A 55,535-nucleotide genomic window follows, 5' to 3' on the forward strand; every position below is an offset into this window, starting at 1 on the left:
TACCTCCTGTGAACTTAATGCCCAACAGGAGTGTAAGTATTTTTTCAGATGTTGGCAAGTGGCCTTTTTTTTATACATAAATTAGCTGCCGTTTTCTACATTTCTAGTGTGCCATAAACAATTGAATCGACATCTGATGATGCGGTGAATCGTAAATATTTCGCTAAAGGTTTTGGGGAAGTTAAACGGGAATCCGTCATGACCATGACGAACGGAGAAGAATACAAAGTGACATCGACCTTGTCATCCGTATCAAAACCATAAAAGGCGCGCCCACTTCTTCTAAAAAAATCACAAGTAAAAAAGAGGCTACCTCGTAAAAGGTGCCTCTTTTATTTGACGAATTATTGTTTCACTACGTTAGCAGCTTGAAGACCACGGTTGCCTTCTACAACTTCGAACTCAACGTGTTGACCTTCATCCAAAGTTTTAAATCCGTCTCCCTGAATAGCAGAGAAGTGTACGAATACATCGTCTTCTCCTTCAACTTCGATGAATCCGAAGCCTTTTTCAGAGTTGAACCATTTTACAGTACCTTGTTTCATGTGTGACTACCTCCAAATAATTGTACTTTCTAATACATGAAAAAAATTCACATATTACAAAAGGCACCGACAACGCCGATCACCTTTTGTAATACGTGAATCCGTCTGTTTCGGTAAAACTGATATTGTTACTGTTACTATACCATACCCAATTTAATTGTCAATATAACAATATCAAATATTCGAATTATTCTTCAGAATAATTGGAGCAGGCTCCCCATCGACAAAAGAGATAATGCCGTGAAAAATTTGCAACTCATCATCACAACCTTCACAATAGACTTTTTCTTCATCAGACCAAAATGCAAAGAAACATTCTTTACGCACTTCATGATGGTCAAATTGTCCAGAAAATTGCATTGTAACTGTATCCATATATTGTTTTGCTTCCGCTTTACAAGTAAAAACTTTTCGTGTTTGAATTTTTTCCTTCCAATCTTCAAACAACCACCACGGTTCATAGTCTGCTTTCATATAAATCACTTCATACATAGTTGATAGCTCCTCCTATCCATAAAGACCGTGAGTGGATTTATTTTAACAAATCCTTTCTCCAGTTCCAAGTAAATGGTTTCGTGTGTCCAATAGAATGTATTTCCCCTTCAAATACGTTATACTTGAACGTATAGACTGAAACTTTTCGGCCATTAAAACGTAATAAAGTAAAGAGACTTGAAGGAGGCCTGCATTCGATGCAAGAAGTTAAACAATTTTTCCTCAGACACTTTATCATTGCGCCCGTCAGCGCAGCAAGTTGGTTCACGATGATTTTTGCTGCAGGCATCAACCCATTTGCTGCAACAGGCCTAATGATTGCCATCTATCTAGGAGGTAATTTCACAATAAAACAAGTCCAACTTTCTTCAAATGTAAAACAACTCGGCATGTCTAGATCCGAATATAAGCATATTCAACATCAAATTACTGAAGCAAAAGGAAAAATAAAACAATTGAACAGCCTATATGGCCAAGTGCGATCTGTACAAGCGTTTAAACAAGTGTATGAAATGAACAACTTGGCTAGAAGGATTCTTACCATTGTACGCAAAAATCCTGCGAAATTTTACCACGTAGAAAAATTTTTCTATTCGCACTTGGATTCTGCGGTCGAGTTGACGTCAAAATACGCTATGCTTGTCAATCAACCATTAAAAGATCAAGAAATCAGGATTGCCCTGCAACATACAAGGGAAACACTTACTGATGTAAACAAGCAACTTGAACAAGATTTAAGAGGGGCTTTAGCTACAGACATCGAACAGCTTCAACTTGAGCTCGATTATGTAGATGTAACGATGAAAAACAACAAACCGTTGCTCGATATGAAAGGGGATTTCCGCAATGACAGAAAATAATTCGACGAACAATGTGAAAACAATGGATGACCTATTAGATAATCCTTTTACAATGGATGACACCTTACTACCAAAAGAGATGCAAACTGAACAACAAAATAACGGTGTCGCTGTTAAACTACTGGATCGTTTAACGCCGGAAGAACAGGATAAAGCGAAGCAATTAGCGGAACAAATTCCAGTTGGAAACTATGAAGCGATTATCACCTATGGAGCAAATGCCCAAAATGAATTATCACGCTTCTCACATAAAATGCTTGATCATGTCCAAAGCAAAGATATCGGTCCTGTCGGTGACGTGTTAAGTGATTTAATGGGAAAACTATCTGAAATTGACCCTGAAGATTTGTCCGAAAAGAAGAAATCAGGTCTTAGTCGTTTATTTAAAAAAGCAACTCGTTCCATTCAAGAAATGATGACGAAATACCAAAAGCTCAGCACACAAATCGATCGAATTGGCGTTCAACTTGAACATTCAAAACGCGGTTTACTCGAAGATGTTCAAATGCTAGACAGTTTGTATGAGCAAAACAAAACGTACTTCCAAGCATTGAATGTATACATCGCAGCAGCTGAATTGAAGCGAGATGAGATTGCTAATGTCATTATTCCTGAAATGCAACGGAAAGCTGAACTTTCAAATGACCAAATGGCCTTTCAAGAAGTGAATGATATGGGCCAATTCCTTGATCGACTGGAAAAAAGGTTGTATGATCTTCAGCTATCACGCCAGATTACAATTCAAAGTGCTCCGCAAATACGGATGATTCAACAGACAAACCAGACGTTAGCAGAGAAAATTCAATCATCCATCATGACATCCATTCCATTATGGAAAAACCAGATTGCGATTGCGCTTACGTTAAATCGTCAACGGAAAGCAGTTGAGTCACAGCGATTAGTGACAAAAACGACAAATGACCTTCTTTTGAAAAACTCCGAAATGCTGAAGGTCAATTCAATTGAGACTGCGAAGGAAAACGAACGTGGAATTATTGAAATTGATACATTGAAGAAAACACAAGAAAATCTTATCCAAACGATTGAAGAAACGCTTGTCATTCAAGCGGATGGGCGTGCAAAACGAAAAGCTGCTGAAGTGGAAATAGCCCGTATGGAAGAGGAGTTAAAACAGCGATTGTTAGCGGTTCACGAGAAAACGCAAACCCCTCGCCCTTCCTGAATTCGCAAAAAGCAACTCACCTAGCCTATAGGTAAGTTGCTTTTTTCATGAAGGTATATCATTGACTAATAACGATCGATAACAATTTCCGCAAAATTCGTAGCGTCTGATCAGAAAACTCTTCCACTGATGTGGATGCTGCTGACTTATTGCCAAACATCATTGCAAACAAAGCACGTTGTTCTTCCGTCGGCTCATCTGTCGCTAAAAACAAATGAATGACCGATACGCCATTTTTCTCTGCTTCCATCACTGCTGCACGTGTATCCATTATTCCATTCCGATCATAGCCAAATGCTGAAGGTTCACCGTCTGAAAAAACAAGTAGAAATTTATGTTTTTCATTTTGATTGAGTAAGCGCTTCATCATCCATCTGATTGCAAAACCATCACGGTTATCTTCGTTCGCCTCTAGAGAGAGGATGGTTGCACCGTCATCTCTTGTCGTCTTTTCAAATGAATGCAAAATGTCAAATACATTTGGTTGCATTTCTTTGGATGCATGGTTTGCATCTTCATAGTAAGAGGAAATTTCATGCTGTACAGCAAGTTGCCGTAATACATCATGAAACAATAAAACGGCTTTTTTTGTTTCATCCAATTTATCCATCATCGAAGCTGACCCGTCCACGAGTAAACCAAAAACTGCATCCAATCGCTCAGAAGGTTTATTCTTCCGATAGAACGGTTTCGGTCTTTCATCTACAACCATTGTCAATAGATCAGCTGAAAGCCTTCCCTTACTCAATTTTGTTCGTTTGTACTCTTCCTTTTGTTCAATCCGCTTTTTCATCTCTTCTATAAATGAGCGTACAAAAGGTTTCTGTTGTTCTCGCCACTTTAACAGCTTTTCAATTGTCACTGAATCGGTTTTCGCTTCCAATACATGTTCTTTATAAATGACATGAAGATGCTCTTTACCAAAATCGTGACCTGCCTTTTTAAAATCCGACGGTCTCTGGCTTAGAACCTCTTCTTTCATAGGTTTCGCTTGGGATTCCTTTTCGTTCCCTGTCGATGTACCAGAGCCGATTTCATGTATTTCGGCATCGTCATTTCCTTCCACTGCGTCTGTCCCATTCCCTTTTCCAGCTCGACCATGTTCCAACTCATACTGCAAGTGAACACCTGTTTCCCGTTCACTTTCACGGTGCCACGTCCGAAACAGCTCTTCAATGGTGTCTTTCGTTTCTTCATCTCCTAGTTGTGCGTCCCGCATTCCGTCATGGTAATGAAAAACGTCATTCTGTTCGGTAATTGCTTCGCCTACCGCATAATATTGACGAATGAGATCTTTTTCAATATGACCTTCCACGATGAACATGATGCGATGTACGAGTTGAACCATATCATAAGTGTTTCTCGCATCCGTTGCTTGCATTGCGAGCATTTGAACTTGTTCCATTGGAAATGACCAGCTTAACGGTTGGAGCGAAAGTGAACCTGCATGTATTGTTTGAAAGAGGTAATTCAGAAAGGCATCCGCAAGAAATCCTTGCTGCCGATTTGCTGTTAATTGATCGTGATGATAATCCAGCATGACGTCTCGTCGAATTGAAAATGCTCTCTTCGTCCCGGGACGACTCCTTTCGATCTTGTCGATTAATCTAAATTCTTCAAATAACAAGAGCATTTGTTCAGCAAGTTTCTTTAATGGATGCGACTCATAGTTTTGGCGAAACTGCAACCAATCATTCACAGAAAAGCACTTCCAAAAACCTGCTGTTAGTAAATAGACATCAGACAATCTACCCGCATGAGTCACGACTTCATTTCGATGCCTCCAAAAAACGCTCAGTGAAATGATCCCCTCTTTAGGTTGAAACTCCACTAACTTCCGCTCCGTCAATTTTATATACGGAGCGTCTGCTAGCGCCATGCCTACCCGTTCGTATAATAGGAGTTTGTTGACGTCGACAGATTCGTCATTGAATTGAATGAATCGATTCAATTTCACCAATTGGCTCGCCTCATTTCACCCATGTAACGACTAGCTCCATGACTAAATCACGCTCTATTTTATCTTCCAATTTTTCAGCAATCGCGTATGTGATGGCCCGCTCAAGAGGCATATGTTCCGCTAATGCAAGGGCATCCAACAAACTTCTGACGGAGGCAGCTTCCTCGGACAACAGCCCGTTTAACACTTGTTTCTTTAGGTCTTCGTGAATGTGAAGAAATGTCTCAACCATTTGCGGAGTCGAAGATGGATACAATGCTGTCATGACCTTTTCGAGTTGATCGCCCGTTAAGTAAGGGATGGAGAACGTGACAAATCTGTTTTTCAAAGCTTCGTTCATAGGTGAAGTACCGACATACCCTTCATTGATTGCTGCAATGACCGTAAAGTCTTCATGTGCATGGATCACTTCACCGGTAAATGGATTTGTCAACATTCTCCGATGGTCTAGCACACTATGGAGGATCGGAAGTGTTTCCGGCTTCGCCATATTAATTTCATCGATATACAAAATATGTCCATTTTTCATTGCCTGGACGACGGGACCTTCAACAAATTCAATATGCGTATTTCCTTCTTTCGCAATAATTGTCTTAAACCCTAACATCGACTCGGCATCTAAATCGACAGAGCAATTAATGCTTTGCATCGGTTGCTGAAAATAGGCTGAAATACTTTGTGCAAGTTTAGTTTTCCCCGAACCGGAAGGACCTTTTAATAGAATCGGTTTTTGCAACACGACTCCAATTAGAATATCTTCCCATAATGAAGGAATTGGAGAAATGTAACCACCTTGTTGGATCAATGTGTGATCATTTTGCGTATATTGCCGATTTACACGACGTTTTTGGGTATCAAGCACAAGTTTATTCATTCTTAATCAATCCTTTTCATTCGTAAAAAGCCCAATGCCGAGCGAAGCGACATTGGGTAACATTTTATTCAAAATAGGTTTTATAATAGCCGCCGACTTTACCTGTATTGTCTACGATAAAGAAGAATTCATCCGTTTCATTTTTCACTTCGTATTCTTTGCCAGGCGTTAATACATTCGTCACCACGTATTTCTCTGCATCAGCATGTTTACAAACTACTGTACGAATTGTCGGAGCAGTTGTCCATTCTGTAAAAGTCATTTCATACACTCTCCTTTGCGTTCATTTGAAAAAAGACCCGAATAGATCGGGTCCTCGTTAAGCTGTCTTTATTACGAACCGAGAAGAAGGTCTTCAGGGTTTTCAATTAATTCTTTCACCATTTTCAAGAAACCAACAGAATCTTTTCCGTCAATTACACGGTGATCGTATGATAATGCAATGTACATCATCGGACGAATTTCAACTTTATCGCCAACAGCGATTGGACGCTTTTGGATAGTATGCATACCGAGAATACCTACTTGCGTACCATTAAGGATTGGTGTAGAAAGGAGTGATCCAAATACCCCACCATTTGTAATCGTGAATGAACCACCGCTCATGTCCGCAAGCGTTAATTTATTGTCGCGTGCTTTCGCTGCAAGTTCACCGATGTTCGCCTCGATTTCTGCGAAGTTTTTACGGTCCGCATCACGAACGATTGGTACAACAAGACCACCTTCAGTTGACACAGCAATTCCTACGTCAAAATAATGCTTCAGGATGATTTCATCGCCATCGATTTCAGAGTTGACGTATGGGTATTTTTTCAATGCTGCAACGACAGCTTTCGTAAAGAATGACATGAAGCCAAGGCGCACATCATTTTTGTCGAAAAACTCATCTTTCTTGCGAGAACGTAGTTCCATGACTGCAGTCATATCTACTTCGTTGAAAGTCGTCAACATTGCTGTAGATTGCTTCACTTCCAATAGACGTTTCGCAATCGTTTGACGACGACGTGTCATCTTTTCGCGTGTTTCGCGTCCGTCTTCAACTGCTGGTGCAGCCGCTTTTGGAGCTGGCGCTGCTTGTGCAGCAGGAGCTTTAGGAGCTGTTCCGTGTGCTTCAACATCTTGCACGCGTACACGACCCATTGGATCCACGGTAGATACAGCAGCCAAATCGATTCCTTTTTCACGCGCTAGTTTGCGAGCTGCAGGGCTTGCAATCGTACGATCAGTAGATGATGCATCTTCTGCTGGTTGCGCTGGCGCTGCTTCAGGTGTAGCGGCAGGTGCTTCTTCCGTTTTTGGTGCAGACGCAGCTGGTTGAGCTGCAGGGGCACCTGCACCTTCTCCAACTACCGCAATTACTTGACCGACTTCAACCGTATCGCCTTCGCCAGCAAGTAGTTCTTGGATGACGCCTGCTTCTTCAGAAATGACTTCAACGTTTACTTTATCTGTTTCCAATTCAACGATGAATTCACCTTTTTCTACGCTTTCACCTGGTTGTTTCAACCATTTTGCAATTGTTCCTTCTGTAATCGATTCTGCAAGTTCAGGTACTCTAATCTCTGCCACAATAAATTCCTCCTCTGTTCTAACCGTTTAAACGGTAACTAACATTGCAATTTCATGTAGGATATTGACTTATTTTTTTAAAGCTTCATCAATAATGCGCTGTTGTTCGACTTTATGGTCTTCCCCGTTTCCTTCTGAAGGGCTCGCTCGATGAATACGGCCAACATAAGAAATGTCTTTGCCGTCTGCAAGTTCACGTAAATATGAATAAGCAAATGACCAAGAACCCATGTTTTTCGGTTCTTCCTGTACCCATACAAGTTCCTTCGCTTTCGGATAACGAGCAAGAATTTCAGCAATCTTATCGGAAGGGAATGGATACAGTTGTTCAACACGAACGATGTGTAAGTGATCGAACCCTTCTCCATCTTTCACCTTCTCAGCGAGGTCAATTGCCATTTTACCACTTGCGAAGAGGATCTTTTTCACTTTTTCAGGTTTTTGACCTGTTCCAGGTTGTTCAAGAACAGTTTGGAAATGGCCGTCTGACAAATCACTGACATCTGCTCCTACTAAAGGATGACGCAACAATGATTTTGGTGAAACGATAACAAGTGGACGTTCCACTTCCGTACCAAGCATTTTCGCCTGTCTACGTAAAATGTGGAAATAGTTTGCCGCACTTGATAGGTTGGCAACTGTCCAGTTATTTTCAGCACAAAGCTGTAAATATCTTTCAAGACGTGCACTGGAGTGTTCTGGGCCTTGCCCTTCGTACGCATGTGGTAACAACATAACCATTCCTGATTGTTGTCCCCATTTTGAGTGACTTGCCGAAATGAATTGGTCAAACATCGCTTGAGCCATATTCGCAAAATCTCCATATTGTGCTTCCCAAATGGACAACGCTTGGTCTTTCTCTAAGTTATACCCAAACTCATAACCGACAACAGCAAATTCTGTTAATGGGCTATTGTATGCTACGAACGATGCATTCGATCCACTAATATGATGCAAAGGAACGTATTCTTCACCAGTCTTTTCATCATGCAACACAAGATGACGATGTGCAAATGTACCACGTTGGACATCTTGCCCAGTTAATCGGATAGGTTTTCCATCTTGCAAAATTGAACCGAATGCTAACTGTTCTGCATGTGCCCAATCCACTTTACCTTTACCTTTAAATGGTTCCTCACGGCGTTTCAAAATACGGTTCAATTTGCTGAACACTGTAAAGTTTTCCGGATACGTAAGCAATTCTTCATTCATACGCGTTAACTGCTCTTCAGACACGCCTGTTTCAAGGTCTCTTGGATAACCGTTCAAGACGATTTCCGGTGTCGCATTCGAGCTACGTTTTGCATCAGAAGAATGTTCTTTTACGCGATCATAAGCGGATTGCATAACTGCGAATACATCAGAATCCATTTTTTCAACTTCTTCTTTGCTGAGAATATTCGCATTCACAAGTTCCTCGCCATACAGTTGTCTTGCCGTAGGGTGTTTATGAATTAAGTGATACATCATTGGGTTCGTAACGAGTGGTTCATCCATTTCGTTATGTCCGTATCTTCTATATCCAACTAAGTCTATTAAAATATCCTTACCGAATTTTTGACGGTATTCAAAAGCGAATGCCGCAGCTGCAATCACTGATTCAGGACTGTCTGCGTTCACATGCATGATCGGTACTTCAAAACCTTTTGCAGGATCTGATGAATAATGTGTTGATCTTGAATCGTAATATTCGGTTGTAAAGCCAATTGTATTGTTCGCGATAACGTGGATGGATCCGCCCGTACGGTAACCACGCACTCGACTATAGTTAAACGTTTCCGGTACAATTCCTTGTCCAGGGAAAGCGGCATCTCCGTGAATCATAATTGCGTATGCTGCATTTGTATCCTGTACAGGAATCCCTTCGTGGTCAGTTGTTTCCTGTGCAGCGCGTGTTTGACCTGCTACGACCGGATTGACAACTTCCAAATGTGATGGATTGTACGCTAAGAAACGTTCCATCCCCGATGGTCCTTTGTACAAACCGCCCATATGGTATTTCACGTCTCCGAACCAGCCACGCGTCGTGACAAGTGAGCCGTCTTCAGGAAGAAACGGAGATGAAGGAACACCAGCGAACTCCGCGAACATCATTTCGTAAGGTTTGTTCAAAATGTGGGTTAATACATTTAATCGACCACGGTGAGCCATACCAATTAATAGTTTCTTCATTTTTTCCGCTTCTGATTTACGGACAAGTTCATCTAAAAGGAGAACAAGTGAATCCAAACCTTCAATGGAGAAACGTTTCGCCCCGACAAAAGTGCGGTGTATGAATTTCTCAAACCCTTCAACTTTTGTCAATCGGTGTAATAGTTCTTTTTTATTTTCAGCTGAAAGACTAACTGAGATTTCCCCATTTTCAATTTTACCTTGAATCCAATTGCGTTCTTCTTCATCAATGACATGTGCAAATTCATAAGCGATTTTGCCAGTGTACAATGATTTCAAATAATTCACTGCATCCAACCCGGTTTCTACAGTAGATGGAGCATTTTTCATAAATAAGGAGGCCGGCATTGTCTGCAAATCGTTTTCTGTTAACCCGTAGTAAGAGAGCTCGAGTCGTGTCGAGTCTTTAGGACGATCATTGAGTGGATAAATATCCGCTGCAAGATGACCATATGCACGAATCGCATCAATTAACGTATACGCAGCTAAAATCTTTCCGAAATCGCCCGTTGGGACGGCAGCTGCTGTTGTTGCCTGCTCAACACCATCCACAGAAGGTGCTCCGTAGCTTCTGAACATTTCTGCAAGCTCTGGATCTACTGATTCTGGTGAAGTTTTGAACAGTTCATACATTTCCATTACATACCCGAGGTTCGGACCTTTGAAAACCGAATAAGGGGAACGTTGGGCACCAACATTGTTCGACATGTAAAATGACCTCCACATTTGCCTATTGGCCTGTTGTGTTTATATTTTTTATCCGTATCCATAGTACCACGCAAACAGTCTAACTAAAAGGGTTTAGAACTATTTTATTGACTTTTGCGCCGACAACAACGATACACCTCATTGCATTTGAATGCAACAGTTTATCGACAATTTTATTACGGCAAAATGTCTCTTCCAGCTAATTTTTGTACGTTAGGATTAATTCAGCCATTTTCGCAGGAGATTTCGTATTTGCAACTTTGACCATTTTTGTATGTAATTGTTGCTGATTTTGTAGAAGTTTCTCCAAACAAACTACTAGCCGTTCACGCTCAAGTTCCTCTTCCTTCACGACATTTGCAATACCGAGAGACTGGAAGAGTGATGCATTCACTAGTTGATCTCCCCTACTTTTTGCGGCAGACAATGGAATGAGTAGCATTGGTTTCAATAAGGAAAGCAATTCAAATATCGCATTTGAACCCGCACGCGATACGGCAAAGTCAGCAGCTGCCAACAAATGCGGCAATCCTTCTGTTACATATTCAAATTGTGTGTAGCCTGTCAAATGCTCCAATGTCTCGTCAATATTTCCTTTACCGCAAAGGTGGATGATTTCAAACATCTCCAGGAGTTCATCCAAATCTTTTCTGACTGCCTCATTCAAGATTGCTGAACCTTGACTTCCCCCCATCACAATAACGACAGGTTTCGTACCAGACAATCTTGCAATGCGTAGACCTTCATTTCTATCTCCTGTAAAAATTTCTGGACGGATGACAGCACCTGTGCACGTCGCTTTTCCGGCTGGTACATACTCCAACGTCTGTTCAAAAACCGTGAAAATATGATTTGAAAATGGAAGAGCGAGCTTGTTTGCCAATCCAGGTGTCACATCTGACTCATGTACAACTACCGGAACTTTCGCCAGTTTAGCTGCTAGCACGACTGGGACTGATACAAAACCACCTTTTGAAAAGACGATTTCAGGCTTTAATTTTCGCAGAATCGCGAACGCTTGTAGGGCGCCTGCTCCAACACGTACAGGATCCGTAAAGTTTTTCATGGAAAAATAACGGCGAAGTTTACCACTTTGTATCGCATGATACGTAACTTCCTTATGTCTACCTTCAATTAACTCTTTTTCAATTCCATCATGGGAACCAATATAATGAATTTCATAGCCCTTCTCCAAAAATTCTGGAATAAGCGCTTCATTGACGGAAACATGCCCTGCAGTTCCGCCGCCTGTTAGTACTATAACCGGCCGTTTCATCTGGCCATTCACCTCTTCAATTGAATATAAGCATATCTAAAATGCTTCTTTGCTATTATAGCAGAGAAATCATGGTACAATGTTGATTGATTTATTTCGATCAAAATTTATGTTTCTTACTGTCAACGGTCAATAAAGTTAGGAGTTCGTGCTATGGAAGAAGTTACATCACTAAAAGCAAAGTCCACAACATTTGCAAAAATCGTCATACCCATTCTTATTACGCAAGTAGCCTTATACATGATGACGTTTTTTGATATTCTCATGACTGGAAGATACAACACCGAAGATTTAGCAGGTGTAACGATCGGCTCCTCTTTTTGGGTGCCTGTATACACTGGCTTATCTGGCATTCTTATGGGCTTAACCCCAATGATTGCACACTATATTGGTGCAGGTAAAAAACACGAAACGCGACCATCTGTCCAACAAGGACTATACGTTTCCCTCGTCCTCTCTATAGTAGTGTTCACACTTGTATTGGTTGCCATTATTCCTGCAATCCAAAACATGCCGTTAGAAGCCCCGGTAAAAGTAGTTGCGGGTCATTATTTACAAGGGATGAGTATTGGATTAATTCCACTCTTCGCCTACACTGTGTTGCGTTCGTTCTTTGATGCACTCGGCGCAACACGAGTGTCAATGTTTATCATTTTACTTTCTGCACCTATCAACATTGCGCTCAATTATTTACTCATCTTTGGGAATTTCGGCTTCCCTGAATTGGGTGGAGCAGGTGCTGGATATGCTTCCGGTATCACCTACTGGATTGTGTTAAGTATTGCAGCCTTAATTGCTTGGAAACGCAAACCTTTTCAATCGTATCAGTTATTTAAAGGTTGGCAACGTGTTTCCTTTGCAAAATGCCTCGAAATTATAAAAATCGGTGTTCCAATCGGCCTTTCAATATTTGTCGAAATCAGCATTTTCTCTGTCGTTACATTGCTAATGAGCGGCTATACGACAGAAACAATCTCAGCACACCAAATCGCTTTGAATTTTACGTCTCTCCTCTATATGATACCGCTCAGCATCTCGATGGGTGCAACAATTTTAGTTGGTCAAGCAGTCGGTGCACGAAAAATGAAGACGGCTAAACAATATAGTTTTCTTGCAGTCGGTCTAGCAGTTCTATTTAGTTTCATTTCAATCGTCATTTTATTAGTCTTTAGACAACCCATTGCATCGTTGTATACGACAGATCAGACGATCATCGAACTAGCCGTTCATTTCTTTGTGTTTGCTGCGTTTTTCCAATTGTCTGATGCGATTCAAGCACCTATACAAGGATCACTTCGAGGGTATAAAGATGTGAATATGACGTTCATAATGGCGATTATCTCTTTCTGGGGCATTGGGCTTCCAGTCGGTTATTTCACAGCTATGTATACGGAACTTGGTCCATTTGGATATTGGGTTGGCCTTATCGTTGGATTGACAATTGGTGCGATTACGTTAAGCTTACGTTTACGTGTGATTCAAAAGAGACATGAACTCAAAGAAACAGCTTGATGTCATACTAGCAAAATCGATTATCAATTGTCACTTCAGGTATGTTGATTAACAAATTTACGGGATATAAGAGTATATAATTTCCCTTGTACTCTCGATAAACAGCGGATTTCCGCTCCAGGCGGACGCGTTCCGCGGGCACGGCTTCAGCCGCTTCCCTCGCTTCGCTCAGTCCAGGGTCTTCAGCTCGCGCTGTTCCCGCTGGAGTCGCCGCCTTCTGCTCCAATCCTGATGAGCGTTTTCTACAGTGAGAGGCAAATAAGTTGTCGTCACAAAATAGTTAGCTGGAGTTCATGCGCCGATCCTCGAAAATGCTACGCATTTCCTTCGTGAGGTGAGTATTCGGGGGAGCCTTTTCAATGTCCTGCGGGGGATAACACGATTGGTGAGACCCTGCAGCTAAAGCCGTCACGCAGAACGGCTTTTGTGTACAAAAGACGAGCGTTGTGAGCAAGGATGTCCTTGCCCCGCGGAAAGCGTGTGCCGAAACGCAAGTCAACGGTTTCGAAGAAGTCTACTTGTTAATAAGTGTTTATTCAAACAAACGTATTGTCACTTCACTTTCTAGAAAACGTTTTTCAAGCCCCCTTATCCATATGCCTTAATTGTTGAATGCATGAAAATCATTTCCAACCAATAAAAATTTGCTTAGAAAAAACGCATGGACCAGATGGTAAACTGGTTTCATGCGTTTTTTATTGTTAAGATACTACTTCCTAATACTGTGAAGCTTACTTCTGGATGAATTGTTGTGTCCAGTAGTGGCCATTTGCATCATATCCGATACCGATATGTGTGAAACTTGGTGTTAGGATATTTTGTCTGTGTCCAGGTGAATCCATCCAAGCTTTGACAACTTCTTCTGCACTACGTTGGCCCATTGCAATGTTTTCAGCTGCAGCACGGTAAGAGATACCGTTAGCTTTCATTTGATCGAACGGAGAACCGTAAGTTGGACTTGTATGAGAGAAATAATTGTTTTTCGCCATATCTGTTGATTTTTGACGAGCAGAATTCATTAGTTTCGCATCGATTTGCAATGGTTGAAGTCCCGCTTTTTGTCTTTCAGCATTCGTCAAGTTCAAAACAGCTTGCTCAATAGCAGAAATGGATGCGTTTTGACCTGGGTTTGTTGATGGTTGTTGTGGTGCTGGCTTGCTTGGTTGTTGTGTCGGTGGTGTAGATGGTTTCTCCACCGGTTTATTTGGTGTAACCGGTTTTTGTGGCACTACCGGCTTGTTTGGTGTTTCAGGTTTTTGTTCGTTACCCGGTTTGTTTGGAGTAACTGGTTTTTGTTGTTCAGGCTTAACCGGTTTTTCTACGTTTACAAATATATTTTCACCAAATTGTTCTTTCAGTTTATCAAGATAGGAAGTAAAGTAGTTGTTTACTTCGTTGAGAGAATTGAATTTCCCCTCATATACATAATATTGTACGTCCTCTATTGTTTTTTGAACCTTTGCATCGTTTAATTGAGTTGATGCTTCTACACTATTGTTGTTCGGCAGCAAGAGCGCCGAACCGAGTAAGATGACAGCCATCGATTTTTTCATCTCTTAACTCCTCCCTTCGCAAACTATCATATCGCAAAGTTGAAGTTGAGAATCGACAAGATTATCCAGCATAACCAAAGAATTTAAGTTTCCCTTTGTTTAAGTAGTTTCGCAAAGGCGTTTTTGGATAATTAAGGAGTGCTAGTTTATTATTTCATCTCAAGTAGGGTTGACATATTAAGATTGTTTGCTAGAAGGATATACATATTCAAGGTCCTTGATGCCTTCACCAATTACAACAAGTGAAGGATCCATTTTTACATACTCAGGAAGCCAGTTGACCATTCCGTAAGCATATTGGAATAAAAACGGATGACTTGCGCCTTCAACGGGGACATATCCTTTCATACGGTAGACAGTATCCGGCAATGCTTTGACCCATTGCTCAAAATGTTCTTTTTGTACAGGTTTCTCTAAAACAATCAATTTAGAAGACAACGGCAAATTTTTACCTGAAATGATCGGTTTTGTCGGTAAGTGTTGCAACTTTTGTAGCGTTTCTTCTATATAAGCAAACGAAACTTGTGCATTACTTGTTTGGATGATCGGTGCATTTTCATTGAAATTAGCGAGTTCCATCGATACGGTAGCTAATTGGCTTTCTGTCAATAAATCCGTTTTATTCAAGACAAGCAGATGTGCATGTTTAATCTGTTCCATGAATAACGCACGGATCTGCGGAGACATGGTATGACGCTCAATCCATCGTTTGGCATCCGCAACCGTTACAATGCCTTTCACATCCAAGCGGTCCGCAAATAGTGGGGAATAGACGGCATCCAGCGCTTCAACAGGATGAGCAGCACCCGTCGTTTCAATAAGGATGACGTCAACCTCATATTCTTCTAAAAGGCCTTGTAACTGTGCCTCCGTTTTCTCAGATCCCGTACAGCAGATGCACCCATTCAACAATTCTTTAAGTGGCACATCCTTTGAATCTCCTACCGTGTCCGAATCAATGGAAATGGCACCAAATTCATTCATGAGAACGGCTGGTTTCAGCCCTTGTTCTCTAATATGCTGTATCAAGTTCACGAGCAATGATGTTTTACCACTTCCTAGAAAACCACTTAACAAATAGACATCTGTCATTTGAATACCTCCCTAATTTCTATTGGAAAAGCGCCCAACCAAAAGGATTGGACGCTTTTTATCAGTTTTGAAGCATTTCCATTACGACTTCTTTCGCTTTTAGCAATTGTGGATCTTCATTCCGGATTTTATCTCGTAAAGCATTCATGAGACCGTAAGTTGTTTCACCAGCTAAAATACCGTTTTTTTCGATCGATAGCTTTTCTTGAAGTGCCTTTACAGCTTCGGTTGTCTGTTCGTCATACAAGCCGTCGATTTCACCTGTATCATATCCAACTGCATCCAACATTTCCTCAGCAGTTTTCACAGCTGGTGAGACGGTCCCTTCCTTCATCTCCATCGTAGGATCAAGGAAAGGTAACATTGCATAGGAAGGGTATTGCACTTCGATATCCGGCGCAATTCCTTTTTCGTGGATCCAGTTACCGTCAGGTGTTAACCATTTCGCAGTTGTAAGCTTCAAGTTCGACCCATCTGGCAAGTCTTTCGGCGTTTGGACAGTCCCTTTGCCATATGTTTTCATCCCGATCAGCTTAACGTTTGCAGACTCTTTCAACGCTCCAGCAAGTATTTCTGAAGCCGACGCACTGCCGTCGTCAATGACGAGCGTAACAGGAACGGTCACTTTTCTACCGCCTGAGGCGACGTAAACTTCTGGTTTGTTTCCTTTTCCTTCATATTGGAAGAGATTTTTCCCTTCTTCTACAAAGAGGTCTGAAATGTCAATGGCCGTATCCAACCTGCCGCCAGGATTTTGTCTGACGTCCATAATTAGACCTTCCATCCCTTGCGCTTCCATTTCATCCAAAGCAGCTTCTAGCTCTTCATACGTATGTTCAGAAAAACTTGTAATGCGAATGTGCGCGATCTTATCTGCTAACATTTCAGCGTATACGGTTTCAATCGGAATGACATCTCTTTCAATTTTCACATCAAAAGGTTCAGCCATTTCTCCTCTTCTCACGGATAATGTGACAGTTGTTCCTTTTTCACCGCGAATTAATAACACTGCTTCTGAAGAGGACATCCCTTGAATGCTTTCTCCATCCACCGCTACGATTAAATCATTCGGTAAGAGTCCCGCACGTTCAGCTGGGGAGTTCTTGATAGGTGAAACGACACTAATATATCCGTTCAATTCTCGGATTTCCGCACCAATTCCTTCGAAACTCGATGAAATGCTTTCATTCAACTGTTTTGCCTCTTGTTCATTCAAGTAGTCTGAAAACGGATCTCCTAATGCTTCGATCATTCCATTAATGGCCCCGTCAATGACGGCGGTTTCATTAATGTCATTGTAATAATTCGATTTCAATTCATCGTACGCATCATACAGCTTCTTAAATTCTTTGCGGTCAGTGGACGGATTTTGCGGGCTGACTACTTCTACTACTTTATCGTCGCCAGTTGTTAATGCAAAAAACGTTACACCTGCAGTCGCAAGGACAAGTCCGAATATGAGCATTACTAAGGAGAACGGTTTTAACTGAATATAACGTTTAGCAGGCGGTTCATAGTTTGCTTGTTCTTCTTGAGGCCTGTTGTTCTCTTTTTCGTCCATCCCATTCCCAACTTTCTTCCTCATTATGTGAGTTTATTCAAAAAAAGACCGCTTTTCATGTTGCGAGCGGTCCTAAGGTGCACTCTTATTGAATTGCAGCGTCCAATGCAACGACAATCATGTCATTGAAAGTTGTTTGGCGCTCTTCAGAAGTCGTTACTTCACCTGTAAGAATATGATCACTTACTGTCAAGACAGCCAAAGCTTGTCTGCCATATTTCGCAGCTAATGTATACAAGGCAGCTGTCTCCATTTCAACAGCAAGCACTCCGTATTGAGCTAATTTTTCATGCTCAGCGTGCTCGTTATAGAAGAAGTCTTCTGTAAATACGTTTCCGACTTGTAAGTGTAAACCTTTTTCAACACCTGCATTGTACGCTTTCAGTAACAAATCAAAGTTAGCTGTTGGTGCATAATCGACACCGTTAAAGAATGTACGGTTAATCGGCGAGTTTGTTGTCGCGCTTTGTGCCAAAATCACGTCTCTTACTTTAACGTCTTTTTGGATCGCGCCACAAGTACCAACTCGAATTAATTTCTGTACATCGAATTCTTGCATTAGTTCGTTAATGTAGATGGAAATGGATGGTACACCCATTCCAGTCCCTTGAACAGAAATACGTTTCCCTTTATATGTCCCTGTATAACCGAACATATTTCGCACTTCGTTATATTGCGTTACGTCCTCTAAAAATGTTTCTGCAATATACTTTGCTCGTAATGGATCTCCTGGTAATAGAATTGTGTCGGCAATATCGCCTTTTTTCGCATTAATATGTATGCTCAATTATCACGCCTACCTTTCAAATTTCTGTCCTAATCATACAGTTTATCAGCTTATTATGCAATGAAGATGGTAAATACATCTAAAGAAACTGGTCTTCATAATGCGCATACAATTCGTCGAAAACAATACTTGGCATATTTGGATCCGCTTTGTCTTCTACATATCGAGAAAGACTATCAAAATGCTTCTCATCTTTAGGGAAACTTAGGTCGTTAAACATTGCCTCAGCAAAAATGGCATTGACTTCGTTTTTACCTCCACCTCGATAGGATAAAGCAAACTGGTAAAAAGATCGGTCCATCACAGCACATCCCTTCACTTATTAAATAAGCTTTTGTATTCCTCGTATCCTTCTTTGTCGAGCTCGCTCAGCGGAATGAAGCGCAATGCTGCTGAATTAATGCAATACCGAAGACCTGCAGGCCCTGGTCCATCAGGGAAAACATGTCCAAGATGAGAATCAGCTGTTTTGCTTCTCACTTCTGTCCGACGCATACCATGGCTCGCATCAAAATGTTCCGTCACTTCTGTTTCAACAATCGGTTTTGAAAAACTTGGCCAACCACAACCAGCGTCAAATTTGTCTTTTGAACTGAACAATGGTTTTCCAGACACGATATCAACATATATCCCTTCCTCAAAATGTTGGTCAAATTCATTTTGGTAAGGCGGCTCTGTTCCATTTTCTTGTGTGACATAGTATTGCATGGGTGTTAACGTCTTTTTTAGTTTATCTTTCATGCTTGATCACCCCAATGTTCTTTTTTAAAGCGCTCTCTTCCTGAACCAATTGCATAACGCTCATAGTGACTTGGATTTTTCATGTAATAGTTTTGATGCCCCTCTTCAGCTGCATAAAACGGTTTTGCAGGAAGGATCTCCGTTTGAATGGACTTCGTGAACTTTCCTGAATCTTGTAACTGTTGTTTTGAAGCTTTTGCAAGCACCTCTTGTTCATTGGTATGCGTGAAAATCGCGGTTTGGTACGATTCTCCACGGTCAAAAAACTGACCACCAGCATCCGTTGGGTCGATTTGTCGCCAAAAGATGTTTAGCAGCTCTTCGTAAGTTATGATTGTGTCATCGAAAGTCACTTGAACTGCTTCACGATGACCTGTCGTATTCGTACATACTTGTTCGTAAGACGGATTTGGCACTTCTCCACCTGTATAGCCGGACACAACAGATAGCACACCATCATACCGGTCAAACGGCTTCACCATACACCAAAAACATCCTCCTGCGAATGTCGCTCGTTGAATCGCCATGCATTTTCCTCCTTAATTGTTAGGAATGGTTACTTCCAACTCGATCTCATCTTCCGCAAGGTTAAACGTTTTAGCTCGCACTTGTAAATTACCGGATACCGGAAGTTCAGATAAGTCGATGAAAATCTCTTCCTCTTTAGGACGAACAATCATCCATTCCGGCAAATCAATTGAATCGCGTAATACTTTTAGTACAGTAGCGGGTGGAATATTTAAATTCGCGATTTCCATAGATGATTGTTTAAGTATCAAGTTACCGTCTTCTAACACAACCGGATCAAAATTCATATAGATAGGAGCGGTTACACCAAAAACCGTCAACTCCGAATAAAGAACCAGTTCGTCTTTCACTTCAATCGTGACAGGAAGCGGCTTTCCTTTCATCGCTTTTCGCAAATAGTTATTCGCAAGAACTTCCACATCATCTCGAGAAGCTTTTACAAGTAACACACTTCCTTTACTCGCAGAACGATCAGCAGTAGGAAGCGGTTCTGACTTCCCAGACGTATCTAAAAACAAGATTAACGCAATTACACCGGCACAAAGCAGGCCGATCAACGTAAAAAAAGCAATTTTCCATCGATTCACAAACGGTCACCTCTACATATCCAATTTCCCATCCGATAATTCTGTCAAACCACATGCATCGATTTTTTCAATTAAGCGGTTTGCCATTGACTCATATCCTTTCGCATTAGGATGAAAGAAATCAGAATGGTACACCATATTATCATTGCCAACAAACAGGTCATTTACAGGTGCAAAACAAGCTTTTCCGTCCATGATTGTCTGAATTTCAATTGCTTCATTCCAATCCTCGATAATCGTATCGAATTCGTTCGATTCATCTGTCACGAGTGACAACGGATTGTATAAACCTGCAACAACAATTACGACATCACCGTTTAGCCCTCTGATCGTTTTGAAAATCTCATCTAGACGATTTTCAAATTTCCCCAGCTCCTTATAAAAGGGTTCCGCTTGTAAATTGAAGAGATGCTTTTTTACCACTTTCATAATATCATTCCCACCAATTGTCAAATAAATGACATCAGCTTCCTTAATGGAATCTTGGATTTCCGGGTCTTCAAGTTGTTCAATCAATTGATCACTCCGTCGTCCTCTCTTCGCTAAGTTGGAAGCGTCCAAGTCACTTACCCCTTTCCAATTTTGCATGGCAAGGGTAACACGGCCAAAATAGCCATCTCTTTTATACTCATCTCCTACACCTTGCGTAAGAGAGTCTCCTAATCCGATAACAGTGATCTTCTCAGGGACAAAGTAATCATGAACGAAAAAGTCAGTGAGCGCTAGAGAGTTACGCTCCGAAAAAGACGGATGGACAACTCGTTCCTCTGCTTGACAACCTGCAACAACGAATGAGAAGACGAGTAAGAATAAAACTCTTCTCATGAACACAATTCCCCTTTTTTATTTAGTGAATTCTCTTACTGGTGTATCATTCAGCGTAATACATGAACCCAATCGCACCTTCTCCAGTATGTGTACTAATGATTGGTGAAGTGAACGAGAATTTCACATCTTTCCAGCCAGTCTCTTCAATTTTTTTCAGTAGTGGTTCAGCCATTGCAAGGCCATTCGCATGTGAAAGGCCAATAGAACGGACGATTTTGCCTTTCGTTTCCTCTGTAAATGCCTTAAATAAATGGCTTGCTACTTGTTTATGACTGCGTGCCTTTGCAACGGGTGTATAGACGCCGTCTTGTAATGTGGCAATTGGCTTAATGTTTAACAAAGAACCGATCATTGCTTTCCCTTTACCAATGCGACCACCTTTTACGAGGTTATCGAGCATATCAACGACCACGTATAATTTCGTATTTTGTCTTACAACCGACAAGCGTTCGACAATTTCCTGCACACTTTTGCCTTCACTCGCCATTTGAGCAGCTTCTACAACTTGGAAAGTCAAAGCATGTGAAATATACATCGAATCGATAACCGTTACTTTTGCATCGGTCATAGCCGCTGCGGCTTCTGCTGATTTGACCGTTCCGCTCATACCACCGGTCATATGAATCGAAATGATTTCGCTTCCATCTGCACCGAGCTTATCGTACAATTCTTTAAATACGCCAGTTGCAGGTTGCGAACTTTTAGGCAATTCTTTGCTGTTGTTCATTTTTTCAATGAACGTTTCCGGTTGGATATCAATGCCGTCCATATACGTCTGCCCATCAATATGAATCGTTAAAGGAACGACATGGATGGAATACTGCTCCATATAATTTTCAATCAAATCTGCTGTTGAATCCGTGACAATATGGATTTTTTTCATGAATAGCACTTCCCTTTTCATTTTGGCGACAATCATTATAATTAAGACTAATAGGTTGGAAGGAGGATGGATGATGCCCGAAGCATTTGACTATAAGACAAAAAATGAAGAACTTTGGAATGCCATTACACACGGCATAGGTTTTGTATTAAGCATCCCCGCTCTCGTTCTTTTAGTGTTAGCAGGTATTCGACATGGAACCGCGATTGCGATCGTCAGTTTCACATTATTCGGTGTGTCCATGCTGTTGCTGTTTCTAATGAGTACACTTCTACATAGCATGCCAATCAAACTGAAAAAATTGTTTTCGATATTTGATCACTCAGCAATTTATCTATTGATTGCAGGTACATATACCCCGTTTTTGTTGGTCACAATCAAAGGTGCACTTGGATGGACATTGTTCGGAATTATATGGGGGCTTGCAATCATCGGCATCCTGTTCAAAGTGTTTTTCATCCACAAGTACGAGGTCGTTTCCCTACTATTTTATATTGTAATGGGCTGGCTAATCATCTTTGCCATTAAACCACTTTACATGCATCTGCCAACTGAAGGGTTAATCCTCTTAGTTGCAGGCGGTGTTCTATACACATTCGGCTCGGTATTCTACGCGTGGAGAAAGATTCCTTACAACCATGCAATTTGGCATGTTTTCGTACTTGCCGGCAGTACTGCCATGTATTTCAGCGTCCTCTTATATGTATGAGGACGCTGTTTTTTGTACAACAGTTCATGTGCTGCAAGTAAGAATTTCGTTCATTTTTCTAGTACTTGCCTAGTGGGATTTATGCACTTCTTTCATACACTAAATACGTGTACGTGATGCCATCTTTCGTCATTTGCTGCTCTGATGTTGATTGAAGTTTCCATTCATCCCCATAATTCGGGAAGAACGTGTCCCCTTCATACGCATGCTCGATTACCGTAATGTAAAGACGGTCTGCAATGTCCATCGCAAGGTTGAAAATTTCCGCTCCACCAATAATGACAACTTCTTCTGCATACTGCTTTCCTCGTTCAATCGCTTCGTTTAACTCACGAAAAACTTCCACACCATCTGCTGCATAGCCATCATTTCTTGTCAAAACAATATTTAAACGACCTGGCAAAGGACGTCCTATCGATTCAAACGTTTTCCGCCCCATCACAATTGCTTTTCCCATTGTGACTTTTTTAAAATAGGCCAATTCTTCTGGTATATGCCAAGGCATTTCATTATTGACACCAATGACACGATTGACGTCATGCGCTACTAGTAATGAGATCATCCGTTTTTCCTCCTCGTCAAACCGCGATCGGCGCTTTTATTTTCGGGTGAGGATCATAGCCCTCGATGCTTATATCTTCAAATGTCATGTCAAAAATGGATTTTCCTTCTTTATTCAACTTCAACGTAGGCAATGCTCTCGGTTCTCTGGACAATTGCTCTTTCACTTGTTCCATATGATTCAAGTAAATATGAGCATCCCCTAATGTATGGACGAAATCCCCTACTTCCAAACCGCATTCTTCAGCAATTAAGTGAACGAGTAACGCGTACGACGCGATATTGAACGGCACACCTAGAAATACATCAGCACTACGTTGGTAAAGTTGACAAGAAAGCTTTCCTTCCGCTACGTAAAACTGGAACATTGTGTGACATGGCGGCAATGCCATGTCAGCTACTTCTGATGGGTTCCACGCGGACACAATATGACGTCTGGAATCAGAATTATTTTTTAATCCTTCAATTAACAGTTTGATTTGATCGATACTTCCGTCAGCTGTGGACCATGAACGCCACTGTTTCCCATATATCGGACCAAGATTTCCATACTTCTCCGCAAAAACATCGTCTTCCACAACACGACGTTTATAAGCGTCCATCTCTTGTGCATAGACTTCTGCAAATTGTTCATCCTTAACACTCCGTCTACCGAAATCCGTCATGTCAGGACCTGTATATTCCTCACTCGTCACCCACCGTTCAAAACCCCATTCATCCCAAATCGGGTTCCTTTCTTGAATAAGGGTGCGTAAATTTGTATCCCCTTTTAAAAACCATAACAATTCCGTTGCAATGAGACGGAATGCTGTTTTCTTTGTCGTCATTAATGGAAATCCTTTTTGCAAGTCAAATCGCATTTGATAGCCAAACACACTAATCGTGCCTGTACCCGTACGATCTTCCTTAACCGTTCCATTTTCAAGAATGTGTGTACATAATTCCAAGTATTGTTTCATATTTATGTCCTCCTTACTGCTTACATGTCAGTATAGCAAAAACGATGAAAAAACACCGCCTATATGGTTTTATGATAACCATTTTGGCGGTGTGTTTTTGGACCAAAATACAATGTCAGTCGCATTGTTGTGTATTTTAAACTCTTTAACATCTCTGTATTCAGCTTCTGATGAAGTTTTTGCTAAACGAACTTTTGTATTAAAGTATATTGTAAAGAATTAATTTGGGGTACTTATGGGGTACCGTTGGGGTACAGCCGAATTTATCGTGATATTTGTCATTCAGTGGGGGCATAATGAGCCCTCTCTTTTTTATTGTAAACATATTCTAACCTTTTTTAACCGGAAAAGCGATTTAAGCGACTGCCTCGCACGGTCGCTTTTTAATATAATAGGTATAACTCCATTAACTCTGCAGTACGATTTTTGAGCCGTGCATTTAGGTACCGACGTTGGTCTTCATAACCTTGATAGATAAATGTGTATGTAGTAACCGTTTCTTCGGTTTTACCTTTAATTAGTTTCATTTTGTTAGCACGTAAATAATCAGATGATATTTTCAAATCAGCCTGCACACGTTCTAGTGCCTTATCGACTAGCTTGATATATGGGTCGTTGAATTTACAACTACCCTTTTCAAATATTTGACGGTCTTTGGATAATATCGTCAACAGCATAGGCATGTAGATGAGATTTTCAAAATGCGGTTGAGCTTCTCCGGGGATCAACATGTTTAAATCACTCTGCTTTCTCTATCTATAACAGGAACAAGTGCCAATACGTTGTCGATGGTGAATGTCCGTTTAGATTTTCGTAAGTAGCAATAGGCACGGAATGAAGATTCACCGACTTGCAATACTTTTATTCGACGTTTGCTGATTGATCCATTAGATACTATGTACATCATTTCCAATAATCCACCAAATCTTACCGACCTCTCCAATGTTTTACGCACACTCGTTCCCCTCCTTTAAATTTATTATAGAGAACGGATGTTTGTATGTAAAGAGAAAGAAAACAGCACTGTCAACAAGTGCTGTTTTAATATTAATAAATATTGTAGTTGATTAACATACATCAAATATGAGAATATATAATATGATTAACAAAGGAGTGATTATATTGGTCAGAATATTTCAAGTATTATATGGTTATTCACTAATATTATCGTTATCCTATTTATTTTTGGTTCTCCTATCGAGTGTATTAGAATTTAGCATAAACTCTTTGTTTTATGGTATACTAGCATTGTTAACATTACTATTTATTCGCGTCCGGCCACATCCTGAGAATCCTCGTTATCTATTCTCGTTTTGTGTCCAAGGGTTGTTCCGGCACTAAACGCAGAGATCTTTAGTTCTTGCGATAACTCGCGAGCTGTTGTCTCTGCTTTTTCTTTTTCTGCTTTTTCTTCTATCTGAGATAGATCTATTATTAAGTCGTTTTCTCTCTTTTTATTCTCCACGTCAATACGTTTCAAATCATTATCTAACTTCATATTTTCATTTTCAAGTCGCATTCTTTCTCTTTCCAATTTCCCATTTCCGAAAAAGTAAGGAATTACACCTTGGACCTCAACTCCACCAATTTTTATTTTGCCGAAAAGACCTCCAGATAATAGTAATATTATCGACACAATCTTCGGTAAATTAGCAAGTTCGGATAAAATCTCAATGTAACCAGGGCTTTGAACATTAGATTTTACAATTATCTTTGAAGAATCATCTTTTACATCCTCGATAATGTTGTATAGCTTTAGCCACTCCGATGAGGTGACACCTTTCTTTTTATTTACATTAAGCACTCCATAACAATAACCATTTTTAATGTAAATAGGAGCTAATAATTTATCAATATACTCGGCGTGCTCGTCCAACGATAGAACAGATTGATGAGAAGACAAAATCCAATACATCTTTTCGGATATCGCTACTCTAGGAACCTCTTTTATCCAATGAACCTTTCTTCTCTTTAAATATGGGCATGAATGATAATGAATTGGCACTTTGCTTTCTGTTCCTGTACTTTCATATGTTTCCCCCACTACAATCCCCACAATGAAAGTAGTTGATCTCTGCGACGGTACAACCACTATATCGTTTTCATTTATTTCATCAATGAATTTAAAAGTCCTTGACGCAGCATGTGCTATCTGTTGATTGTTCCAATCTCCGTACTTCTCTTGATATAGATTTTTATATCCTTCAATTGTCCGACCAACACCAGTATTAAATTGAGGGAATTTGCTAATCGCATCCAATGTAATTTCGTCATCTGATATTGCTATGAAATTATTCAACAAAAAATCGTTATAGTACTTCCCGCCATCAGCCCTTACTAACCAGTACTTTGTATCATTCGGTATCTCTAATATTTTTCCTTTTTCTAAAAAATCCAATGTCGAATTTACCAATATTTTGCCCCCTTTCAAATAACAATATACCAGTTTAATTGAAATATTACTATAAAACATTGTAATCACAAAAATAGCGCCCTCATCCGATTTTAAGGACAGGGCGCTTAATTCTTAAAATTAAACAAACTCAATATGTATTTCCAAGCTCCATCCCTGGTTACACTCCCTGCACCGCCCATCACCCCAAACCGTGCTGCCATAGCTAATTCCGTGTAATTCAATTGCAGATTCTAAGCAACCTGGACATGTTCTACCATCCACTTCGTTAGTCAAAAATTCTAGCAAATCTTGACTGCCGTCATACTGTACTTTAACTGCGCACATATCAATGATACACAATTCGCATATTGGCAATTCCCCCTCTTCCATCACAGCTACATCCCAATTGATGAAATAAGTCTTACATACTAAGCAATTTACATCACTAAGTTGAAATTTCCACATAATATCCCCTCCTATTGACCTAGTTCGACAAAAGGTATCAGAAGTCCTTCTAATAATTCTAACAAATTCCTTTACAATCTTTTTGGATTGTATTATACTTGATTTAACGAATTAGAAACGAGCGGAGGACCTAAAATTGATTAAATTAAATGAATGGATTTATGATTTAACGGCATCTGAGTATGAGAGAAAGCTGCTAAAAGAATCAATCGACAAGCTTGCGTATGATAACAACCCTGAATACGAAGAACTTGAAGAACTCTTGGAAGAAGTTAAATCTGCCATTGATGCTCAAGATGAAGAAGCTTTACTTAAGAGTGACTTATGGGAAGTTGATGTGAATCTTGAGAAAGTAAACGAAAAAGAGTTAGTAGTAAATACGCTGAGAGCTGCTGGCTATCAAGTAGAAGAATCAAACGTCAGCTCCTCGCTGTATGCGATTAACGATAACGGTGACGAAATACGTATTGCTGACCATAAAAGACCTGCTATTGTCGAAGGTAACTTCGCTATTCACGAACACGAAGAAGGATTAGTAATTGACAGTATCGAAGTTATGAGTGACGTCCTGATAGCAAACGGCTTTGGTAAGTTAGATAAGGGAGTGACGTTGTATTTATGGAAAAGCTGAATGTATTTGAACAAATTATGGATGTACACGAAGCTAGCGATCTTTGGGGGCTATCCGTCCCCCGCTTAAAAGCGATATGTCAGGAAGGTTTGGTGGATGCGAAGAAGTTCGGTAATTCTTGGGTAATTCTAAAAGATCAACCTAATCCAAAGCAAAGGGAGCGTAAGAAGTGAGCATTGTTTTTTCAATGAACAAACAACATGAGAATGACATTAAACTCGCATTGAGTTTGCAAAAGCCTTTTATCATTGACGAACGAATTATCCTCAAGAATATAGATGTACTTTACGATAAGCTGACAACTACAGTCGACGGATCTAAAGTAATTTACTTTGATGATGTCGTCAAAAAAATTATATATAAGGCACAAACCGAGGGCGATCACGAAATTTGGTTAGATGATATTAATCAAACAATTAACGTGTCCACTGTTATATTAGGTGTAGGTGTAGGTAAAAATAGAAAGTACATTTTTGAATTTTAATCTCAGCGACCCATCTTCTGATGATGCGGTCGTTATTCTTTTCTATCAAACAAGGACTTTTGGCTCATTTTTGAATAAATCGCAAAATAAATCAATATAATACTTGCGTATACTAAAATACGGTGGTATTATATATTTAACAGCAAGAGACAAACACAAAAACAAAAAACGAGGAGGAATTTAAAATGAAAAACGTTATGACAAGAGCTTGGGAAATCGCAAAAGACGGTGCTGCTAAATTCGGTGGTAAAGTAAAGGAATACTTCGCGCAGGCTCTTGTCATGGCGTGGGCAGAAATTAAAAAAGGAGTGGAAAAATTGGAAAAGAACTTTGCAATGATCGAAACGCTTTCGGGAAGCCGCAACCACAAAACTTGGGTAGCTGAAATTACAGGAACTCACCCTAAATTCAAATACAACCGAGAATTTATCGAGGCTTGGGACGAGTGGACTGGCGCAAAAGAATTTAAGCTCTACAACGGGAAAGTATACGAGGTGTGCAATGGAGGAAATCGCTCTTATGTGAAAGTGGAAAACGGAGAAGTTGAAGAAATCACTGGTGGTCAACTAGCAGAAATCTTCGCATGATTAAATAGGAGGGTTCGCCCTCCTACTGGAGGTAACGGAATGTCAGCATACGAAAAGCTCGTAAAGGGTGTCCAGTGGATATTGGATAACCGCACATCTTACCAAATCGCAAAGGATTTAGGTATCAATAACCGGACGGCGAATCGCTATCAAAACGGTGAAACTCCGATCAGCAACATGACACTCGCCACGGCAGAAAAGCTTTATAACTACTATTTAGAGGAGATGGGTAAAATGGAAAAAGTGACTTTTGAAGGAATCGAGTACACATTGACACAAGAAGCATATCTGACAGGGACGCACGAAAGCCCGTATTACGAAGCGACAGGCATTGAAGCAGACGGGAATGAGGTCACAGTCACTTGGAAAATCAAAGAACACTGGTTGAATGATGACGGTGAATTGAATGGCTTGTTGGAGGATGAAAGTGAAGCTTGCGACTGGGATAATCCTATGAGTGTGGAGCGCATCTGATGGCAGGCAATATAACGGCTGGCGATCGTTTTGGTCGCCTTACCGTACTACAAAAAACCGATTTACGGAAACGGGGTAAAATTGTGTGGGCTTGCAAATGTGATTGCGGCAAATATATCAATGCCGTATCAACTGATTTAACTGCAGGAGACACTCAATCATGCGGGTGTCTAAAAAAAGAAATGGAAGAAAAACATTTGCGAGAGAAATATGATGAGAAGCGCGTGAACGGTGTTGCACTGCAATTATTTAAAGACAAAGAACCACGTAAAGATAGTAGTACAGGTTATCGTGGAGTTAGTAAATATTACACTCGAAAATCCAAAGAACTACGTTATCGGGCTTGGATTACTGTTGATGGTAAGCGACACTATAAGTCGGGATTTAACACAGCGGAAGATGCTTATTATAAAGGTCGTTTAATGTTGGAGGATTTGCATCTACCCAAAAAATAAAAAAGCACCCTATCCAATAAAGGACGGGGCGCTATCACTCTTCTAGCAAATGTTAGGATACTGTTTACGAGAAGAGTACATTAATATTATCACTGACTGATTATTTATGCAAATTAATTTAGCAAACGTCCACGTCGCATCAAATCTTAGTATCTGCGTTTGGGATAAATCGCGTATGCTTTGCAAAAATCCACTGGTCGCCACCGCCATTAAACCAGCCGTTTTCTAAAGCATATACTACATACTTTTCACCAGCGTTTAGATTTCGGATGATGCTGCTCGTGTAGGTCGGCTCCTTGCGCAACACTGTGTTGTCTAGTATTTCGACCACACCTATACCACGATTGCTAGTGACTGTAATTCCTCCTGAGGGCTTATTCGTTTGCTTTGACTTTAAACCAAAGTATGCTGCCAAACCGTCTGCAATTGCATACCCTTGTGCCTTTAATTTATCCTTATCGCGCAAAGCTAAAATATCCGTTGTGCTGTCCATGAAGCCACCCTCTGTCAAGATAGCAGGCATTTTTGAGTATCGGACCATATACCAGTCAGCACGTTTCACGCCACGATTACGTAAGCCCATTGCATCGACTATTTTAGGATTGATGATCTTGGCTAGTTCAACAGATGCTTTGCTTGCGTTTTTAGATACATATGTCTCAACACCACCATGACTACCCCAATCATCTATCAGCGCGTTATGATGAGCCGATACTAATGCGTCCGCTCCCCAATCGTTCGCTTTTTTAACGCGAGCAACTAGTGATACATCCTTCTTACCACTAGGGTCGTCAAGGCGAAGGATTTGCACATCTTGATACGTGTTCAAGCGTTCGATACATGCGAGTATGACGGCATTGTTAAATGACCACTCGCGTTCGCCATCAGGTGAGCGTTTGCCTGGTGTATTAATTCCGTGTCCGGCGTCTAGCGCGATTTTGACCATATTATTTCATCCCTTTCTTTTTGGCTCTTTGTACCGCATAGCCTGCTCACTATCCTCCATACCGTCCGTTGTCGGATCTACTACGACCCCAAGAATGACAAGCAAGGCAAATACCGCATTAATAAAATTGGCTGCCTCGTCACCTATTGCATTTGCTGCTAGTTCATACCCAAACCATCCGGTCACAATCTGCGCGACCAACAAAAAAGCCGGCACCATAGCCAGCCAGAAGTACTTATTCTTCAACCTTACTTTCCAGTTAATTTTCATATCCTTATCCTCCAATCCATTTTTGCAAAGTCTCAATCAATAAAAATAAGATACCTCCACCACCAAATAAGGCGATGAGGATATCTTTTCGTTGCTTGTTGTTGTCTTTCTTAATTCCCAGCGTGTGAGACAACAAAGTGTCTAAGAGAACGGTTTGCTCCCGTTGGTGCTTGTCAATTAGCTCTTTCTGCTCTGTGTTTTGTGTGTAAAGCATGTTCTCAATCTTTGCTTGGGAAGTCTGGACAACTGTAATTTCTTTGCGAACTTCTCCGTAGTTCTTTTCAAGTTCAAGAATCCGTTTTTCGTGGTCCTGCACGATACTCTCCATGCTTTTTGCCTCCTCGGTTATCGTCATCACTGACCCCCTCCCCTTTTCTCTTTTTGATAACAAAAAGAACGCCCGTATGGACGTCCTTACTTCGCCAAATGCTCGAATCCTTCTTCTGTCAATATATCCTTTACCTGTGGTTTAAGTAGCGCCGGGACGTCCTTAAACGTCTTATATTCAGGACCTTTCATAATATAAGTAGCGTACAACATAGCTAGTGCTGACATATTAAACACCTCCCATTATGATTAATTCTGCTAACTCCATAATTGCCATAGAGTTCATTTCGTTTTCTTGCTTTAATACTCCATTTTCTTTTTTAAAATCAACAAACGGAAACTCACTTTTTCTATCCATGGCAATGATTTCATTGGTAATTTCCGTAATCTCCATGTCGTCAAGCAACAAAAAAGGAAGCTGCACTCCCGTTAGAGAGCCATCTTCCCAAGTGATATCATTGCCGTTAACGATAGGACCACTTACATTTTTAATAACGCTGACTATATTTCTTAAATCATCATAGATCACGATAATCATTGGTACGTCACCTCAATCCAAGCATCCTTGATTAAACGAGCGTAGTACGCATTTGTGTTGCTGATGGCTTCGATGCCAATGCCTTTTGCCGTATTAGCCGCAAATGGCGCGTAAAAAGAGGATGGTAACGTCACCCATTTGCCCTCACCTCTTGCAAGCGATACATTGACAGATTCACCCCTAAAAGCAGGATTGCCCGCAGGACGCGTTGAATAGTTATGGGGCTTAATCGTTACGGTCACTGAACCACCGTTACCACCAACATTTTCACGTTGCACCCATACACGCATTGACTTAATGGACTTACCTACCACAGCGCTTAATTGGCTACCAAAGAACCACGCACCTTTAGCCACTCTACCGCCATTCCAAGCACCTTGTACGACAGAGCCTGCAAATCCATAAGCATCATCCCAGTAGCCTTGTGACACGTTATACGTGCTACCGCTAGCAGACTTATACTCGACAGTCGATGTCGTAGGTGGTGGAGCAGGTGGTGTCGGTTGAGTAGGATACGTAAACGAGCCGATAATATCGCCTGCACCGTCTTTATAGGTGTTAGCTGTCTTGCCCGTTGGCGCTGTACCTCTCCCTCTTATCACTCCGCCTAATTGAGCGACCATACCATACGTATTTGAAATACCTGTGCAGTTATCTACATAGACTTGACCAAACTCCCTAGCTGATATGCCCATAGCCATGTTGTCGATATGACAGTTGGTGAGACGTAGATTGCCACCAAAGTTTGCCGCAAAAGCATATCCTGTCGGCTGTCCCCAAACGTGTACAAGATTAGCGGAAACGTATTTTGATCTAAATGCCTTAAATCCTACGTCACCTGTAGGGACAATCGTGAATCTATCCGAGGATACATAATTGTCACAAGCATCCACTGAAACAGAACCGAATATCCTGTTGGTCACGATTTGACCAAGTATCTTAATCTCGCCAGTGCCCGTGAATCCGTGGATTTCAATGTCCTCGTAAATATTTTTGGCATTATCGTAATGCAGCACAATCGTCACGATGCCGTCATTGTGTTTAGGAATGGAGTCGATGCATGATTGGATAGTTTGTCTTGCGTTAGTCCAATCCACACCGCTGTTTTCGTCATTGCCGTTGATTGGGTCAACATAGAAAAACAAGTTTTCGCGATTAATCATAATGACGGAGGGGCTGGAAAAATTAGCTACGTACAGCCTGTCGATAGCGCGTGTTAGGGCGTCAAGTATGATGGCATCCTCGTCATTACTATCCAATATCTTGATAACACCGTCATTGCCTGCGCCACCAACCTCGACCTTATCGCTAAAAGTTCCCCTTGCCCCTGTTAAATCGCCCATGAAGCGCACACCCGATGCATCCACGATGAATTGGTCAGCTACATTTAAACCTAACAACGATTTAATATGATTAGCCGTAATCGAGTTAGCGACAATCGCATTTTCTCCAAATTGAGCGACTACCCATCCAGTGCCATCGAATCGATGCATCTTGTAGCCGTCATTGGTCTTAAACCAAACGTCCCCTGGCTTGCGTCCAGTGATTGGCGGGGCAACATTGGAGTACAACACAGTGTTTTTGCCATCGGCTGTTGTCTTGGCTGTGATGGCTGTGTCTTTTGCATCAGCAATTGATTGCTCGACGTCTTCGGGTGCTGGTGTCCAATCGGTGGCGATGTTGCCTTTTTCTAACTTTATCCAGTCGTAGAGAATAAAATCTCCTTGGTCGGAACCTATGGACAGTATATAGAAATAATCATCTATTCTGTCATTTTCTATTTCAAAAGTCACGGTGTGAACAGACATACCGATTTTTCTTTCTATTTCTTTGTGTACTTGTCCGACACCAATTAAATACATTCTTAGTTTTCTTGTTTGCAAAAGGTTATCAGTATTCATTTTGACTGATAACGTGTAAATCCCTTTATCTAAACTGATTTTTTCAGCGCTACGAATTCCTGGAGTAGAAGTAGATGACGGGAAGACATTTTTCAAATAATTACCTTCCATCACGATACTAGCGCCACCATTGCCAATCCATCCACTGAGGTTATTCATGTCGCTATGCGCTAACAAATTCCTTCCACCAACCACCACATTGTCATACAACGGCGACCAAGCATAATCGGTTGGCGTGTTGCTAGGCGTTGCAGATGTCTTGTTATGCGCCCACCCAATCCACCTCTTGCCTGCAGGACTAGCACTAATACCCGTCCCCTTGTCATCATCTGCATACATACGCCAACTGTAGGTAGTCACTCCGTTAGCACCCGTTTGTCCCGTCACGTTAACAGGGTCAGTTGTAGTAGACGTGTTATCCGTATAGGTGACTTTCGTACGCACCCATACATACTTGCCGTCTGCCCAAGCAGGGACGGTTGTTGACCATGTGCCACCCACTAAAACTGTTGCGCTAGTGGAATGGTAATATTCCTCGATTACTGAAGTGACACCTTTTCCGTCTGCGCCATCTGCACCAGTATCCCCATGCGTACCAATCACTCTTTTTGGCGTATCAGATGTGGAGTTATCGGTATAAGTGATACGCTCATAATTCCACAGATATTTATTTGCAGGAGTGGTAGCAGGTGGCGTCGTTACCCAACTAGTCGGGGCTACCGTGTTGCTGTTTGATACTTGATAATACTCCACGATGTTGCTAATGCCCCGTCCTGATGAGCCATCAGCCGCATAGTTACCGATGATGGTTGGTGTAGTGTTAATTGACGTGCCATTGGACAGCGTCGTTTTTTCGTAATTCCACAGATATTTTTTCGAGCTTGTCGGATTTTGCACGGCAGTCGTCCACCCCGTAGTGGACGTAGTAACTCCGCTTGATAATGCGCTAGCAAGATAATAGTTTGTGACAGATGTAACACTAACGCCGTCCACACCGTCCTTGCCATCAGTGCCGTTTGTGCCGTCAGTACCATCAGCACCATCAAACACATTGCTAATGGTGATTTGAGCAGGCACATTAATCTTGTCATTAGATACGCTAACCATGTATATAGCTTTTTCGTCCACGTCGACAGCAGATACACTCAATGTCTTTCCAGTAGCCGACCAACCTGCAACGGGGTAGCCGTGTTTGTCGTACTTTGACCAAACATACGTATATTTTGTGCCGTCAGCGTCAAATTCAACGCCGCTTAACAAAGCGTTAGCGGTTAGCGTAGTTGAGCCTATGCCGTTTTTAAAGATAGTCCCAGATGAGGACGTGACAGTGGCGTATATCATGTTGGCTAGACGCTCGCTCATTGTGGTTTTGAGTGCAGCGATTTGCTTTTCAAGGTCTGCTTTGCTGTGCTCGATATAGTTGCCAATCTTAAAGTCAACAACTTTAGATGTTGCAATATTCTCCACAGTTTCTCTTATACGCGCTTCCAAGTATAATGGGGGCGTATACCCGTCATCCTTTATTCGCACAGTCTGCCCTAGTCTTACACGCTCGTGCTCGTAGCCAAATACATGCTCTAAACTAACCGCCTTGCACTCGTACATGACCGCGGCTTCCACACGCTTTTTTAGTTCTGTTTGCGTCAACGAGCGCAATCTTTCTATTGTCATTTCTGTGTCAGTGGAAGTAGGCTCATAAACTTGAATTAGATGGTTGCCATTGCGTCCCCATCGAGCCAGCGCATCCTTGTCCTCGACAAACACCTCTAAACGCGTGCCGTCCTCTCTAATGGGGCCAAGACCTAGTAAAGCCGTGACGATGTTGGATGTGTCCTCTACTCGCCGTATGCCAACCAAATCCTTGCCGTACTCAGTTTCCTTACCTTCAAATCCCGCGATACGCTCAACTAAATCCACGAAACGACCTACGATGCGGTTGCCTTTCACAACTACTCTAAACCGCAATTCCAAATCAAACGTGGACGCGATTAATTTAAGCAAGCTGTACGGATCAGTGTGACTGACTAACTTAATCGTGCGGAAACTGCCTGTATACTCAACTATACCTGGCTTCCATTCAGTGGCGTCCAATGCCGCAGTAAGAGCAGAAGCAGGGGTTGCTCCTGTTAAATCAATATCCTGCGGTGAGATGACTTTTGCTTTTTGCAAGTCTACAAAACTACCAAGCGACCGCACCTCTTTTGCTGTGCGTTTAAATTGGTCGGCATAGGTGATGATGAACTCATTAAAAAAACCATCTGCATCTTGTACGAGCAAACGGTTGCGTTTTGTGAGTTTGTCAAATTGGACGAGTCCAGTCATCTCAAATGTGTGAAAATTGTCGATGCTACGTGTCATGATTGGCTCTTTGACTTGCCCTTTTGACGTGTCGAGCGTGCCGATAATCTTATCTGATTGACTGTCTAATATGTGGATTAACGCCATTTATCTCGCCACCTCACTGTTGCTGATTCTATTGCGTCCACTGGTTCAGCTGTTAAATAATTCGCACCAGAATTAATCGGGAAATACGTGCCAATAAACGCTTTTTCATGCGTCACGTCCTCGCCGTTAAGCGTGATGATGTTTTTCGTGTGGTCAAACTCAACCACGTCACCAGCACGAGCCACATACGGTATACCATCAGGCACGTCGTTAATCTTAAACACCTTAATGTCATCAATACGTTGAGTCGTGGTAGGTGGAGTCGTGCCATGCGCCCATAATTGCGTTTGTACTTGCGTGATATTTGCTGTCGCAACACCTGCCGTATCCACCCACTCCCCACCAAGACGAGCGTGCCAACCATGCTCCGCGTCATATCTTGCCACGTACGCTTTCCAAACGTTGCCCACACGCTCTATGCGCAACATGCCGTCAAACTGATGCCACGTCCAATCGTTAGCACCACGACTATTGATGATGTCGTGTCCGTCCTGCTCGTTACCTGCTACGATTCGCGCCCATATCGCTGGAGAATGAGGAGAGCGTTTCGTCATTAATATTTTAGCGACCACTCGATTGAGAGCATCTAACAGCATGACCTCCACACTGCCGACTTGACCTTGCCCACCGATTTGACGCAACAAGACATCAAGACGAAAGTCTTTTACCGATTGACCGATAGACTTTTTTAATGCAGGACCGCGCCAACCGCTGCCCGTGCCATAGTCAGTCGCAAAAAAGCTATAGCCATCTGTCCGCATGATGCCTGCAATCGTACCGCCCTCTACTGTGGATGTGGCACCCCAACCTACTGTAGTGCCCATTTGGTCCCAAAAGATGCGTTCATCACGCACAAAAGGGACTTCGTTGAGCTCGCCGTAATTACCGATCATATTAACCTCTTGGCCGTTGCCGATTGCCACAAACGTTGTATCTTTTTTGATGTTGATGGTCGTGATTGGATACGTATCCGCTGTGCCTTGGTTGACGATTGGGGTGCCGTCTAATAGTACGGATTTTTCAGGACCGTATTTATGAGGGTCGGGGCAGACGAATTGCACGTCCACAAATCCCACTGAGACAATTTCATCCGGATCGAGCGAACCGTTAAACAAAGCATAGTAAGTGCGTGTTGGCGCATCATCAAATATTAATGGTGCCGGTTCATTCGTGGACAACCATGCTGCAAGCTCTTCTGTCTTTAATAAATAATCATCTTCAGAATCGCCACTTATCATTATTCGAACAGGAATAATCAAAGGGTTAACCGTCGAACTCTCTAAAAGACCTCCTGCAAAACCTGGTATGGTCAATAGATTACGTGAAACACTTGAGCGATACGGACGCCTTTTTCGCAATACGGTTATCCAATCTTTTTTAACTCCGTTAAATGTCAAGTTTGCCATTAGTCACCACCTCCAAACACACGCCGATCACTCTCTTTAAGCTTCTGTCGCTCGGAAATATGTGGTTCTAAGATTCTGCCTACCTCACGATCATCCATGACAATCGACACATCTCTTCCACTTTGAACTCCTTCAGCAATTATCTGCAGCAACTCCACAACTCTGCCATCGTCATTAAATGAACCACTGGAGTTATTGGAGAAGCCTGCGTCTAGTAATCTAAACAAGTTTGCTTGTTGGGATTCTGTAAGCACCATTTCATTTCGAAGGAGACGGACATCGATTTCGTTATGCATTGGTAGACTCTTTAGGCTGTCCATCACTTCTGCAACTCGCCCGCCTGTATGCATTTTTGGTTCTGAAGAACCGACAATTCCACCAGAGTGACGTTTCTCCTTATTTTCATCACCCGTGAAAAACCGAGTTATTTTCTCCCATACAGACACTTTTTTCGTAATAGGTTTTTCTAATTTTTCGTTTAAACTATCTGCTTCTTTAAGACCAAATCCTTCTTGAGTAATATATTTTTCGATTTCCTTACTCATTTCATAATTTAGATCTTTAGCAGATCCCACGGAATCATCTATTCCATCCGTTAACCTACCTTGTTCCACTAAGAGTTTTTCAACTTCTGTTTTCGTTAGTCCCATTTTCTTCAATTGCTCATCAATTAATAAAAGCTGTTCTTCGCCTTCTTGAGTAATATTTCCGTCAACAGTATACTTCTCTACTGTTTCTTGTCTTAACTCCTTTGTTTTCTCGATAGCTTTATCGATAGCTTCTATTTCTTTCCCTTTTTCAGCGGTTACATCAATTAAACCTAAGTGATAGTTTATTAACTCACTATAAGCCTCTTGTCCCTTTTGAATTTGCAACTCGATACCATTGACGATTTCCTCTTGTTCAATTATTTGTCCGCTTAATTCATAGTTCTGATCTTTTAATCGTTGGAGTAGAATTTCTTCTTGCTCCACTCTTTCTTCTGCTGCAGCTATATTGGCTGCATTTCCACCTTCTCTTGCTAATGCTAACTTTTCTTCTTCAATCGCCAATCTCATTTCTTGCACTTCTATTTCTTGCTGCTTAACCAGATAATCCTCTGCTAGACTATTAATTTTTTCTAGTGCTTCTGTTCGCTTTTGGATATTATCACTTAACCCTTGAGATGCGGCAATCGCTTGTTTACGTAATTCCAATTCCAATTCTTTAAGAAGTTGTTCATTGTATGATTTCGCTGCATCTGTATTATCCAATAATATATTTCCTTGATCCGTCAATATCGAATTAGAATTAGGAACTTTATTGATAATATCATCGTTTAGCGAGAGAAATGTTGCCATTTCTTCGTTTGTTAATCCACTCTTATCTTGTAGTCTGTCATATTGCTTTTGCATGGCTTCGATTTTCTGAGGATCTGTTTCTAGAGCAATTCTCGACTGCAAGTCGACAAAAGTAGCTAACTCATCATTACTTAATTTGTTTTTTTCTCTCAAGTCTTCATAACGATCTATCTGCTCACTCATCGCATTACTCTGTTCTTCCAAACTTCGAGCGTGATCTAAATTGACTTCAATTGATTCTTCAGACTTTAGCATGGCAGCTCCAATTGCTCCACCGAGTAATGAAATAGCAACAATAGCTGCACCAACCGGCGTCATAGCGAACGCAGAAAGAGCCAATGAAAGCTTACCTATTGTTGATAGCAATGCCGCGACTCCTGTTGATATTGCTAAAAATGTAGCAACAGTCTTAAGTTTTTGGCTGTCAATCTCACCGAAACCTTTTACAACATCAATCGCAACAGTTATTATATCTCTAAAAATTGGTAGAAACTCGTTACCAACCTTTATTCCCACCTCCTCCATAACAGACTGGAATTCTTTAAACGATCCATTGAGCGTATCCATCTGCACTTTAGCAACACGCTCCGCCGTCCCACCCGAATCTTTTAGTTCTTTGGTAAAGTCAGCAAGCGTATCTTCTCCGACTTCAAGGAGTGATAAGAATCCGGAAGCCGCTTCAGTTCCGACTAATTGAGCAGCAGTCGCCGTCTTCTGAGCTTTTGTCATACCTTCTAATTTCTTTCCGATATGACCAACAAGCTCAGGCAACTGCTTCATCTTACCGCTCGCATCAGTTACTTCAATTCCTAAATTCTTGATGAGTTTTACAGCAGCACCCGTTGGATTTGCAAGCTGTAACAACATCGCTCGTAAAGCAGTACCGGCTTGCGAGCCTTGAATACCTGCATCAGACATCTTACCGACAGCCGCTGCTGTTTCCTCCATGGATAGACCTAATGACGCCGCGACAGGGGCAACATACTTCATGGCATCACCAAGCATAGGTAAATCGGTATTCGCGGAACTCATGGTTTTGACCAATACATCCACAGCTCGACCAGATTCCTCTGCATTCATACCAAATCCGGAAAGGATGTTTGAGACGATATCAGCAGACGAACCGAGACCAACTTGAGCCGCCGCCGCTAAGTTTAAAACTCCTGGCATCGCCGCTATCGTTTCGTTTACATTAAACCCAGCCATAGCTAAGTAGCTCATACCTTCAGCGGCTTCACTTGCACTATATTGTGTAGAAGCACCTAACTTACGAGCTGTCTTTTCAAGTTGAGCAAACTCTTCTTCTGTCGCACCACTTATTGCATTCACTCGCGCCATTGACTGTTCAAAATCGGCAGCAACTTTGACAGAGCTTCCAATTCCTGCAATGACAGCACCACCGACAATCAAGGCACCTTTTTGAATAGCGTCGAAGTCACGTGCAAGGTTTTGGCTAGAGTTTGCCGTCTTGTCCAATTCACTTCTTGCTTCAGCCATCTTTTCTTTAAAGCCTGATGCTTCCATCGTAATACGACCTTTTAAATCACCAATATTCTTCGACATTCTCTCACCTACCCTTGCATTCTTCGTAGCTGTTCAAATTTGTCGCGATCGAATTTGTTCATATCCGCTTTAATTTCTTTTGGAGTAATTGCGTTAATAAACTGTTTGTAGTCCGACTCCTCCATCGCCCGATTATTGGAAGCAATCAACAACTGCAATTTCACTAAGAGCTCCGCGTTTTGTTGCTCGTGTTTTTTCTGTATTAAAAATGGTAAATCGACCATGTAGAATTCGTTTTCAATTGCCGTTTGGCTAACATTTAACAAATTGCTAGCGTCACGTAAAAAATCATCAATGGATAATGAAGAGGCCTTCTCGTTTACTCCGTCGGCGTTTCCGCTTGCGGTTGTTTGAGAAGGCCTTTTAGGTTTTTTGCTGTTTGATCAAGTCGGTTTTTCTTGATTGTTAAATACACGTATTCAATAAGTTCATCCAGTCCTGCATTGTGGTACAAATATTCTTTGTCGATATCGCTCACCAGTGAAACAATCTCAAGCATTTCTTCTAATGCGACATCAAATGCTTGTAGTAGATACGCTGATAAGTCTTTTCTTGGGGCTGAAAACACTTGCAGTGCCACACCAGGCAATAAATCAATTGCCCCGAACACTTTCTTCCATAGTGCAGGTGTTAATTTCTTTACTTCAGCTTTCTTCTTTCCTAGCAAGACAGTGTCTTTGCTAAGTACTCGATTCATAAAGCTCATCATCTTCCCTCATTTCTAAGCAAAATAAAAAGAGCCACAATGGGCTCTCTTGAATTATGGTCCTGGTACTGGAGGAGTGGCCGTTTCGTCACCCATGAAGTACAACAATCCTTTATTGGATAAGTCCGGATAGCCCGCAAATGTCATATTTGCAATACGCTCATTATCCGAGTTATACGTGTATTCTGGATCCGTTAAAGGTGCGGCAATTGGCACTGTAATCCAGTCATTTGGTGTTGCTGACGGGTCTGTAGGTTTAATTACAAGTTTTTTTGCTCCTTCCGTCATATTGTAGCCGGCTTGCGAAAAGACATTAAGACGTAGTTTTGGAGCTGTTGGTACGGTGTTGTCAGCGATAAGTTCACTGTTAGGAATCGCTGTAGCGAGTTTTGCTAAGTCTGACAGAGCAAACGGGACAACTACTTCACAAGTCCGACCTTTAAAAATTGATTTGACTACCGTATCACCGTATTGATCAACAGTGACATCGTGCTTTGTGGATGCTGACCGAAAAACGATACCACCTTTTGTGATATCAAATGTCGTCATATCCCCTTCTTCTCCGTATTCGACGATTGCGGGGCCAATTGGCACGTCAATATATTTTGCTTCTGCCATATTAATACGCTCCTTTCAAAGCGGGTTGAATTTTAAAATTAAAATTTGTTGAATAGGTTGGACGATCGTGGATGTCTAATCCTATGGGAATCGGATTGCTAGACTGTGACCGACTGTAATAGACTTTGTTGCTATCAATGACATAGCCAGTCTTTTGATCAAGTGCGTCAATGAGAGATTTAGCAAGTGCTTCTGTTAACTCCATTTGCATGTAGTCAGTTTTATAGCTTTTACCTTTCACGATTACCTGGAATGACGGATACTGAATTGGCAAGTCCGGGTCACTACCGAATCCACCCGTACCAAAAACAAAAAGAGCCGGTAATTGGCTCTCAGGAACATCCGGCATATGATCTGGATCCGGAAAAACATTGAATCCAAGTGATGTTAAGTAAGCGATGAACTCTCTACCACTCAAAACAGACCACCTCCAAACTGTAAGGCTTCTGCAAGTTCCGAAAGTACAGTATCCTCATTAATCGCTATGGCGTTTTGTAGATACTTCTTACCGGGATTATGTCCCTTATGAGACCCCTTACTTTGCGTTTTGGGACCAGGCGTAAAGATGACAACTTTTCCGGACTTGGTTTTTCGGAATCCTTCATGTTGTGCCCACGCATAAGGGGCGACTTCCGGACTCATTACCACGCCAAAATCGATATACATGGATGCGATGTCAGTTTTCACTGTATCTTTGTCGAGAGCCGCTTCTAAATCACCCGAATCAATCGGTGCAAGTCTACGCGCGTCTTGAATTACCTTTTCTGCAAGCTTAGTAAGGACCTTGTCGAGGTTTCGAAAAAAAGCTTTCTCGAACTCATCAAGCACATCTTTCATTTCCTCTGTACCGATTAGTTCGAATGAAAACTTATCAGCCATAGACAATCACCTTCTTCACGTCATCAGTCCCCAGAAACTTTTTCACTTCGATATGTTGAGGACGAAATTTGATTTCTTGGCCAAGTTGAGTACGATACACAAATTCATCGGTCATGCCGACGAGATGAGGACCTTCTAAATGCGCTTCGACAATCGAGTGAACTTCTTCACCTTTCGCATTCTTGATTAACTTTTGCTCTTCAACAACTTTCGCAGTAAGGGGGACGTCCTTAAATCCTCCAGGACGTCCCCACTCATCGACAATTGCTTTCCTGTGCAATATGTTAGCCGGATAGCCGAACAGACTCATAACAAAGCACCGCCAAACTGTGGAGGGCTTTCCTCTTCAGTTTCCTTTTCTTCAATTTCGAAAAGAGGAACACCAAGGAGATCACGTACATCAGGAGCAACCTTACTACGAGAAACATAGTCAATTCGCTCACCGTTGTCCGTGACCGCTTTAACACCTTGCTTTTGATATTTAAGTGCTGGATCAAGTCCCTGTAGCTCCCATATTGCTTGGTAAGCGATGTGCTCATCGGTTAATTCTACCTTGGGATACCAACGAGATAGATTCCGAGTAGCCTGCACAACGGCAAGGTCTTTCTTCTCTGCTTTATCCCATGCTTCCGAATCAAGCACGTTTGCGGCAATCCACGCGTCTATTTCTAAAACTGTAGGCATACTCAGCACCTACTTTCGATTATTTTCCTTTGTTCTTGGCTGCTTCAGCTTTAGCAGCATCTTCCTCAGCTTGTTTCTTTGCTACTTCTTCTTTAGCTTTCTCTTCCGCTTCTTTCTTCGCCTTTTCCTCAGCAGCCTTTTGAGCCGCTTCTTCAGCTTTTGCACGTTCTTTTATTGACGATTCCGTTTCAACCGCAAGGCCACGCTCGATCAGACGTCCGCCGTCCTCTTTGCTAATCTTCTTTATTTCCTCACCGACTTGATACCATTTGCCGTTATGTTTAATAATCGCTTTTGTTTTGACTTCCATTGTTCATCATCCTTTCAAAATGAATTAGAAAAGACGCCGAATGTATCGACGTCTTTGATTAAATAACTGTAGCAGTTACTACCGAATCATTGAAGCCGAAAGAAGGGAACGCTAGGTTCACTCCGATTGTTTCAATACGAATTGGATGCTCGTTGATTTTACGGAATACGAAGATGCCGTTTGAATCAGTTTCAACCGATTCGATTTCATTCATCATTTCTTCCGTAGTTTTCGCCCATAGGTAATCTCCTAATGGACCATCTGGTAGCAATACAAAACGATCTTGCGGCATCATGCGGACAGTGTTGAATGATGGACGATTGTTCACGAGTGCTTTCTTTTCAACGCGTGCCACTGTATCATAAGCCACGATAGTCGGTAAACCGTGTGTCTCCATGAGTGTATCTAACTGTGCTTTGTTTAATTGTGGTGGATTTGCTGTGCCAGATGGATCGCCGTGGTAAGCGATACGAAGGCTTTTGTTTTGCAAGAGCAGCGAAACGATATGACGTGAAGTCATCGCGCGCTTCAAGAGAACGCCTCTATCAGCTGCTTCATTTACCCAGCCTTGAATTTCAACGAGCGGTGTAGAATTAGCAATGTCGCTCCATTTGTCTGTTCCGCTTAATACTGGTTTTTGATCATCTGTATAACCAAAATCTGCAGTGAATTGTACTCCACCCTCTGCATATGTGACTTTACCAGTAGAAATCGCTTGCATTCCAATCCACTCTTTACGTGCTTTGATAGCATCAACCGCATACGACGCATCATCCAATTGTGTACGACGAATTTCTGAAAGCTCATTGGAGCGTAGACCGTCCTGCAGCAATAGACGAACTAATTTTTCATCCATTGCACGACCACGCTGGATCTTAGGGATTTGAATACGTGAGCCAGTCATCCCTTCGCGGCTACCGTATTCAACTTGTGTTCCTAACTCACCGATTTGCGCCATAACTGGCAGGCGTGAGCTTGCTGTCACGACGTCGACTGTCAATTCAGATGTTTCTCGTGCCGGAAAAAACAGATCAGCTAGATAGTTCTGAGGCGTTGCAAGGTTACGAGAATACGTAAGCAACTCTCTGCCGGTTAAAGCCTGTTCAAGGTTTAATTCTTCAACTCCACCGGCAAAGAATTGAATATCTAGTTTTAATAGTTTTGGTTTGATGTTTTCCATAGGTTCATTTCCTCCTAGTTTTTCGATTGATTAAGCGAATTGAATGAACGGCATTTTGCCGATTAATGCTGCATCAACAGTGACGGGTAAACGTTCAGAAATAACTTTAGCCATTTCGTATCCACCTACCACATGATCACCGTCAGTTACATCGACTGTATGTTTCAAGATGACAGAAGGATTTTCGCTGCCATCAATCCCTGCCGAGTTGTAAGGAACATACTTCCCGTTAGCCATCTTGGACATCGGCATACCTTTCAGAATGACCTTGCGACCATCTCCGCCTGCCGTTACTGCTGCTGAATCAATCGTAATACCGTTTACTACTTCGCGGATTGCCTCATAAGAAGCAAGAATTTCCGCTTCGCCATGTACTTCAAATGCTTTTTGTGGTTGTAAATTCATAATCCATTATCCTCCTTATCGTTTCCACGGGTCATTGACAGTTGTTGTTTGCACCCCGCGGCTTTGTGCAAGTTTTGCAATGTTCTCAAGATGCGCCTTGTCGTCTTTTGGCTTCCTGCTGATGTCGGATCCAAAGTTTCCGCTACCTGACTGTTTAATCAAGTGCGGCTTTTCCTTAGCCAACTTTTCAAGCGCTTCTTTCACGCCTTCCAAGTCGCCTTTTTCGTTCTCTGTGACTTCCGAAAGATCTGCAAGGGCAAGTGCATCCGAATGGTCAGCGAATCCGAGTTCATTCGCAACTAATTTAACCTCGGCATTAAGTAAACGCTTGAAGGCTTGGGCGTTCACTTCTTTGAGCTTTTCCTCAATCACTTTGTCAACATCGACTGAATCGTCCTTCTTTTTCTCATCCTTGCCCGACTTATCTTCCTTCTGTTTCAATGCTTCCTGCATCGCTTCAACAGAATCAAAGCCAAGTTGTTTAGCAAGATTTTTTTGACCAGCCTTTTCAGCGCGTCCAAGCCGCTTGTTGAGTTCTTCCTTCGTGTTAAACGTTGCGAAGGGTTCATCTTTTGCACCTTCACCATCACCTCCTTCGCCCCCACCTTCTGCGCCTTCTCCTCCATCACCCGCGAAGTGTTGGATATTCAAGCGTAATGGTAAGTTAGGCTTCTCTTGCAACAAAGGTTGTTTTGTAGTGACGAACAGCGACATGATGATTGAGTATAAATACATGATTAATTTTTTCATTGGTTCCTCCCTAATTTAAGGTCTCAGTAGACCATGGTTTCCATGACAGCTTTTTACGCCATCGGCATGTTTTAGGCGTGTGTCAGCAGCGTATTTGTTCCACTACAATATCTTTAGCTACCTCGAGCAATCCAATGAGCTCAGCTTCACTATCACTCGAGTACGATACTTCAATTTCCTTTTCAGCTGTCAATGTGACGATGATTACGCTGTCCAAGTCATTCGACACTTTAACAAGTTCATGGGCAATTTCTTCGACTGATGCCCCGCGTTCTTTCTTTTGTTTGTACGCTTTAATATTCACAGCAAATCCTCCTGGCTACATAACGGAGTAGCGAACCGAGATATGGGATCACTTCCTTTCGGATGTTAGTGCTTGAATTCTTTCTGCGTATGGCAATACTCGGTAACACCTCAAACAATAGTAACCGCCTTTATGTTTGACGATCCGGTTTACATTTCCGCATTTGCAGCACCTCATGCACCTCACCCCTTTCAAGGCAAACAAAAAAGCACCCTATTTGGATGCTATCTGCGCTTTCAATGAATCCATCATCTTTTTCAATTCAGTTTTCTTTGTTTCGATTTCTTTGAGTTTATCATCGTACTTTTCAGCGCTAGCTTTACCAGCAACCATTTCAGATGCAATAGCATGAAGTTCCTTGTTCAATTCCTTCATTTCTCTTTGTCTTCTCCGAACTTCTTGGTCAGTCACGAATGACGTGTAATGCATTTTGCAATGAGGGCACTTGAAATACGTCTCAATCAAATTCACACCATGCGTTTTCTTTCGCGGTTTAATGTCAAAGCTTTTCTTGCATTCATCACATTGAACGTTCATTTTATCCATCCCTTTCTTTAAACGTCACACCAAGCGTTCTGTAGTCCTCCATCCAATCCCTGTATGTTTGAGTATTCCTAGCTTTGTGACTAGCAAACGTCCTTAAATCAGGCAGGTCTGGCATACGAGACTTGTAACGAATCCATTGTTTTCGAGTGTCGTTCTTTTTGGATTTTTCTCTTTGCGTCTCATTATACTTCTTGATGGCATGATCTGTTCGGTTATCGACGAACGGACGATTAGACACTATAAGCATCTTATTGATGTCTGCTTCGTCTTGGTATTCAATATTCCAAGGGTATGCCGAATGGACGCAATGAGCATGGTAAGGTGGTCTTTGTAACAACGGGGGGAATCTCTTGTCCTGCCCGCTGATACTGTACACCCTACCTTGATATTGGGCGCACATGGAGCAAGTGATACCAACGCTGTTCACATAAAGAAGGTCTTGTCCGTTTTCTATCATTCGATTGATAGATCCGTCCACGTGGGCTTTCCGCTGATGGAAATGAATTGCACCGGAAAGATATTTCTCGACCGGTACATTTGCACCGTTCTTCGTGATGATACCCGTTATACCCTTGTCAGTCACTTCAGCAACTGCCCGCTTCGTTGCTTCTCTTCGAGTCAATCCTTCGACCAAAGAACTTTGATTCGCTCGCTGGATAATCGATTCAATTCGCTGCTTCACATCCATCGTCATGAAGTCGGTAGCTTCCAAGACGTTGTAAAAAGCTTCGTCGATAATTCGCTGTACAGCTTCCTGGTGTATACGTGACTTAAAGGTGGCATCGACATCTTTCTTGCCTTGCACTCTCATTTCATCGACCGCTTCTTTCGATCCGTTCTTGTACGCTTTCTCGATGATAGACAAGATTAAATCGGTGCTGTCACCTTGCACAGTCGCAATTATGGCGCCGATGTCAGCAAGCAATTCCGTTTTCCTTTGCTTCGTCAGTCCATCAATTGTGGATGACTGAATGAGAGCAAGAATGTTCATGCTCGAAAGCTCGAAGAGTTTCACAAACTTCTCAACGTCCTTGCTCATTCATCATCACCTATATTCGTTTTAGGTGGTTGAATGAATGTTGGATTCATACCGTCAACCATTTGCTCGTTCTGTATCTTCTCAATTTCGTTCTTGATGGCTTCCTCTGACCAATCAGGATGCAGATTCCTAATTGTCGTTTCAAGTGACTGGACGCCGTCCGTGTACTTCTTAGATTCCTCTTCGTCACTTTCCGCATCAGCTTTTGGCAACATGCCTTTCCATTCAATGATTGGGTCCTTCACTTCATAGTCCGTTCCTGCAAAGTGATTCTCCAAGATTGTACATTTCCGAATTGCACCTTTAATTGCGTGGTCAAACTTTTCTTGGATTGCCTCCGCTTTAATAACCGATTGAATCCATTCATAAAGAATCGCCTTTGCCGATAGACTACCACCAGCGTCCCCTAAACCGACAGCAGTAGCAGCAGTCTTAGAAATCGCCATCATGTAATCGATCAAACGAGTTACGTGTTCAAAGGACTGAGCCGTCTGCGCATCCCAAGTGATGTACATTGGCACCGCACCGTTATTTTCATCGTAAGAAACAACTTCAAGATCTGCATTGCGGACAAAGCGACCGCCGTAATTTGCGTTATTCTGATTTGCCACCGTGTCCCACAACTTTCGAGGGATGGCCAGTTTCGGCTTTCCATGCTTTTCAAACACAATTGAATCACGTGTGATGGTCCAGTTAATCTCTTCCTGTATGCCGTCAATGTTTCGAAGTGCAGAACGCCCTCTAGGTTGTAGCAACGTTTCATCATTGGCTAAATAGCCACTCATTAATTCGTTTACACCTTCAAGAGTGATGATAGGCTCAAGATTCAATCCATGTTCGGCATTGTAATCAGTGAAGTCAATCTCACTATCAACAGCATCGCCCTTCATGAGGTAGACGTGTTGAGAAACGACAAGACCAACATCTTCAAGTCGCTGTCTTTCCACTCGCAAATAAGTTTCATTTCCACGTTCTTCCGTCCAGGTAATGTCTGCACCAAGTTCATCATCATGTTGAAAATACAAATCGGCAGGCAGCCATTCAAACCATGTGCCTTTTCGCTCTGTCCTGCGAACGCGATAAGCAACACCACCATCTACTTGATGCTGGACGATAGCCGCCCATAAAGCGCTCTTTGTATTGGATACTCGAGATACCATCGTTACGAAATCGAGATAGTCTTTGTCTTTTTCTTCATCAGCAGAAATGTTCCCGAGCGATCGATTGATTAGATCGGCAGGAAGCTCAGCGATAGCAGAAGAGAAGTTGACGACAACATAATTGTTAAGCGTTGTTTCTGCTTTGCTTTTTTTCCTCACGATTTGCCGCCTGTCAGCATTTCGTAATCTTGTTCTAGCGGACTGTTGACTTTGCTCGACTATCTGTTGAGCACGCGGGAAGATTTCTTTATGATTTCCCTCGTACAAATCACGGTAGTAGTGCATGTTTTCGTAGTCCACATCAAACGGAGCAGGAGGAAACTTATTCTTTTCGTAAATGATCGTCATCTTATCACCACCCTTGAGGTCTTTCGTTTGTCCATTGTAATTCCGGTCTGCGTAATGGCTCGGTTGAATATCTGAGTGCTGCCATTGCATCGTCAAATACTTCAACAGGCGAATCGAGGTACAAACCTGTCTTCTTGTCTTTCTTCCAAGACCACTGCTGAATTTCTTTAGCGGTGTTTACACAGTTCGGATGGATATAGATTTTCCGTTGTTTTAAGTAATCAATTTGAGCTTGCACGCTACCTGGCTCTTTAATGACGCCAGTTGCATTGTAGCCAGCATTCTGCCACATCTGAATGCGATCGGGTTCTGCAGAGTCACAATACATTTCAAGGTACTTGTTTAATCCCTGCCGGTCAGCTAATTCGATTATTGCGTCAGTAGCCATTTCATGCACGTAAATTTCATCACAAATATAAAAATCGCCATCCTTTACCCCGACGGTAAGAATAGCGTTTGCATGATTAAATCCAAAGTCTTGTGCGTGATGCATTGAATCAAACATGGAGTAATCTGTGTCGAACTCTTTAATTGTGAAGTTCTTTAAGATGAGGCCGCCAAGTTCTCCCCAATCACCTAGACCGTAAATAGCATATCCTTCAGGGTCTTGTTCTTTCCTACGCAACATCCTACGGTGATACGCTTCGTCAATAAATCGATTCTGCAGATATGTTGAATGGTGCGTGAGAATATCATCACTCTCATAATCAAAGTACTTCCGCTTAATCCAGTGAGTTGAAGAAACAGGGTTGAAAGTAAATGTGATTTGATAATACAAATTCGGATTGTCCAAGATTCCACGCAAACGGTCATCGAGAATATCAACATCAGATTCCTGCAGTTCGGTCGCTTCTTCTACCCATATCCAAACTAACTTACCGTGAGCAAAGTTTATGGATTTTAATTTCTCGCGGTCCCTTGCATCGTTCACGCCACGGAAGATAACTTCATTGCCTGTCACTTTACTTTTAAGCGAGAGTGGCGATTGTCTAGTTTCCCAGAACTCTTCTGCTCTACTGCCGTAAATCCGGTTGATCGCGCCGTTAAGTTCAGCATAGGTACTGTTTCGATTCGTCTCGTTTACTTTACGGACGCACAGAAGGTTAGCGCCTTTATAACGTGGATCGCTCAGTTTCAAGATATAGTCTTGTGCAATGTTGACGGATTTTCCGGAACCTGCACTTCCTCTCATCGCTCGATATCGTCTTGTCGATTGGTTAACTTCCTTGAAGTGCTTGTTAAACTGGACTCTTACTGTATTCATTCTGCATCACCATAATCGACGATGATTTTAAGGGGACCATCGTTTTCAGTCTTGGTTATTGTTTTCACTTCTGCTTTGGTTTTTTCGATGTCCAACTTTAACTTTTCTTCTTGCAGGCGTTTCTTGTCGTTGTCCGATAGGAGGTCAGTGTACTTAGCCAACATATCCAAAGCTTTCATCTTGTCTGCAAGCTTGACTGTCGGACCATTACGTCCGTTAGATATTTCAGTAATAAGAGTACCGTCAACTTCATTCGCGTTATTAAAATTAACGAAGTTGCGTATATAAGTGACCTCTTTCCCATCATCGTCAAGTATTGGATTGCCAAGCTCATTTCTTGCCACTACTTCCTCTGAACCGAAACCAACAAAGTCAGTGATGTCAGCAAAGGCGATGTCGATGTACTTTTGTAGCACGTCACGCACATCCAATTTTAATGCATAAGATTGCTCTGCTTTCATCCGGTCTATCTCTTTAGATATGTTAGGATTTGCAAGGGTACGACTGCCTTCAACTCTCGCCGTGGTATAAGCACACTCATATGCCTTCTGATAAGCCTTAGTCGCATTGAAGTATTTAATGTAGTAAATACAAAAAAGCCGTTGCTTATCGGTTAAATCATCCGACTCTACAACAGGCTCAAATACCTTCTTTTTCGTTGCAACGTTTTTGCGTTGCGTTGCACTTTTCGTTGCGTTGCGTTCTGCGTTTCCTCTCGACCATTTTTCTCTGTTCTTCCTGCTTCGTATTGTCGAATCCTTAACTCCATGTTTCTCTGCTAAATCCTTGAATGAGATATCGCTTGTTTCCCACTCTCTCTGAATCTCTTCCCAATTCGGCATTTCACATCACCGCCGCCTCCTTTATTTTTAGCCATAGAAAAAAGCACCTCCTAAGAGATGCTGATACACATTAAAACAATATCTCTACTGACTTAATTTCACTTACTTCCCGTGTTTCTCCAGACTCTTGTGCAGTTAATTCTGCATTACCCATTTTCTCAAGTTCTTCTAAAAACACCTTAATGCCTTCAGGATTCTGAGACATGTCAATTTCCTCTTTATCCCAACTAGTGCCATCCTTAAAATTGATTACCAGATCATAAATTTTATCCACGTTTTCACCCCCTCATGACACAATTCGCCATGAAAGGTGAAAATCCTTTATTTATTGCTCGTTATGTACGGGGCTCATAGAGGTGGCTGAGTCGCTCGAGCGCACCCCTCCTTTAATGGTTCCCCTCATATATGCAGACTTCGTATATCAAGCGTATATCATAGAATCATTTTCCACCCTGTCTTTTATCTTCTTTTTGGCTCTGCGGATAGATTGCTGGACCATACTTTTACTTACTCCTAGTTCAGTTGCAATATCCCCCATGCTCCTTTTCTGTGCAACGTGTAGGATATAACATTGCCTTTCACGTAAGGAGAAGGAAGCTAGTATATCAGCAAGGATAATTTTTTCTTCTCGAGTCATAAACAGATGCTTTTTATTAATATCATCAGTCTCCAACTGAGCCGCTATATCAGGAATCAAGTCAATGTTTTCATATGAGCGCCTCTGATAGATTGCCTTTTTATCTACCCCTCTATAATTACCCGGTTGCCTTCCAGTCTTCATCCAATCCAATGAAAACGTCATCGATTCAATCATGCTATTAATCTGCTTCAAGTCCTGCATTTCGATAGGATTGCTCCTATCCAAACGATCCGCACGTCTTTTCAAATCTTGCTTCCCCACCGTATACTCCTGAATCAATTCATCCGCCCAATTCAACATGAAAGCCCCTCCTATCTCTGTCTATAAGCTCCGCCCTTTTTGCGTCCATACGTCGGTCTGTTCGTGCCCATAATTTCCGCCCAGTCCCTCGATGTGAGTCGTTCCTTTCGACTACCCCTTGTCCTAATACTCTTCTGTTCTACTTCGCCTGTACGAGGACGAGAAAGGTCTTTTTCGACTAGCTCTGTTTGCAACGTTTTCACCCACTCACCCCTTTTCAAATGAAAAAGACACCAAACAACAGCGTTATGCCGTTGCTCAGTGTCCCTGGTTGTTCCAGTAGACTTATTTAGATTTTGTAATAGGTTGTTCAATCCAGTCTTTCAGCGTGTAGCTTTTTGCGCATTCCTCACAAACAAAGAACTCTCCGCGTTTGTTTTGCCTTGCCACCAAGACAAACCTTTCTTTTCCGCAATCCTCGCAACTAAAGTAACTCATTTGCTGCAATTCATCACCTCATCGTATAACTCACTTTTTCAGCATGAATCTTGCCATCTTGCCAAGTAATCAAATGTTCGCCAAATCCGCTGTCAGGCTTCGTCACCACTTTCAACTTTCCCTTCTTTATTACCAAGACCGCATCCTCTTTTAAATCAACCACCGCTTTACCTTTCTCCACCCAGACCCCTCCTAATGTGCTATTATTAATGTGTCGGGACAGGAGGAATCCTGTCTTTTTTTATTCTCCTAACAACCCGCCTGGCCGTGGCTTAATGTTCCCGATAATCTCTTGATCTACCACAAGCAATGCAACCGATAGCAAGTTCACACCAAGCGCTTCAGCTATTTCCTCACCACTTTTCCCATCACGCCACATCTGCCGAAACAGATTCATGTCTCGCCTGCTCCAATACCATTTGACGTCAGCATCTTCAAGCAATATATGGGCTTCTTCAAGTTTGACTTTGACCATTTGTAACACCTGCCGATGCTTCACACAAACGTTCGTTTTCAGTTCGCAAATTCAACCAATCCCTATGCAACTCGACAAATTGGATTTGTGTGTCGATTGTTTGTCGTGCTTGTTCTACGAGAAAATCATAATCAGCTGGATCCAATAAAACTACTGGTTTTGGTCCTGTCCGAGTTGCGAGTTCATCATGCCTTGCTGTTCTCTTTATCCTTTCTAATCGTTCCGCGTTCGTTTCAGTCATCCTGCATCCTCCTTCACAAACTTTCTCGCATACCTCAACTGCTGAAAAATATACGGATCATCATCTTTGCCACCCGAAGCCAAGTGGTCACGTATTCGATTATTTATGTCTTGCAAAGCTACTAGCGGAATGTGATGCGCTATCTTTGCTATTTCCTGAATTGGGTTGTTTGCCATGACTACATCACTCTCCTTGCTATTATGTCTCATTGTTCGCTTTTGTTCCTATGCATCAAGGAAAAAAGATAGTATGCTTGCCTCATGATCTAAAACGGAGGTTCCTGCATTGAAAATCAAACGCAAGATCCATCAATCTGAAATGACCGATATTAACAACCAAATACGCATGATTAAATGGAACTTAGATACTCTTATTAACCTTTTAAAAGAAAAGAATCTCAATGAACTTGAAATTAATAACGCGCTAGCCGTAGCAGGACTCACCCTTAACAATCTTGCTCAAAAAACAATGACAGCTGTTCGAAGTGTTGGGAAAGAGATAGATTGACTGTCTCTTTCCTTCGCTTTATGGTCGTACTGTGAATCAAGGGTTATTCCAACTCAATTCATTCATTGGGAAACCACGTTGAACGAAAACTCTAAATTCATCAAGCTTACTTTGATAGCACAGCTCTCGATACATCAAAAGCATGTCATTTCTACTCAAATTAGTTTTAAAATATTTATTAAATTTAACCAATAGTCTATTGGCATCTTTTTTCTCCAAACCTTTTCCTATTGGGCGACACAGAGAAAACACAACTCTTGTTTTAACATCATCTAAATCATTACAACCGCCTATAAACGTGTAGGTATTAGTAGGTTCATCTATTATCAATTCATCGAATCTGTTAAGAATATCAACTTCAAAATCCTTCATGAATTGAACAACCTCCGAATAGTTCAATACCATGCAGCTCCACTCCTTCGCTTTATTTGTCTACTGCGCCATCCTATCCAACTCTTCTTCAAAATCAATAATTTCAGTAGGTGGCTTTGGACCAAATTTGCTGATTGCAAGAAGTTTCATTTTTTCAATCTGGTCATCTAAGTCTTTGCGATTACTTAACAAATCTGCCAACTTTCGTGCTTTCAATCTTAAAAACTCCATGTATTTAGACTTATCATCCATAACAATGAGATCGAAGAAATCTAATTTTATCGCCGTGAGTTTAGCACCTGATGTAACTTCCGATATGATAATTACAGTCTGAAATGCATCGCCGTTAGGTGTTGCGCAAAATCGATGTTTACCAATTGTGATTTCATGTCCAGCAATAGGTATCCATCCGTCCGCAGCTAAATAAAAAGTTTTTTCCTGCTCGTGAACTTTAACCATTCTCCAATCACTCCTTTGTATTCTGATTTTTGCTGCTCATCACTTTTTAGCATTCAGATATCCCAAACAATATGCCGTTATGAAGATCAGTCCTGCTGAAAGATAAACGGTCATTCCCTCACCTGTTTTCCTTCATGAAAACCAACCAATGCGTCTTGCTCCTACGGTTTCCGAACAATGGCTTGTAATCGATAATGTCCAAAATCTCCTGTAGTGCGATTTGGTCTTCATTCCACTTGAAAATTAACGTTCCGTTAGGCCTCAAAACTCGCATGCACTCGTTGAATCCTTGTTTTATGTCGAACTGCCAAAGTTCATCGAGCTTTCCATACTTCTTGGCTAACCATGAATCTTCGCCTGCCTTTATCAGATGCGGTGGATCAAAGACGACCAAGTAAAAAGACTCATCGTCAAAAGGCATTTCGCGAAAATCTGCTATCAAGTCAGGTTTCACTTCTAAAGTTCTGCCATCGCATAACGTGTCCAAAAGTTCCCGATTGTCCATAAACAATACATCGGAGTTCTGCTTGTCGAACCAAAACATTCGGCTGCCACAGCAGGCGTCTAATACTCGTGCCAATTCCTCACCCCACATGTTTTAAATAATGCAGCACATACCCCTTATCACTTCTCACCCGGTCGCAATTCAACACAAAATCTTGATGAGGAATAGACTTCCTGCCACCCTTCTCTGAGGTTGTCCAAGCTTCCTGTAGCTGTCCAAAAGGTAAAAGGTATACTTCATCCAACTTGCTAAACGAAACGAGCAGGAACGACCGTGCGCCCTTTTCATGCCATGATTTCAATAATTCATATTGATGTTGTGAAACATTGTCGAGAGGGAAACTAGTTCGATTAGCAGTTTCTTTGGCATCAAACACGATCGTCTTGCCGTTAT

The 55,535-nt window shown here is 41.8% G+C and carries 71 protein-coding genes (1 of these 71 running past the window's edge); 11 read left to right on the plus strand and 60 right to left on the minus strand.

Annotated elements, in window-relative coordinates:
• Positions 1–344: 344 nt before the first annotated feature.
• A complete protein-coding gene (locus QT711_RS11055) occupies positions 345–545 on the minus strand; it encodes a cold-shock protein (RefSeq protein ID WP_184210741.1) in 201 nt (66 codons plus the stop codon).
• A gap of 174 nt (positions 546–719) precedes the next feature.
• Positions 720–1,037, minus strand: a complete 318-nt coding sequence (locus tag QT711_RS11060) for a DUF1033 family protein (RefSeq protein WP_317944248.1) — start codon at positions 1,035–1,037, stop codon at positions 720–722.
• A 200-nt stretch (positions 1,038–1,237) separates the two neighbouring features.
• Between QT711_RS11060 and QT711_RS11065 the strand changes: the two genes are divergently transcribed.
• Positions 1,238–1,900, plus strand: coding sequence for a 5-bromo-4-chloroindolyl phosphate hydrolysis family protein (locus QT711_RS11065; RefSeq protein WP_317944250.1), 663 nt, complete (start codon positions 1,238–1,240; stop codon positions 1,898–1,900).
• Complete coding sequence (locus QT711_RS11070; protein ID WP_317944251.1) at positions 1,887–3,083, plus strand: toxic anion resistance protein; 1,197 nt, start codon at positions 1,887–1,889, stop codon at positions 3,081–3,083. Before QT711_RS11065 ends, QT711_RS11070 begins: the two co-directional genes overlap by 14 nt.
• A 58-nt stretch (positions 3,084–3,141) precedes the next feature.
• Here the strand turns inward: QT711_RS11070 and QT711_RS11075 are convergent, their stop codons facing one another.
• The 6 genes from QT711_RS11075 to QT711_RS11100 all read right to left on the minus strand — a co-directional run bounded on the left by QT711_RS11075 (position 3,142) and on the right by QT711_RS11100 (position 11,642).
• The gene (locus QT711_RS11075; protein WP_450097601.1) at positions 3,142–5,040 is read right to left on the minus strand and encodes a vWA domain-containing protein; all 1,899 of its coding nucleotides are present in this window, start codon (positions 5,038–5,040) and stop codon (positions 3,142–3,144) included.
• Positions 5,041–5,053: 13 nt separating this feature from the next.
• Complete coding sequence (locus QT711_RS11080; protein WP_317944253.1) at positions 5,054–5,917, minus strand: ATP-binding protein; 864 nt, start codon at positions 5,915–5,917, stop codon at positions 5,054–5,056.
• Positions 5,918–5,981: 64 nt separating this feature from the next.
• Positions 5,982–6,179: a DUF6501 family protein gene (locus QT711_RS11085; RefSeq protein WP_317944255.1), complete on the minus strand. Its 198-nt coding sequence runs from the start codon at positions 6,177–6,179 to the stop codon at positions 5,982–5,984.
• Positions 6,180–6,250: 71 nt separating this feature from the next.
• Positions 6,251–7,486, minus strand: a complete 1,236-nt coding sequence (gene odhB, locus QT711_RS11090; RefSeq protein ID WP_317944257.1) for a 2-oxoglutarate dehydrogenase complex dihydrolipoyllysine-residue succinyltransferase — start codon at positions 7,484–7,486, stop codon at positions 6,251–6,253.
• A 69-nt stretch (positions 7,487–7,555) separates the two neighbouring features.
• Entirely contained in the window at positions 7,556–10,366 is a 2,811-nt protein-coding gene (locus tag QT711_RS11095) for a 2-oxoglutarate dehydrogenase E1 component (RefSeq protein ID WP_317944259.1), read from the minus strand.
• Positions 10,367–10,565: 199 nt separating this feature from the next.
• Positions 10,566–11,642, minus strand: coding sequence for an undecaprenyldiphospho-muramoylpentapeptide beta-N-acetylglucosaminyltransferase (locus QT711_RS11100; RefSeq protein ID WP_317944260.1), 1,077 nt, complete (start codon positions 11,640–11,642; stop codon positions 10,566–10,568).
• Between the two features lie 153 nt (positions 11,643–11,795).
• On the opposite strand from QT711_RS11100, the gene QT711_RS11105 reads away from it, so the two are divergent.
• Positions 11,796–13,154, plus strand: coding sequence for an MATE family efflux transporter (locus QT711_RS11105; protein ID WP_317944261.1), 1,359 nt, complete (start codon positions 11,796–11,798; stop codon positions 13,152–13,154).
• A 731-nt stretch (positions 13,155–13,885) separates the two neighbouring features.
• On the opposite strand, the gene QT711_RS11110 is transcribed toward QT711_RS11105, so the two are convergent.
• The 10 genes from QT711_RS11110 to QT711_RS11155 all read right to left on the minus strand — a co-directional run bounded on the left by QT711_RS11110 (position 13,886) and on the right by QT711_RS11155 (position 21,714).
• Complete coding sequence (locus tag QT711_RS11110) at positions 13,886–14,707, minus strand: CAP domain-containing protein (protein ID WP_317944262.1); 822 nt, start codon at positions 14,705–14,707, stop codon at positions 13,886–13,888.
• Between the two features lie 177 nt (positions 14,708–14,884).
• On the minus strand, positions 14,885–15,799 hold the full coding sequence (locus QT711_RS11115) for a CobW family GTP-binding protein (RefSeq protein WP_317944263.1): 915 nt from the start codon (positions 15,797–15,799) through the stop codon (positions 14,885–14,887).
• A 61-nt stretch (positions 15,800–15,860) separates the two neighbouring features.
• Positions 15,861–17,360, minus strand: coding sequence for a lmo1851 family serine protease (locus tag QT711_RS11120; RefSeq protein WP_317944508.1), 1,500 nt, complete (start codon positions 17,358–17,360; stop codon positions 15,861–15,863).
• 85 nt (positions 17,361–17,445) lie between these two features.
• Positions 17,446–18,147: a purine-nucleoside phosphorylase gene (deoD, locus tag QT711_RS11125; RefSeq protein WP_317944264.1), complete on the minus strand. Its 702-nt coding sequence runs from the start codon at positions 18,145–18,147 to the stop codon at positions 17,446–17,448.
• A 79-nt stretch (positions 18,148–18,226) separates the two neighbouring features.
• On the minus strand, positions 18,227–18,448 hold the full coding sequence (locus QT711_RS11130) for a YozE family protein (RefSeq protein ID WP_317944265.1): 222 nt from the start codon (positions 18,446–18,448) through the stop codon (positions 18,227–18,229).
• Positions 18,449–18,462: 14 nt separating this feature from the next.
• Positions 18,463–18,888, minus strand: coding sequence for a peptide-methionine (R)-S-oxide reductase MsrB (gene msrB, locus QT711_RS11135; protein ID WP_317944266.1), 426 nt, complete (start codon positions 18,886–18,888; stop codon positions 18,463–18,465).
• On the minus strand, positions 18,885–19,415 hold the full coding sequence (msrA, locus tag QT711_RS11140; RefSeq protein ID WP_317944268.1) for a peptide-methionine (S)-S-oxide reductase MsrA: 531 nt from the start codon (positions 19,413–19,415) through the stop codon (positions 18,885–18,887). Before msrA ends, msrB begins: the two co-directional genes overlap by 4 nt.
• Before the next feature lie 12 nt (positions 19,416–19,427).
• Positions 19,428–20,003: a YpmS family protein gene (locus QT711_RS11145; protein ID WP_317944270.1), complete on the minus strand. Its 576-nt coding sequence runs from the start codon at positions 20,001–20,003 to the stop codon at positions 19,428–19,430.
• A 12-nt stretch (positions 20,004–20,015) separates the two neighbouring features.
• Positions 20,016–20,828, minus strand: coding sequence for a GDSL-type esterase/lipase family protein (locus QT711_RS11150; RefSeq protein WP_317944272.1), 813 nt, complete (start codon positions 20,826–20,828; stop codon positions 20,016–20,018).
• A 46-nt stretch (positions 20,829–20,874) separates the two neighbouring features.
• On the minus strand, positions 20,875–21,714 hold the full coding sequence (locus QT711_RS11155; protein WP_317944274.1) for a DegV family protein: 840 nt from the start codon (positions 21,712–21,714) through the stop codon (positions 20,875–20,877).
• 73 nt (positions 21,715–21,787) lie between these two features.
• Between QT711_RS11155 and trhA the strand changes: the two genes are divergently transcribed.
• Entirely contained in the window at positions 21,788–22,423 is a 636-nt protein-coding gene (trhA, locus tag QT711_RS11160) for a PAQR family membrane homeostasis protein TrhA (protein WP_317944276.1), read from the plus strand.
• Positions 22,424–22,502: 79 nt separating this feature from the next.
• On the opposite strand, the gene QT711_RS11165 is transcribed toward trhA, so the two are convergent.
• The 6 genes from QT711_RS11165 to QT711_RS11190 all read right to left on the minus strand — a co-directional run bounded on the left by QT711_RS11165 (position 22,503) and on the right by QT711_RS11190 (position 26,803).
• Positions 22,503–22,985 carry a dihydrofolate reductase gene (locus QT711_RS11165; RefSeq protein WP_317944278.1) on the minus strand — a complete coding sequence of 161 codons (483 nt, stop codon included), beginning with the start codon at positions 22,983–22,985 and terminating at the stop codon, positions 22,503–22,505.
• 16 nt (positions 22,986–23,001) lie between these two features.
• On the minus strand, positions 23,002–23,943 hold the full coding sequence (locus tag QT711_RS11170) for a thymidylate synthase (protein WP_317944280.1): 942 nt from the start codon (positions 23,941–23,943) through the stop codon (positions 23,002–23,004).
• A gap of 383 nt (positions 23,944–24,326) precedes the next feature.
• A complete protein-coding gene (locus tag QT711_RS11175) occupies positions 24,327–24,674 on the minus strand; it encodes a hypothetical protein (RefSeq protein ID WP_317944281.1) in 348 nt (115 codons plus the stop codon).
• Between the two features lie 2 nt (positions 24,675–24,676).
• Positions 24,677–24,898 carry a transcriptional regulator gene (locus QT711_RS11180; protein ID WP_317944283.1) on the minus strand — a complete coding sequence of 74 codons (222 nt, stop codon included), beginning with the start codon at positions 24,896–24,898 and terminating at the stop codon, positions 24,677–24,679.
• Positions 24,899–25,207: 309 nt separating this feature from the next.
• Entirely contained in the window at positions 25,208–26,356 is a 1,149-nt protein-coding gene (locus QT711_RS11185) for a hypothetical protein (protein ID WP_317944284.1), read from the minus strand.
• 120 nt (positions 26,357–26,476) lie between these two features.
• Positions 26,477–26,803, minus strand: a complete 327-nt coding sequence (locus QT711_RS11190) for a hypothetical protein (RefSeq protein ID WP_317944285.1) — start codon at positions 26,801–26,803, stop codon at positions 26,477–26,479.
• 136 nt (positions 26,804–26,939) lie between these two features.
• Between QT711_RS11190 and QT711_RS11195 the strand changes: the two genes are divergently transcribed.
• From QT711_RS11195 to QT711_RS11220, 6 genes are all read left to right on the plus strand, one after another.
• On the plus strand, positions 26,940–27,434 hold the full coding sequence (locus QT711_RS11195; protein WP_317944286.1) for a hypothetical protein: 495 nt from the start codon (positions 26,940–26,942) through the stop codon (positions 27,432–27,434).
• Entirely contained in the window at positions 27,422–27,607 is a 186-nt protein-coding gene (locus QT711_RS11200; RefSeq protein WP_317944288.1) for a hypothetical protein, read from the plus strand. The genes QT711_RS11195 and QT711_RS11200 overlap by 13 nt, the downstream gene beginning before the upstream one ends.
• Complete coding sequence (locus QT711_RS11205; RefSeq protein WP_317944290.1) at positions 27,604–27,918, plus strand: hypothetical protein; 315 nt, start codon at positions 27,604–27,606, stop codon at positions 27,916–27,918. The genes QT711_RS11200 and QT711_RS11205 overlap by 4 nt, the downstream gene beginning before the upstream one ends.
• A gap of 185 nt (positions 27,919–28,103) precedes the next feature.
• Complete coding sequence (locus QT711_RS11210) at positions 28,104–28,505, plus strand: hypothetical protein (RefSeq protein ID WP_317944292.1); 402 nt, start codon at positions 28,104–28,106, stop codon at positions 28,503–28,505.
• Positions 28,506–28,544: 39 nt separating this feature from the next.
• Positions 28,545–28,979, plus strand: a complete 435-nt coding sequence (locus QT711_RS11215) for a hypothetical protein (RefSeq protein ID WP_317944294.1) — start codon at positions 28,545–28,547, stop codon at positions 28,977–28,979.
• Positions 28,979–29,434 (plus strand): hypothetical protein, encoded by a 456-nt coding sequence (locus QT711_RS11220; RefSeq protein WP_317944296.1) that lies wholly within the window; start codon positions 28,979–28,981, stop codon positions 29,432–29,434. Before QT711_RS11215 ends, QT711_RS11220 begins: the two co-directional genes overlap by 1 nt.
• A 139-nt stretch (positions 29,435–29,573) precedes the next feature.
• Here QT711_RS11220 and QT711_RS11225 read toward each other — a convergent pair whose 3' ends face one another.
• From QT711_RS11225 to QT711_RS11380, 32 genes are all read right to left on the minus strand, one after another.
• Positions 29,574–30,380, minus strand: coding sequence for an N-acetylmuramoyl-L-alanine amidase (locus QT711_RS11225; protein ID WP_317944298.1), 807 nt, complete (start codon positions 30,378–30,380; stop codon positions 29,574–29,576).
• Between the two features lie 6 nt (positions 30,381–30,386).
• On the minus strand, positions 30,387–30,650 hold the full coding sequence (locus tag QT711_RS11230; protein WP_317944300.1) for a phage holin: 264 nt from the start codon (positions 30,648–30,650) through the stop codon (positions 30,387–30,389).
• 4 nt (positions 30,651–30,654) lie between these two features.
• Positions 30,655–30,978, minus strand: a complete 324-nt coding sequence (locus QT711_RS11235; RefSeq protein WP_317944301.1) for a hypothetical protein — start codon at positions 30,976–30,978, stop codon at positions 30,655–30,657.
• 86 nt (positions 30,979–31,064) lie between these two features.
• The gene (locus tag QT711_RS11240) at positions 31,065–31,205 is read right to left on the minus strand and encodes a hypothetical protein (RefSeq protein ID WP_317944302.1); all 141 of its coding nucleotides are present in this window, start codon (positions 31,203–31,205) and stop codon (positions 31,065–31,067) included.
• A gap of 1 nt (position 31,206) precedes the next feature.
• Positions 31,207–31,515 carry a hypothetical protein gene (locus tag QT711_RS11245; RefSeq protein ID WP_317944304.1) on the minus strand — a complete coding sequence of 103 codons (309 nt, stop codon included), beginning with the start codon at positions 31,513–31,515 and terminating at the stop codon, positions 31,207–31,209.
• Complete coding sequence (locus tag QT711_RS11250; protein WP_317944306.1) at positions 31,512–35,861, minus strand: phage tail spike protein; 4,350 nt, start codon at positions 35,859–35,861, stop codon at positions 31,512–31,514. The genes QT711_RS11245 and QT711_RS11250 overlap by 4 nt, the downstream gene beginning before the upstream one ends.
• Entirely contained in the window at positions 35,852–37,267 is a 1,416-nt protein-coding gene (locus tag QT711_RS11255; RefSeq protein WP_317944307.1) for a distal tail protein Dit, read from the minus strand. Before QT711_RS11255 ends, QT711_RS11250 begins: the two co-directional genes overlap by 10 nt.
• Positions 37,267–40,170, minus strand: a complete 2,904-nt coding sequence (locus QT711_RS11260; RefSeq protein WP_317944308.1) for a phage tail tape measure protein — start codon at positions 40,168–40,170, stop codon at positions 37,267–37,269. Before QT711_RS11260 ends, QT711_RS11255 begins: the two co-directional genes overlap by 1 nt.
• A gap of 8 nt (positions 40,171–40,178) precedes the next feature.
• Complete coding sequence (locus QT711_RS11265) at positions 40,179–40,436, minus strand: hypothetical protein (RefSeq protein ID WP_317944310.1); 258 nt, start codon at positions 40,434–40,436, stop codon at positions 40,179–40,181.
• Between the two features lie 53 nt (positions 40,437–40,489).
• Entirely contained in the window at positions 40,490–40,876 is a 387-nt protein-coding gene (locus QT711_RS11270) for a hypothetical protein (protein ID WP_317944312.1), read from the minus strand.
• Between the two features lie 54 nt (positions 40,877–40,930).
• On the minus strand, positions 40,931–41,494 hold the full coding sequence (locus tag QT711_RS11275) for a hypothetical protein (RefSeq protein ID WP_317944314.1): 564 nt from the start codon (positions 41,492–41,494) through the stop codon (positions 40,931–40,933).
• Between the two features lies 1 nt (position 41,495).
• Positions 41,496–41,912 (minus strand): minor capsid protein, encoded by a 417-nt coding sequence (locus tag QT711_RS11280; protein WP_317944315.1) that lies wholly within the window; start codon positions 41,910–41,912, stop codon positions 41,496–41,498.
• On the minus strand, positions 41,909–42,373 hold the full coding sequence (locus QT711_RS11285) for a hypothetical protein (protein ID WP_317944317.1): 465 nt from the start codon (positions 42,371–42,373) through the stop codon (positions 41,909–41,911). Before QT711_RS11285 ends, QT711_RS11280 begins: the two co-directional genes overlap by 4 nt.
• Positions 42,366–42,653, minus strand: a complete 288-nt coding sequence (locus QT711_RS11290; RefSeq protein WP_317944319.1) for a hypothetical protein — start codon at positions 42,651–42,653, stop codon at positions 42,366–42,368. Before QT711_RS11290 ends, QT711_RS11285 begins: the two co-directional genes overlap by 8 nt.
• A gap of 26 nt (positions 42,654–42,679) precedes the next feature.
• Positions 42,680–43,057, minus strand: coding sequence for a hypothetical protein (locus tag QT711_RS11295; protein ID WP_317944321.1), 378 nt, complete (start codon positions 43,055–43,057; stop codon positions 42,680–42,682).
• Positions 43,058–43,076: 19 nt separating this feature from the next.
• Positions 43,077–43,367, minus strand: a complete 291-nt coding sequence (locus QT711_RS11300; RefSeq protein ID WP_317944322.1) for a DUF7210 family protein — start codon at positions 43,365–43,367, stop codon at positions 43,077–43,079.
• Between the two features lie 58 nt (positions 43,368–43,425).
• Entirely contained in the window at positions 43,426–44,547 is a 1,122-nt protein-coding gene (locus tag QT711_RS11305; protein ID WP_317944324.1) for a major capsid protein, read from the minus strand.
• A 30-nt stretch (positions 44,548–44,577) separates the two neighbouring features.
• Positions 44,578–44,952 (minus strand): head decoration protein, encoded by a 375-nt coding sequence (locus QT711_RS11310; protein WP_317944326.1) that lies wholly within the window; start codon positions 44,950–44,952, stop codon positions 44,578–44,580.
• A 15-nt stretch (positions 44,953–44,967) separates the two neighbouring features.
• Positions 44,968–45,702 (minus strand): ATP synthase mitochondrial F1 complex assembly factor 1, encoded by a 735-nt coding sequence (locus QT711_RS11315; RefSeq protein ID WP_317944328.1) that lies wholly within the window; start codon positions 45,700–45,702, stop codon positions 44,968–44,970.
• Between the two features lie 82 nt (positions 45,703–45,784).
• A complete protein-coding gene (locus tag QT711_RS11320) occupies positions 45,785–46,006 on the minus strand; it encodes a hypothetical protein (RefSeq protein WP_317944330.1) in 222 nt (73 codons plus the stop codon).
• Positions 46,007–46,219: 213 nt separating this feature from the next.
• Positions 46,220–46,543: a hypothetical protein gene (locus tag QT711_RS11325; protein ID WP_317944332.1), complete on the minus strand. Its 324-nt coding sequence runs from the start codon at positions 46,541–46,543 to the stop codon at positions 46,220–46,222.
• A gap of 1 nt (position 46,544) precedes the next feature.
• A complete protein-coding gene (locus QT711_RS11330) occupies positions 46,545–47,591 on the minus strand; it encodes a phage minor capsid protein (RefSeq protein WP_317944334.1) in 1,047 nt (348 codons plus the stop codon).
• Positions 47,588–49,189 carry a phage portal protein gene (locus tag QT711_RS11335; RefSeq protein WP_317944336.1) on the minus strand — a complete coding sequence of 534 codons (1,602 nt, stop codon included), beginning with the start codon at positions 49,187–49,189 and terminating at the stop codon, positions 47,588–47,590. The genes QT711_RS11330 and QT711_RS11335 overlap by 4 nt, the downstream gene beginning before the upstream one ends.
• On the minus strand, positions 49,104–50,363 hold the full coding sequence (locus tag QT711_RS11340) for a PBSX family phage terminase large subunit (RefSeq protein WP_317944337.1): 1,260 nt from the start codon (positions 50,361–50,363) through the stop codon (positions 49,104–49,106). Before QT711_RS11340 ends, QT711_RS11335 begins: the two co-directional genes overlap by 86 nt.
• Complete coding sequence (locus QT711_RS11345; RefSeq protein ID WP_317944338.1) at positions 50,360–51,205, minus strand: terminase small subunit; 846 nt, start codon at positions 51,203–51,205, stop codon at positions 50,360–50,362. The genes QT711_RS11340 and QT711_RS11345 overlap by 4 nt, the downstream gene beginning before the upstream one ends.
• Before the next feature lie 70 nt (positions 51,206–51,275).
• On the minus strand, positions 51,276–51,479 hold the full coding sequence (locus tag QT711_RS11350) for a hypothetical protein (RefSeq protein WP_317944340.1): 204 nt from the start codon (positions 51,477–51,479) through the stop codon (positions 51,276–51,278).
• A gap of 147 nt (positions 51,480–51,626) precedes the next feature.
• Entirely contained in the window at positions 51,627–52,145 is a 519-nt protein-coding gene (locus QT711_RS11355; protein WP_317944342.1) for a sigma factor-like helix-turn-helix DNA-binding protein, read from the minus strand.
• A gap of 11 nt (positions 52,146–52,156) precedes the next feature.
• Positions 52,157–52,348, minus strand: coding sequence for a hypothetical protein (locus tag QT711_RS11360; protein ID WP_317944344.1), 192 nt, complete (start codon positions 52,346–52,348; stop codon positions 52,157–52,159).
• A 248-nt stretch (positions 52,349–52,596) separates the two neighbouring features.
• On the minus strand, positions 52,597–52,764 hold the full coding sequence (locus QT711_RS11365) for a DUF3954 domain-containing protein (protein WP_317944345.1): 168 nt from the start codon (positions 52,762–52,764) through the stop codon (positions 52,597–52,599).
• Between the two features lie 60 nt (positions 52,765–52,824).
• Entirely contained in the window at positions 52,825–53,058 is a 234-nt protein-coding gene (locus QT711_RS11370; protein ID WP_317944347.1) for a helix-turn-helix domain containing protein, read from the minus strand.
• Positions 53,039–53,299, minus strand: a complete 261-nt coding sequence (locus QT711_RS11375) for a hypothetical protein (protein ID WP_317944349.1) — start codon at positions 53,297–53,299, stop codon at positions 53,039–53,041. The genes QT711_RS11370 and QT711_RS11375 overlap by 20 nt, the downstream gene beginning before the upstream one ends.
• Positions 53,296–53,508 carry a DUF6877 family protein gene (locus QT711_RS11380; RefSeq protein WP_317944350.1) on the minus strand — a complete coding sequence of 71 codons (213 nt, stop codon included), beginning with the start codon at positions 53,506–53,508 and terminating at the stop codon, positions 53,296–53,298. Before QT711_RS11380 ends, QT711_RS11375 begins: the two co-directional genes overlap by 4 nt.
• 76 nt (positions 53,509–53,584) lie before the next feature.
• On the opposite strand from QT711_RS11380, the gene QT711_RS11385 reads away from it, so the two are divergent.
• Positions 53,585–53,806 carry a hypothetical protein gene (locus tag QT711_RS11385; RefSeq protein WP_317944352.1) on the plus strand — a complete coding sequence of 74 codons (222 nt, stop codon included), beginning with the start codon at positions 53,585–53,587 and terminating at the stop codon, positions 53,804–53,806.
• A 36-nt stretch (positions 53,807–53,842) separates the two neighbouring features.
• On the opposite strand, the gene QT711_RS11390 is transcribed toward QT711_RS11385, so the two are convergent.
• The 4 genes from QT711_RS11390 to QT711_RS11405 all read right to left on the minus strand — a co-directional run.
• Positions 53,843–54,178: a hypothetical protein gene (locus QT711_RS11390; RefSeq protein WP_317944354.1), complete on the minus strand. Its 336-nt coding sequence runs from the start codon at positions 54,176–54,178 to the stop codon at positions 53,843–53,845.
• 60 nt (positions 54,179–54,238) lie between these two features.
• Positions 54,239–54,637: a hypothetical protein gene (locus QT711_RS11395; protein WP_317944355.1), complete on the minus strand. Its 399-nt coding sequence runs from the start codon at positions 54,635–54,637 to the stop codon at positions 54,239–54,241.
• Between the two features lie 118 nt (positions 54,638–54,755).
• On the minus strand, positions 54,756–55,181 hold the full coding sequence (locus QT711_RS11400) for a class I SAM-dependent methyltransferase (RefSeq protein ID WP_398296031.1): 426 nt from the start codon (positions 55,179–55,181) through the stop codon (positions 54,756–54,758).
• A 40-nt stretch (positions 55,182–55,221) separates the two neighbouring features.
• Positions 55,222–55,535 carry the 3' portion of a Holliday junction resolvase RecU gene (locus QT711_RS11405; protein ID WP_317944357.1) on the minus strand. Its footprint extends 202 nt past the window's final position, so only the last 314 of its 516 coding nucleotides appear in the window; its start codon lies off the right edge, out of view — the gene reads right to left on this strand; its stop codon occupies positions 55,222–55,224.

The organism is Sporosarcina saromensis (assembly GCF_033253735.1).
In the GTDB taxonomy this organism is placed as follows: Bacteria; Bacillota; Bacilli; order Bacillales_A; family Planococcaceae; genus Sporosarcina; species Sporosarcina saromensis.

Excerpts from the sequence above, each read along its gene's own strand:
- QT711_RS11370 (WP_317944347.1), bottom strand. The coding sequence starts at position 53,058 with ATGGTCAAAGTCAAACTTGAAGAAGCCCATATATTGCTTGAAGATGCT.
- QT711_RS11210 (WP_317944292.1), top strand. The coding sequence starts at position 28,104 with ATGAAAAACGTTATGACAAGAGCTTGGGAAATCGCAAAAGACGGTGCT.
- QT711_RS11150 (WP_317944272.1), bottom strand. The coding sequence starts at position 20,828 with ATGAGAAGAGTTTTATTCTTACTCGTCTTCTCATTCGTTGTTGCAGGT.
- QT711_RS11310 (WP_317944326.1), bottom strand. The coding sequence starts at position 44,952 with ATGAATTTACAACCACAAAAAGCATTTGAAGTACATGGCGAAGCGGAA.
- QT711_RS11285 (WP_317944317.1), bottom strand. The coding sequence starts at position 42,373 with ATGGCTGATAAGTTTTCATTCGAACTAATCGGTACAGAGGAAATGAAA.
- QT711_RS11335 (WP_317944336.1), bottom strand. The coding sequence starts at position 49,189 with ATGCAATGGCAGCACTCAGATATTCAACCGAGCCATTACGCAGACCGG.
- QT711_RS11300 (WP_317944322.1), bottom strand. The coding sequence starts at position 43,367 with ATGGAAGTCAAAACAAAAGCGATTATTAAACATAACGGCAAATGGTAT.
- QT711_RS11130 (WP_317944265.1), bottom strand. The coding sequence starts at position 18,448 with ATGGACCGATCTTTTTACCAGTTTGCTTTATCCTATCGAGGTGGAGGT.
- QT711_RS11390 (WP_317944354.1), bottom strand. The coding sequence starts at position 54,178 with ATGAAGGATTTTGAAGTTGATATTCTTAACAGATTCGATGAATTGATA.
- QT711_RS11315 (WP_317944328.1), bottom strand. The coding sequence starts at position 45,702 with ATGAAAAAATTAATCATGTATTTATACTCAATCATCATGTCGCTGTTC.
- msrB (WP_317944266.1), bottom strand. The coding sequence starts at position 18,888 with ATGAAAGATAAACTAAAAAAGACGTTAACACCCATGCAATACTATGTC.
- QT711_RS11085 (WP_317944255.1), bottom strand. The coding sequence starts at position 6,179 with ATGACTTTTACAGAATGGACAACTGCTCCGACAATTCGTACAGTAGTT.
- QT711_RS11375 (WP_317944349.1), bottom strand. The coding sequence starts at position 53,299 with ATGACTGAAACGAACGCGGAACGATTAGAAAGGATAAAGAGAACAGCA.
- trhA (WP_317944276.1), top strand. The coding sequence starts at position 21,788 with ATGCCCGAAGCATTTGACTATAAGACAAAAAATGAAGAACTTTGGAAT.
- QT711_RS11400 (WP_398296031.1), bottom strand. The coding sequence starts at position 55,181 with ATGTTTTGGTTCGACAAGCAGAACTCCGATGTATTGTTTATGGACAAT.
- QT711_RS11345 (WP_317944338.1), bottom strand. The coding sequence starts at position 51,205 with ATGCCGAATTGGGAAGAGATTCAGAGAGAGTGGGAAACAAGCGATATC.
- QT711_RS11275 (WP_317944314.1), bottom strand. The coding sequence starts at position 41,494 with ATGGCAGAAGCAAAATATATTGACGTGCCAATTGGCCCCGCAATCGTC.
- QT711_RS11095 (WP_317944259.1), bottom strand. The coding sequence starts at position 10,366 with ATGTCGAACAATGTTGGTGCCCAACGTTCCCCTTATTCGGTTTTCAAA.
- QT711_RS11115 (WP_317944263.1), bottom strand. The coding sequence starts at position 15,799 with ATGACAGATGTCTATTTGTTAAGTGGTTTTCTAGGAAGTGGTAAAACA.
- QT711_RS11230 (WP_317944300.1), bottom strand. The coding sequence starts at position 30,650 with ATGAAAATTAACTGGAAAGTAAGGTTGAAGAATAAGTACTTCTGGCTG.
- QT711_RS11080 (WP_317944253.1), bottom strand. The coding sequence starts at position 5,917 with ATGAATAAACTTGTGCTTGATACCCAAAAACGTCGTGTAAATCGGCAA.
- QT711_RS11070 (WP_317944251.1), top strand. The coding sequence starts at position 1,887 with ATGACAGAAAATAATTCGACGAACAATGTGAAAACAATGGATGACCTA.
- QT711_RS11395 (WP_317944355.1), bottom strand. The coding sequence starts at position 54,637 with ATGGTTAAAGTTCACGAGCAGGAAAAAACTTTTTATTTAGCTGCGGAC.
- QT711_RS11235 (WP_317944301.1), bottom strand. The coding sequence starts at position 30,978 with ATGGAGAGTATCGTGCAGGACCACGAAAAACGGATTCTTGAACTTGAA.
- QT711_RS11305 (WP_317944324.1), bottom strand. The coding sequence starts at position 44,547 with ATGGAAAACATCAAACCAAAACTATTAAAACTAGATATTCAATTCTTT.
- QT711_RS11250 (WP_317944306.1), bottom strand. The coding sequence starts at position 35,861 with ATGGCGTTAATCCACATATTAGACAGTCAATCAGATAAGATTATCGGC.
- QT711_RS11295 (WP_317944321.1), bottom strand. The coding sequence starts at position 43,057 with ATGCCTACAGTTTTAGAAATAGACGCGTGGATTGCCGCAAACGTGCTT.
- QT711_RS11380 (WP_317944350.1), bottom strand. The coding sequence starts at position 53,508 with ATGAGACATAATAGCAAGGAGAGTGATGTAGTCATGGCAAACAACCCA.
- QT711_RS11340 (WP_317944337.1), bottom strand. The coding sequence starts at position 50,363 with ATGAATACAGTAAGAGTCCAGTTTAACAAGCACTTCAAGGAAGTTAAC.
- QT711_RS11190 (WP_317944285.1), bottom strand. The coding sequence starts at position 26,803 with ATGTGGAAATTTCAACTTAGTGATGTAAATTGCTTAGTATGTAAGACT.
- QT711_RS11065 (WP_317944250.1), top strand. The coding sequence starts at position 1,238 with ATGCAAGAAGTTAAACAATTTTTCCTCAGACACTTTATCATTGCGCCC.
- QT711_RS11325 (WP_317944332.1), bottom strand. The coding sequence starts at position 46,543 with ATGAACGTTCAATGTGATGAATGCAAGAAAAGCTTTGACATTAAACCG.
- QT711_RS11105 (WP_317944261.1), top strand. The coding sequence starts at position 11,796 with ATGGAAGAAGTTACATCACTAAAAGCAAAGTCCACAACATTTGCAAAA.
- QT711_RS11240 (WP_317944302.1), bottom strand. The coding sequence starts at position 31,205 with ATGTCAGCACTAGCTATGTTGTACGCTACTTATATTATGAAAGGTCCT.
- QT711_RS11200 (WP_317944288.1), top strand. The coding sequence starts at position 27,422 with ATGGAAAAGCTGAATGTATTTGAACAAATTATGGATGTACACGAAGCT.
- QT711_RS11260 (WP_317944308.1), bottom strand. The coding sequence starts at position 40,170 with ATGTCGAAGAATATTGGTGATTTAAAAGGTCGTATTACGATGGAAGCA.
- QT711_RS11255 (WP_317944307.1), bottom strand. The coding sequence starts at position 37,267 with ATGGCAAACTTGACATTTAACGGAGTTAAAAAAGATTGGATAACCGTA.
- QT711_RS11110 (WP_317944262.1), bottom strand. The coding sequence starts at position 14,707 with ATGAAAAAATCGATGGCTGTCATCTTACTCGGTTCGGCGCTCTTGCTG.
- QT711_RS11245 (WP_317944304.1), bottom strand. The coding sequence starts at position 31,515 with ATGATTATCGTGATCTATGATGATTTAAGAAATATAGTCAGCGTTATT.
- QT711_RS11060 (WP_317944248.1), bottom strand. The coding sequence starts at position 1,037 with ATGTATGAAGTGATTTATATGAAAGCAGACTATGAACCGTGGTGGTTG.
- QT711_RS11225 (WP_317944298.1), bottom strand. The coding sequence starts at position 30,380 with ATGGTCAAAATCGCGCTAGACGCCGGACACGGAATTAATACACCAGGC.
- QT711_RS11330 (WP_317944334.1), bottom strand. The coding sequence starts at position 47,591 with ATGAGCAAGGACGTTGAGAAGTTTGTGAAACTCTTCGAGCTTTCGAGC.
- QT711_RS11220 (WP_317944296.1), top strand. The coding sequence starts at position 28,979 with ATGGCAGGCAATATAACGGCTGGCGATCGTTTTGGTCGCCTTACCGTA.
- QT711_RS11100 (WP_317944260.1), bottom strand. The coding sequence starts at position 11,642 with ATGAAACGGCCGGTTATAGTACTAACAGGCGGCGGAACTGCAGGGCAT.
- QT711_RS11055 (WP_184210741.1), bottom strand. The coding sequence starts at position 545 with ATGAAACAAGGTACTGTAAAATGGTTCAACTCTGAAAAAGGCTTCGGA.
- QT711_RS11270 (WP_317944312.1), bottom strand. The coding sequence starts at position 40,876 with ATGAGCTTTATGAATCGAGTACTTAGCAAAGACACTGTCTTGCTAGGA.
- QT711_RS11355 (WP_317944342.1), bottom strand. The coding sequence starts at position 52,145 with ATGTTGAATTGGGCGGATGAATTGATTCAGGAGTATACGGTGGGGAAG.
- QT711_RS11170 (WP_317944280.1), bottom strand. The coding sequence starts at position 23,943 with ATGAAACAATACTTGGAATTATGTACACACATTCTTGAAAATGGAACG.
- QT711_RS11175 (WP_317944281.1), bottom strand. The coding sequence starts at position 24,674 with ATGTTGATCCCCGGAGAAGCTCAACCGCATTTTGAAAATCTCATCTAC.
- QT711_RS11165 (WP_317944278.1), bottom strand. The coding sequence starts at position 22,985 with ATGATCTCATTACTAGTAGCGCATGACGTCAATCGTGTCATTGGTGTC.
- msrA (WP_317944268.1), bottom strand. The coding sequence starts at position 19,415 with ATGGCGATTCAACGAGCGACATTCGCAGGAGGATGTTTTTGGTGTATG.
- QT711_RS11215 (WP_317944294.1), top strand. The coding sequence starts at position 28,545 with ATGTCAGCATACGAAAAGCTCGTAAAGGGTGTCCAGTGGATATTGGAT.
- QT711_RS11120 (WP_317944508.1), bottom strand. The coding sequence starts at position 17,360 with ATGGACGAAAAAGAGAACAACAGGCCTCAAGAAGAACAAGCAAACTAT.
- QT711_RS11155 (WP_317944274.1), bottom strand. The coding sequence starts at position 21,714 with ATGAAAAAAATCCATATTGTCACGGATTCAACAGCAGATTTGATTGAA.